General features: G+C 44.0%; 30 protein-coding genes and 2 pseudogenes. 31 read left to right on the plus strand and 1 reads right to left on the minus strand.

Annotated features, from left to right (window positions below):
• A pseudogene (locus tag ACTNA4_RS11370) lies at window positions 1-211 on the minus strand (hypothetical protein); the annotation flags it as partial.
• Between the two features lie 279 nt (window positions 212-490).
• Between ACTNA4_RS11370 and ACTNA4_RS11375 the strand changes: the two are divergent.
• The 31 genes and pseudogenes from ACTNA4_RS11375 to ACTNA4_RS11525 form a co-directional block, all read left to right on the plus strand.
• The gene (locus tag ACTNA4_RS11375; protein WP_002584975.1) at window positions 491-889 is read left to right on the plus strand and encodes a plasmid mobilization protein; all 399 of its coding nucleotides are present in this window, start codon (window positions 491-493) and stop codon (window positions 887-889) included.
• Entirely contained in the window at window positions 861-2,486 is a 1,626-nt protein-coding gene (locus ACTNA4_RS11380; RefSeq protein ID WP_002584974.1) for a relaxase/mobilization nuclease domain-containing protein, read from the plus strand. The genes ACTNA4_RS11375 and ACTNA4_RS11380 overlap by 29 nt, the downstream gene beginning before the upstream one ends.
• Window positions 2,476-2,862 (plus strand): cysteine-rich VLP domain-containing protein, encoded by a 387-nt coding sequence (locus tag ACTNA4_RS11385; protein WP_004452819.1) that lies wholly within the window; start codon window positions 2,476-2,478, stop codon window positions 2,860-2,862. Before ACTNA4_RS11380 ends, ACTNA4_RS11385 begins: the two co-directional genes overlap by 11 nt.
• Window positions 2,863-2,974: 112 nt before the next feature.
• The gene (locus tag ACTNA4_RS11390; RefSeq protein ID WP_074754406.1) at window positions 2,975-3,727 is read left to right on the plus strand and encodes a phage replisome organizer N-terminal domain-containing protein; all 753 of its coding nucleotides are present in this window, start codon (window positions 2,975-2,977) and stop codon (window positions 3,725-3,727) included.
• Window positions 3,724-4,566 carry an ATP-binding protein gene (locus ACTNA4_RS11395; protein ID WP_074754404.1) on the plus strand — a complete coding sequence of 281 codons (843 nt, stop codon included), beginning with the start codon at window positions 3,724-3,726 and terminating at the stop codon, window positions 4,564-4,566. The genes ACTNA4_RS11390 and ACTNA4_RS11395 overlap by 4 nt, the downstream gene beginning before the upstream one ends.
• 14 nt (window positions 4,567-4,580) lie before the next feature.
• Window positions 4,581-4,769 carry a transposon-encoded TnpW family protein gene (locus ACTNA4_RS11400; RefSeq protein ID WP_020995296.1) on the plus strand — a complete coding sequence of 63 codons (189 nt, stop codon included), beginning with the start codon at window positions 4,581-4,583 and terminating at the stop codon, window positions 4,767-4,769.
• 111 nt (window positions 4,770-4,880) lie between these two features.
• On the plus strand, window positions 4,881-6,506 hold the full coding sequence (locus ACTNA4_RS11405) for a recombinase family protein (protein WP_441030131.1): 1,626 nt from the start codon (window positions 4,881-4,883) through the stop codon (window positions 6,504-6,506).
• Window positions 6,507-6,526: 20 nt separating this feature from the next.
• Window positions 6,527-6,688, plus strand: coding sequence for a Maff2 family mobile element protein (locus tag ACTNA4_RS11410; RefSeq protein ID WP_227036482.1), 162 nt, complete (start codon window positions 6,527-6,529; stop codon window positions 6,686-6,688).
• 12 nt (window positions 6,689-6,700) lie between these two features.
• On the plus strand, window positions 6,701-7,570 hold the full coding sequence (locus ACTNA4_RS11415; protein ID WP_441030133.1) for a VirB6/TrbL-like conjugal transfer protein, CD1112 family: 870 nt from the start codon (window positions 6,701-6,703) through the stop codon (window positions 7,568-7,570).
• Between the two features lie 23 nt (window positions 7,571-7,593).
• On the plus strand, window positions 7,594-8,058 hold the full coding sequence (locus ACTNA4_RS11420; RefSeq protein WP_012744297.1) for a PrgI family protein: 465 nt from the start codon (window positions 7,594-7,596) through the stop codon (window positions 8,056-8,058).
• On the plus strand, window positions 7,940-10,396 hold the full coding sequence (locus tag ACTNA4_RS11425) for a VirB4-like conjugal transfer ATPase, CD1110 family (RefSeq protein WP_441030136.1): 2,457 nt from the start codon (window positions 7,940-7,942) through the stop codon (window positions 10,394-10,396). The genes ACTNA4_RS11420 and ACTNA4_RS11425 overlap by 119 nt, the downstream gene beginning before the upstream one ends.
• A gap of 145 nt (window positions 10,397-10,541) precedes the next feature.
• Complete coding sequence (locus tag ACTNA4_RS11430) at window positions 10,542-13,343, plus strand: CD1108 family mobile element protein (RefSeq protein ID WP_441030149.1); 2,802 nt, start codon at window positions 10,542-10,544, stop codon at window positions 13,341-13,343.
• Window positions 13,324-13,677: a DUF4315 family protein gene (locus ACTNA4_RS11435; RefSeq protein ID WP_227163109.1), complete on the plus strand. Its 354-nt coding sequence runs from the start codon at window positions 13,324-13,326 to the stop codon at window positions 13,675-13,677. The genes ACTNA4_RS11430 and ACTNA4_RS11435 overlap by 20 nt, the downstream gene beginning before the upstream one ends.
• A complete protein-coding gene (locus ACTNA4_RS11440; RefSeq protein WP_028086446.1) occupies window positions 13,640-15,067 on the plus strand; it encodes a CD1107 family mobile element protein in 1,428 nt (475 codons plus the stop codon). The genes ACTNA4_RS11435 and ACTNA4_RS11440 overlap by 38 nt, the downstream gene beginning before the upstream one ends.
• Window positions 15,068-17,140, plus strand: coding sequence for a DNA topoisomerase 3 (locus tag ACTNA4_RS11445; RefSeq protein ID WP_055195143.1), 2,073 nt, complete (start codon window positions 15,068-15,070; stop codon window positions 17,138-17,140). It abuts the gene before it with no gap.
• A 68-nt stretch (window positions 17,141-17,208) separates the two neighbouring features.
• Window positions 17,209-23,505 carry a SpaA isopeptide-forming pilin-related protein gene (locus ACTNA4_RS11450; protein ID WP_062808214.1) on the plus strand — a complete coding sequence of 2,099 codons (6,297 nt, stop codon included), beginning with the start codon at window positions 17,209-17,211 and terminating at the stop codon, window positions 23,503-23,505.
• A gap of 72 nt (window positions 23,506-23,577) precedes the next feature.
• Window positions 23,578-23,718 (plus strand): hypothetical protein, encoded by a 141-nt coding sequence (locus ACTNA4_RS11455; protein WP_164651566.1) that lies wholly within the window; start codon window positions 23,578-23,580, stop codon window positions 23,716-23,718.
• A 6-nt stretch (window positions 23,719-23,724) separates the two neighbouring features.
• Window positions 23,725-24,825 carry a DUF5688 family protein gene (locus ACTNA4_RS11460; RefSeq protein WP_026648906.1) on the plus strand — a complete coding sequence of 367 codons (1,101 nt, stop codon included), beginning with the start codon at window positions 23,725-23,727 and terminating at the stop codon, window positions 24,823-24,825.
• A 73-nt stretch (window positions 24,826-24,898) separates the two neighbouring features.
• On the plus strand, window positions 24,899-25,207 hold the full coding sequence (locus ACTNA4_RS11465) for a hypothetical protein (protein WP_026648905.1): 309 nt from the start codon (window positions 24,899-24,901) through the stop codon (window positions 25,205-25,207).
• A 3-nt stretch (window positions 25,208-25,210) separates the two neighbouring features.
• Window positions 25,211-32,542 (plus strand): DEAD/DEAH box helicase family protein, encoded by a 7,332-nt coding sequence (locus ACTNA4_RS11470; protein ID WP_441030140.1) that lies wholly within the window; start codon window positions 25,211-25,213, stop codon window positions 32,540-32,542.
• Between the two features lie 81 nt (window positions 32,543-32,623).
• Window positions 32,624-35,374: a YodL domain-containing protein gene (locus ACTNA4_RS11475; protein WP_028086450.1), complete on the plus strand. Its 2,751-nt coding sequence runs from the start codon at window positions 32,624-32,626 to the stop codon at window positions 35,372-35,374.
• Window positions 35,375-35,674: 300 nt separating this feature from the next.
• Entirely contained in the window at window positions 35,675-35,890 is a 216-nt protein-coding gene (locus tag ACTNA4_RS11480; protein ID WP_028086451.1) for a helix-turn-helix domain-containing protein, read from the plus strand.
• Between the two features lie 24 nt (window positions 35,891-35,914).
• On the plus strand, window positions 35,915-36,607 hold the full coding sequence (locus tag ACTNA4_RS11485) for a type I restriction-modification system subunit M (RefSeq protein WP_044924460.1): 693 nt from the start codon (window positions 35,915-35,917) through the stop codon (window positions 36,605-36,607).
• Window positions 36,598-37,518 carry a DEAD/DEAH box helicase family protein gene (locus tag ACTNA4_RS11490; protein WP_028086452.1) on the plus strand — a complete coding sequence of 307 codons (921 nt, stop codon included), beginning with the start codon at window positions 36,598-36,600 and terminating at the stop codon, window positions 37,516-37,518. The genes ACTNA4_RS11485 and ACTNA4_RS11490 overlap by 10 nt, the downstream gene beginning before the upstream one ends.
• Window positions 37,519-37,587: 69 nt before the next feature.
• Window positions 37,588-37,794, plus strand: a complete 207-nt coding sequence (locus tag ACTNA4_RS11495) for a hypothetical protein (protein ID WP_155242916.1) — start codon at window positions 37,588-37,590, stop codon at window positions 37,792-37,794.
• Window positions 37,795-37,806: 12 nt separating this feature from the next.
• Window positions 37,807-39,009, plus strand: coding sequence for a DUF6361 family protein (locus tag ACTNA4_RS11500; RefSeq protein ID WP_441030144.1), 1,203 nt, complete (start codon window positions 37,807-37,809; stop codon window positions 39,007-39,009).
• Entirely contained in the window at window positions 39,002-40,849 is a 1,848-nt protein-coding gene (locus ACTNA4_RS11505) for a phospholipase D family protein (protein ID WP_073106981.1), read from the plus strand. The genes ACTNA4_RS11500 and ACTNA4_RS11505 overlap by 8 nt, the downstream gene beginning before the upstream one ends.
• Before the next feature lie 12 nt (window positions 40,850-40,861).
• On the plus strand, window positions 40,862-43,783 hold the full coding sequence (locus tag ACTNA4_RS11510) for a hypothetical protein (protein ID WP_441030146.1): 2,922 nt from the start codon (window positions 40,862-40,864) through the stop codon (window positions 43,781-43,783).
• A complete protein-coding gene (locus ACTNA4_RS11515; RefSeq protein ID WP_001129922.1) occupies window positions 43,764-44,138 on the plus strand; it encodes a TnpV protein in 375 nt (124 codons plus the stop codon). The genes ACTNA4_RS11510 and ACTNA4_RS11515 overlap by 20 nt, the downstream gene beginning before the upstream one ends.
• Window positions 44,139-44,504: 366 nt before the next feature.
• Window positions 44,505-46,424, plus strand: a complete 1,920-nt coding sequence (tet(O), locus tag ACTNA4_RS11520) for a tetracycline resistance ribosomal protection protein Tet(O) (RefSeq protein ID WP_008399617.1) — start codon at window positions 44,505-44,507, stop codon at window positions 46,422-46,424.
• Window positions 46,425-46,564: 140 nt separating this feature from the next.
• Window positions 46,565-46,763 (plus strand): annotated as a pseudogene (locus tag ACTNA4_RS11525) (MFS transporter); the annotation flags it as partial.

Here is a 46,763-nt window from a genome sequence, read left to right on the forward strand (position 1 = left end):
CCACCACACCGGTGGGTATCTCGAACAGAAAGCAGGAGGTCTCCAGAACCGTCCCTACCAGGACAAGCTGGAAAGCATCCAGCTGCACCACCTCCAGGTGGTACACGATGGAAAGCACTGTGGACATAGAAACCGCCAGGGAAAAGACAAATCGGAACAGCAGGTAGACAGAATATGCCTTTGAATTGTTTCTGTTTTTGCAGTTTGCCATATGAATACCTCCGATACTGAAATTAGAACAACATGGCTGTTCTTCTTCGCGATATTATAGCAAATGGGCTTTGTGTTGTCAATGTAAAGAGAAGCGAGAGCGAGAGCGAGAGCGAGAGCGAGAGCGAGAGCAAGTTTCTACCACGGTGCCAAAATCCGCAATTCTGCGGTTTTGCCCCTCGCGGGAAACTTGTTGGGGAGTGCCTTCCCCAAACCCTGCTATGCGGCTTGCGCCGCTTATCCCCGCCGCGCTCATGCGGCAAGAAAGGAGGTCACGACCATGCGAAAAAAATACAACACACCCCACCGCAGCCGCGTTGTGAAAACCCGGCTGACCGAAGATGAATACGCCGACTTCACAGCGCGGCTTGCGCCCTATGGTATCAGCCAGTCGGAATTTCTCCGGCAGGCGATCCGGCGTACCACCATACGCCCCGTACTCCATGTGTCGTCGGTCAATGACGAACTGCTCTCCGCTGTCGGGAAGCTCGCAGCCGAGTACGGCAGGATCGGCGGCAACCTCAACCAGATTGCCCGGTATCTGAACGAGTACGGCGCGCCCTATCATGCGTTGTCCGGCGAGGTACGCGCCGCCATAGCCGACCTTGCCGCCCTCAAGTATGAAGTCTTAAAGAAAGTAGGTGACGCGGTTGGCAACACTCAAACATATCAACTCTAAAAACGCCGACTACGGAGCCGCCGAACAATACCTGCTCTTTGAGCATGACGAATTTACCATGAAGCCCGTCCTTGATGAAACCGGCAGGCTTATCCCCCGCGAGGACTACCGGCTGTCTACGCTGAACTGCGGCGGGGAGGATTTTGCCGTTGCGTGTATGCGGGCCAATCTCCGCTATGAGAAAAACCAGCGGCGGGAAGATGTGAAAAGCCACCACTACATCATCAGCTTTGACCCGCGGGACGGGCCGGACAACGGCCTGACCGTAGACCGGGCGCAGGCGTTGGGGGAGCAATTCTGTAAAGAACATTTCCCCGGCCACCAAGCCCTTGTCTGCACCCACCCGGACGGGCATAACCACAGCGGCAACATTCATGTGCATATCGTCATAAACAGCCTGCGGATTGAGGAAGTGCCGTTCCTGCCCTACATGGACAGGCCAGCCGACACGAAAGCCGGCTGCAAGCACCGATGTACCGACGCTGCCCTGCGCTACTTCAAATCCGAAGTCATGGAGATGTGCCACCGGGAGGGGCTTTACCAAATCGACCTCTTGAACGGCAGCAAGAACCGCATCACCGACCGGGAGTATTGGGCGCAGAAAAAGGGACAAGCCGCGCTGGACAAGCAGAACGCCCCCATGATTGCCGATGGTATCACGCCCCGGCAGACCAAGTTTGAAACGAACAAGGAAAAGCTGCGGCAGACCATACGGAAAGCCCTTGCCACCGCCGCCAGCTTTGACGAGTTTTCCTCTCTGCTGCTGCGGGAGGGTGTGACCGTCAAGGAGAGCCGGGGGCGGCTGTCCTATCTCACGCCGGACAGGACAAAGCCCATCACCGCCCGGAAGCTGGGCGACGATTTTGACCGCACCGCCGTCCTTGCCGTTTTGGAGCAGAATGCCGCCAGAGCCATAGAAAAGGCCGCAGCCATACCTGAATACCCCTGGCAGGAGAAACGCGGCATACAGCCCGCAAAAGCCCCTCAAACCGCCCCCAAACAGGACGGAGTGCAGCGGCTTGTGGACATTGAGCAGAAAATGGCCGAGGGCAAAGGCCGGGGCTATGAACGCTGGGCGAAGATACACAATCTGAAGCAGGCCGCCAAAACGCTGTCCGTCTACCAGCAGTACGGCTTTACTTCCCCGGAGCAGTTAGAAGCCGCCGTTGATACCGCCTATGCGGAAATGCGCCAGACCAGCGGCGAACTGAAAGCACTGGAAACCAAGCTGCAAGGGAAAAAGGAGTTGCAGCGGCAGGTGTTGGCCTACGCCCAGACCAAGCCCGCCCGCGACGGGTTGAAAGCGCAGAAATCCGAGAAAGCCCGCGCCGCATACCGGCAGGCCCATGAGAGCGATTTTATCATAGCCGACGCAGCCGCCCGGTATTTCAAGGCGCATGGCATTACCAAGCTGCCCGCCCGGAAAGCGTTGCAGGCCGAGATCGAGCAGCTTATCTCCGAGAAAGACGGCCTGTATAACACCTATCACGAACAGAAGCAGCGGTTCAAGGAGTTGCAGACCGTCAAGCGGAATATCAACCAGATTTTGCGCCGGGACGAGCCGCACCGCAGAAAGGAGCAGAGCCATGAGCGATAACCTGCCCCGCATGGACTACCGCCAGCACCGGCGGGCGCGGCGGCTGGTACATGAGTGCTGTAACTACGACGAGGGGAACTGCCTGCTGTTAGACGACGGGGAGCCTTGCGTGTGCGTCCAGAGCATTTCCCTTTCCCTCATGTGCCGCTGGTTCCGTGTGGCTGTCCTGCCCCTTGACGGGGAGCTGTCCGCAGCCCTCTTATACCGGGGGAGCCGGAAACGGTGTGCCGTCTGCGGAGCGGCCTTTGTCCCCAAATCCAACCGGGGGAAATACTGCCCCGACTGCGCCGGGCGCATGAAGAAAATCCGCGCCGCCGAGAGAAAGCGGAAACAAAGGCAGAGATGTCACGCTTTAGAGCCTTTCAAACCCGCATAAATCAAGGCTTTTTTCGTGGGTGTCAAAGGGTACGCGATACATTTATCCTTTTCCCCCGGAAACGGCGTTCTAAATGCGTACAAACACCCCAAATCCACCCAAAGGAGGAACCATGTCAGACAACCGAAAATACTACTACCTCAAGCTGAAAGAGAATTACTTTGACGAGGACGCCATTGTGCTGCTGGAAAGTATGCAGGACGGTATCCTCTATTCCAACATCCTCTTGAAACTGTACCTGAAATCGCTGAAAAACGGCGGGAAGTTGCAGCTTGATGAAAATATCCCCTACACCGCGCAGATGATTGCCACCATTACCCGTCAGCAAGTCGGCACCGTAGAACGGGCCTTGCAGATTTTTATGAAGCTGGGGCTTGTGGAGCCGTTACAGAACGGCGCACTGTATATGAGCAACATTGAACTACTGATCGGCCAATCCTCTACCGAGGGGGAGCGAAAACGGCGGGCAAGGCTGGCTTTGCAGGAGCAGAAAGCCTTGCCAAAGGCCGGGGCGGACAAATGTCCACCATATCAAGCGGACATTTGTCCGCCAGAGATAGAGATAGAGAAAGAGATAGAAAAAGAGAGAGAGCGAGAGTTAGATACGGGACAACCCGCCCGCGCCGCCTATGGCCGGTATGAAAATGTTTTTCTTTCGCAATCGGAACTGGACGGGCTGAAAGCAGACCTGCCCGGCAAATGGGACTATTACATTGACCGGCTATCCTGCCATATCGCGTCCAGCGGCAAGCGATACAAGAGCCATGCCGCCACCATCTACAAATGGGCGCAGGAGGACGCAACTAAGAAAGCCCCGAAAAAGGGCATACCAGACTACTCATGCAAGGAGGGCGAGAGTTTATGAAGAACGAAATCAACGCTGTTTTGGAGAATATGACGGCCACCACCCCGGAGCCGGAGGACTACACCGGCGAGGACGGTTTGCTGTACTGCGGCAAGTGCCGCAAGCCGAAAGAAGCCTATTTTGCGCCGGATAAGGCCGCTATCTTCGGGCGCGACCGCCACCCGGCAGAGTGCGACTGCCAGAAAACCGCCCGCGAGGAACGGGAAGCCGCCGAAAAGCGGCGCAGGCACCTTGACACCGTGGAAGAACTGAAACGCCGGGGCTTTACCGACCCCGCCATGCGGGACTGGACTTTCGAGAATGACAACGGCAGGAACCCGCAGGCCGGGCTTGCCCGCCGGTATGTGGAGCATTGGGAGGATATGCGGACAGACAATATCGGCTGCCTGTTCTGGGGCGGCGTAGGAACCGGGAAAAGCTACCTTGCGGGCTGTATCGCAAACGCCCTCATGGAGAAAGAAATCCCCGTCCACATGACGAACTTTGCCCTGATCCTCAATGACCTTGCCGCCAGCTTTGAGGGGCGCAACGAGTACATTTCCCGCCTTTGCCGCTATCCGCTGCTGATCCTTGACGACTTTGGCATGGAACGCGGCACCGACTACGGGCTGGAACAGGTTTTCAATGTGATTGACAGCCGTTACCGCAGCGGCAAGCCGCTGATCGTCACGACCAACCTCACGCTGGACGACCTGCGAAACCCGGAGGACACCGCCCATTCCCGGATTTATGACCGGCTGCTTTCCATGTGCGTCCCGGTACGCTTTACCGGCGACAACTTCCGGCAGGAAACCGCCAAGCGGAAAATGGAGAGCATGAAGAAACTGATTACCGACTGAAAGGAGTATTGCCTATGGCAGATAACAAGCAGCACGACACCCGCACCGCCCGCCGCCCCGACTGCGTGACGGAAATCCGCATGGGCAATTCCGTCCTTGTCGTGTCCGGCTATTTCAAGAAAGATACCACGACCACCGCCGCCGACAAAATGGCGCGGGTACTGGAAGCGGAAGCCGCTGCTACGCAAAAACCGGCAATTTGACCGACTGTAAAGAAGCAAATTTAACGCTTTTGCCGCTGTACAGCCCCCGCTGTTCCGTGGTACAATGAAACCACGGAATAGTGGGGCTGGCTGTCGGAAACGGAGGATTTTATGTTAAGACAAGCCACCCAAAACCTCATTACCGCCCTTTATCCGAGATTGTCCCATGAGGACGAGCTGCAAGGCGAGAGTAATTCCATATCGAACCAAAAAAGGATACTCGAAACCTACGCAAAACAGAACGGCTTTACCAATCTGCGCTGGTACACCGACGACGGTTATTCCGGCGCGAACTTCCAGCGGCCCGGATTTCAAGCCATGCTTGCGGACATTGAAGCCGGGAAAGTTGGTACGGTCATTGTCAAGGACATGAGCCGGTTAGGGCGAAACTACTTGCAGGTAGGGTTTTACACGGAAATGCTGTTCCCTCAAAAGGGCGTGCGTTTTATCGCTGTCAACGACAATGTGGACAGCGCAAACGGCGGCATGGACAATGATTTTACCCCTCTGCGAAATCTGTTCAACGAATGGCTGGTGAGAGATACGAGCAAGAAAATCAAGGCAGTTAAAAGAGCAAAAGGCATGAGCGGCAAGCCCGTTACCAGCAAGCCGGTGTATGGCTACCTCATGGACGAGGACGAGAACTATATCGTTGACGAGGAAACCGCGCCGGTTGTCCAGCAGATTTACCAGCTTTGCCTTGCGGGGAACGGCCCGACCAAGATTGCCCGTATGCTGACGGAACAGCAAATCCCCACGCCGGGGACGCTGGAATACCGCAGGACAGGCAGCACACGCCGCTACCACCCCGGCTATGAGTGTAAATGGGCGACGAACACCGTCGTTCATATCCTCGAAAACCGGGAGTACACCGGCTGTCTGGTAAACTTCAAGACGGAAAAGCCCTCTTACAAGACCAAGCACAGCGTAGAAAATCCCATTGAGAAGCAGGCCATTTTTGAGAACCACCATGAGCCGATTATTGACACGGAAACATGGGAGCGTGTGCAGGAGTTACGCAAGCAGCGCAAACGCCCGAACCGCTATGACGAAGTGGGGCTGTTCTCTGGTATGCTGTTCTGCGCCGACTGCGGCCATGTGATGTACCAGCAGCGGTATCAGAACAAGAACCGGAACCGCAAGCAGGACTGTTACATCTGCGGCAGCTACAAGAAGCGCACCCGCGACTGTACGGCGCACTTTATCCGCACCGACCTGCTGACCGCCGGTGTCCTCTCCAATCTCCGGCAAGTGACGGAGTATGCTGCCAGGCACGAGAGCCGTTTTGTAAAGCTGCTGATCCAGCAGAACGAAATCGGCGGCAAGAGAAAGACCGCCGCAGCCACCAAGCAGCTTGAACAGGCGCAGGAGCGGATTGCCGAAGTGAGCCGCATTATCAAGCGGCTGTATGAGGACAATGTGAACGGCAAAATCAGCGACGAGCGTTTCATGGAACTGTCGGCAGACTATGAGCAGGAGCAGCGGGAACTAAAAGACCGCACCGCCGCATTGCAGGCGGAACTGGACAAGTCGCAGGCGGCCACCGTTAACGCCGAGAAATTCATGGGGATTGTCCGCAAGCACCTTGCCTTTGAGGAATTGACACCCACCCTCTTGCGGGAAATGATTGAGAAAATCGTCGTGCATGAGTGCAGCTATGACGAGAACGGCACCCGCAGGCAGGACATTGAGATTTATTACAGCTTTGTCGGCAAAATTGACTTGCCCGAAGCCTAACGCCCGACCTATCCGACACAATGGCCAAGTGCCGGATAGGAACGGCAAAATTTTTTACACTTCTATTACTTCTTTATCGCACATCAGCAAAGAGCCAGGGCATCAAACAGCTGATGGCTGGTGCCGGAATCATGCTGCTGGGAACTACCCTGATTCCACAGCTGGCAACATTGTTCTCTTAAGAGGAGTGGTAGATGAATACCATCATTGAGAGAATTACGGAAGCGATAATGGATATCCTGATCGGGCTTATCAAGTCATGTTTGGATAACATGTTCACGTCTGTCAATGAGCAGGTGGGAACCATAGCCGGGCAGGTGGGACAGACACCGCAGGGATGGAATGCCGGAATCTTCAATCTGATCCAGAACATTTCCCAGACGGTGATCGTCCCCATTGCGGGGCTGATCATCACATTTGTCCTTTGCTATGAGCTGATTACGATGGTAACACAAAAAAACAACTTTCATGAATTTGAGACTTATAACATTTTCCTATGGATCTTTAAAGCGTATGTAGCCATTTATCTGGTGACAAATACGTTCAATATCACGATGGCGGTATTTGATGTTGGTCAGCATGTGGTCAACAATGCCGCCGGAGTGATTTCCGGGAACACAGCAGTGGATGCATCGGAAGCAATCACAAGGATTGTGGATGCACTGGAAGATATGGAACTGGGGGATTTGTTCTTGTTATCCATGGAAACGCTGTTGATCAGTATTACCATGCGTATTCTGTCAATCATTATAACCGTTATTTTGTACGGAAGAATGATAGAGATTTACCTTTACACTTCCATAGCACCAATTCCGTTTGCCACCATGACCAATAAGGAATGGGGCAATATCGGAAACAACTATTTAAAAGGCTTGTTCGCACTGGCATTTCAGGGATTCTTCATGATGGTCTGTGTGGGAATTTATGCAGTTTTAGTAAATGCAATGACCATATCCAGTGACCTTCATGCAGCAATGTTTTCAGTAGCGGCTTATACCGTGATTCTTGCATTTTCATTATTCAAGACCGGAAGCCTTAGCAAATCAATATTCAATGCCCATTAACGGGCAGGAAAGGAGCGCATACCATGGCGTATGTACCAGTACCAAAAGACCTTACCAAGGTCAAAACAAAAGTAGCATTAAATCTGACAAAGCGGCAGCTGATTTTCTTTTCACTTGCCGCAGTTGTGGGGATTCCGTTTTATCTGTTCATGAGAAAACCAATCGGTTCCAGTATTGCTGCCATTCTGATGGTAACGATCATGCTTCCGTTTTTCTTCATGGCAATGTATGAAAAAGACGGGCTTCCCTTTGAAAAAGTGGTGGCAAATATCATTCGACAGAAGTTTATCTGTCCGGCAGTAAGACCATATAAGACAGAAAATTTTTATCAGGAGATTTCCACCCTTGTAAAAAAGGAGGGTGTGCCGGATGGCAAAAAAGACAAAGCAGGAGGCTCAGCAGGAGCGTCTGTCCCTGGCGGAAAAAAGAAACCGTCAGGAAAGAAGAAACAAAAAAAGCAGAAAAGAAAGAGAACAGGAAAAGCGTAGGAAGAAGCAGGAACGGGACCGCAGGAAACAGAAAAACATTCCTACAACAGCACAGCAGAGTATTCCGTATATTCGGATGCTGCAGGATGGTATTTGCCAGGTGACAAAGACCTTTTTCTCCAAGACGATTCAGTTTTATGACATCAACTATCAGCTTGCTTTAAATGAGGATAAGACTACGATATTTGAGAATTATTGTGATTTCTTAAATTACTTTGATTCTTCCATCAGTGTGCAGCTGTCTTTTATCAATCAGCAGGTGGATGTGGCAGAATTTGAGAAAAGCATTGACATTCCGGATCAGAACGATGACTTCAATGCCATTCGTGAAGAATACCGTACCATGTTGAAGAATCAGCTTTCCAAGGGAAATAATGGTCTGGTGAAGACAAAGTATATCACTTTTGGAATCGAAGCAGAAAGCCTGAAGGTGGCAAGGCCAAGGCTTGAAAGAGTCGAAACAGATATCTTAAATAACTTTAAGGTCCTGGGAGCACAGGCACATTCCCTGAATGGTCTGGAAAGGCTGGAGATTATGTATCATGTGTTCAACCAGGATCGGATTGAACCATTTAAGTTCCAGTATAAGATGCTTCCGGAAACCGGATTAAAGACCAAAGATTTTATTGCACCGACTTCCTTTAACTTTTCCAAGAATCAGACATTTTTGATGGGAAGAACGCTGGGAAGTGTGAGTTACCTGCAGATTCTTGCACCGGAGCTTACAGACCGGATGCTTGCAGATTTCCTGGATGTGGATGACAGCATCAATGTCAACATTCATATCCAGTCCATTGACCAGAGTTCTGCAATCAAGATGATCAAGAGTAAGATTTCAGATCTGGATAAGATGAAGATTGAAGAGCAGAAACGGGCGGTACGTTCCGGTTATGATATGGACGTGCTTCCATCGGACCTTATAACCTATGGAGAAGAGGCGAAAAACCTGCTGGAAGATCTGCAGTCCAGAAATGAGAGAATGTTCCTTGTGACGGTTCTGGTAATGAATACCGCAAAGAAGCGTCAGAAGCTGGATAACAATATTTTCCAGGTGCAGGGAATCGCACAGAAATATAACTGTTCCTTAAAACAGCTGGATTATCAGCAGGAAGCAGCACTCATGTCCTGTATTCCGCTGGGAGTCAATCGGATTGAAATTCAGAGAGGGCTTACCACATCTTCAACAGCGATCTTCGTGCCGTTTACGACACAGGAACTGTTTCAGGAAGGGGAGGCTCTTTATTATGGACTGAATGCATTATCCAACAACATGATTATGGTTGATCGAAAACGTTTGAAGAACCCGAATGGACTGATTCTTGGTACACCAGGTTCCGGTAAGTCCTTCTCAGCAAAGAGAGAAATTACAAACTGCTTCCTGATCACAGAAGATGATATCATCGTCTGCGATCCAGAAGCCGAATATTCGGCACTTGTGCAGGCACTGCACGGGCAGGTGGTACGGGTTTCTCCGGTATCTGACCAGTATATCAATCCAATGGATCTGAACCTGAACTATTCCGAGGAAGATAATCCACTGTCATTGAAAGCAGATTTTATTCTGTCGTTGTGTGAGCTGATTGTTGGAGGAAAGAATGGATTGGAACCGGTAGAAAAGACCATCATCGACAGGTGTGTGCGGCTGGTGTATCAGGAATATCTTGCCGATCCAGTACCTGAGAAGATGCCGATACTGGAGGATTTATATAATCTGTTGCGGAAACAGGAAGAGCCGGAAGCACAGCGTCTGGCAACTTCATTGGAGATTTACGTTACAGGTTCCCTGAATGTATTTAATCATCGCACAAATGTGGACATCAACAACCGTATCGTATGTTTTGATATCAAGGAGCTTGGAAAACAGCTGAAGAAGATCGGGATGCTGATTGTGCAGGACCAGGTATGGAACCGAGTGACGCTCAACCGTTCCGCTCATAAATCCACCCGTTACTATGTGGATGAATTCCATCTTCTCTTAAAAGAAGAACAGACAGCAGCCTACAGCGTGGAAATCTGGAAGCGATTCCGTAAATGGGGCGGTATTCCGACAGGAATTACCCAGAACATTAAGGATCTTTTAGCTTCCAGGGAAATCGAGAATATTTTTGAAAACTCTGATTTTATCTATATGCTCAACCAGGCATCCGGTGACAGGCAGATTCTGGCAAAACAGCTGAATATCTCACCAACCCAGCTGTCCTATGTAACCAACAGTAATGAGGGGGAAGGACTTTTGTTCTATGGAAATGTCATTATCCCATTTGTAGACAGATTCCCGAAGAATTCCCTCTATAAAATCATGACAACCCGCTTAGAGGAGACTTCCGAAGCAGATTAAATCAAAGGAGAAAACAATGTTACGAGCAATTTCATATGTATTAACTTTTAGTAGCGGTGCTGTTTTCGGCATCGCTTTTCTCTGCTTATTACAGGCAGGGAAAGGGTATCCGAAGAAGGAGGAGTAAGTAGTGGCAGAACAGAGAATGAAAGTCAGGGACAAGAAAGTCCAAAAGATGACCAAGGATGGTCTGGTGGAAGAAAACCTGACAGATAAATCTTCTGTTCGTGTCAGTAACCGTGCCAGTGATGTGCAGATGGGAAGAAAACAGGGGGAAAAAGAAGAAAACCTTGTGGATAAGTCTCCCCGCCAGTCTGAACGGAGTGGGAAAAATATTCGTCCCTCTGTGCAAAAATCCAGAGATGCACCGGAACTGATACGGACAGAGAAGCAAAGTGAGGATTTTGGACAGAGTAGTAAACAGCAAAATCGGAAAAGAATCCGTGCTGAAGTCGGAAAAGAATCCAGACTTGCAGAAAAATCCGAAGCCGGACAGTCAGGGAGACTGAAAGAAAAACGTGCTGATCTATCAGAAAACAGAGGAGACAGCCGGAGAAATCAGACAGGTGGCAGCAAAAAGCCAAAACAAAAACAACGTTTGAAGTTTGCTTATGAGGAAACTGGTGCTTCTGTGAAAAATGACAAAGATATGGAGAAATTGAACCAGATGGATACGGATGGAGTCAATTTCCGCCATCAGAAACAGAAAGAAAAAGCCAAAAAGTTTTCTTATGAAGAAGCAAGAAAGAAAAAGGAAGCAAAGCAGCATTCCAAGAAAGCACAGGTCTATCAGGCAAATGAAGGGGAAGCTCCTGGAAAGAAGAAATCCCGCTTGAAGTTTGGAGAAGGGGAATCTGTGAAAACTGAAAAAACTTCTGTTGTCAAGAAAGCAGGAAGTGCAACTTCCGCAGCATTGCACCGTGAGATCAGCAAAAATGAAGATGATAATGCGGCGGTAGAAGGTGCCCATAAGTTAGAAGAAAGCGGCGAAGGTGTTTACCGGCTGGAACAGAGAAGTGCCAGACGCAGGAAACAGAGGGCATCCAGAAAAAGAAGCAGACTTGAAAGACAGGCAGAGAAACAGACACAGGCTGCAGCCCGTCAGGAGCAGAAGAAACTGAAAAAACAGATTCAGAAGCAACAGATCAAACGGGATTATGCCAAAGCGAAGAGAAGTGAACAGACAGTAGGAACAGCTACAAAAGGTACGATTGATTATATCAAGAAGATTGGCGGCAAAGTCACCAACTTCTTTAAAGAAAACCGGAAGGTGTATATCAGTGTAGCAGTTCTGATCGGATTGATGTTTCTGATCATAACGAATGTCACGTCTTGCTCTGCAGTGTTTTTACAAAATGTGATCACTTATACCGGAACCAGTTATCTGTCATCGGATCAGGCAATCCGGGAAGCGGAACTGTATTACACACAGCTGGAAGCTAATCTGCAGGAGCGGATCAACAACATGGAATCGGAAGAACCGGGGCATGATGAGTACCGCTATGATATTGGTCCGATAGAGCATGATCCGTTTATCCTGATCAGTTACCTGTCTGCAAAATATGAGGAGTTTACGTTTGAGCAGGTGAAGCCAGAACTGGATGCGTTGTTTGCAGAGCAATACCATCTGACTACTGAAGCAGTGAATGAGACTGTGACAGAGACTGCGACAGTAAGGGTTGGAGAATCTTTGGGACAGGTTGTTACCAGTGGCTATTGCAACTGCCCAATCTGTTGTGGTATTTGGAGCGGAGGACCGACTGCCAGTGGAGCATATCCAACTGCCAATCATACCTTAGCGGTAGATGCTTCCAATCCGTTTGTACCAATGGGAACAAAGGTAGTTATGAATGGTGTCGAATATACCGTAGAAGATACCGGAGCTTTCGCAAGATACGGTGTACAGTTTGATGTCTATTATGACAGTCATGCGGCAGCATCTGCACATGGACATCAAACATGGGAATGTTATCTGGCAGATGATAATGGAAGCAATGAAGTGGAAGTGACCAGGACAAGAGATGTAGATGTGCTGAATGTCACCTTAAATAGTGGAAACCTGATGTCAATCTGTCAGGACAGGTTGGGATTTTTCCAGAAAGAACTGTTCAGTGCCTACAACGATACAAAAGGCAACTTGCAGATGTTTGCAACACCGGTTGATTTTAACTGGTATTCCAGTGTGACCAGCTATTATGGATACAGGATTCATCCAATATCAGGAGCAAATCAGCTTCATAATGGTATGGATATCGGAGCACCGGAAGGGACAAAAGTAATGGCAGGGCTGACCGGAACGGTTACAACTTCTGCTTATAACGACAGCTATGGCAATTATGTTGTGATCAAGGACAGTAAAGGCTATGAACTGCGGTATGCACATTTAAGCAGCCGGAGTGTATCTGCAGGAGCATCCGTCACGAAAGGTGATGAGATAGGGCTTGTAGGAAATACCGGAAATTCTACAGGAAGCCATCTTCACATTGAACTTCTGAAAAATGGAGAGCGGTTAAACCCGATCTTTTATCTGGAAACAGGAGAAGGGGCAGGATTTGGCGGCAATGAATATACCAGTGAAGCAGCACAGCGTTTGTTAAATGAAGCAGCGAGATATCTTGGGACACCGTATGTGTGGGGTGGATATTCGCCAAGTGGATTTGACTGTTCTGGATTCGTAAGTTACTGCCTGACACATTCAGGTGTAAGGAATACAGGAAGATTAACGGCACAGGGATTGTATGACATTTGTACGCCGGTATCTCAGTCAGAAGCACAGCCAGGAGATCTGATCTTCTTTACAGGTACTTACGATGCAGGAGTTCCGGTAACGCATATCGGAATCTATGTGGGCAATGGTCAGATGATCCATTGTGGGCATCCGGTGCAGTATACGTCCATCAACTCTCCATACTGGCAGAGTCATTTCTATGGATTCGGACGATGGTAAGGAAAAGGGCGGTGTAACAGCCGTCCGGAAAGGAGAAGCGATGAAAAGTCTTGAAAAAGCAACGGCAGATTATGAGAAAGCCAAGGAAAAAATGGAAGCATCCAAAGCCAGATATGAAGCAGATTTAAAGCGTTTCAAGGCTGCGGAGATAGCAAAAACAGAAGCGGAAAATCTGGAAATTGTAAAAATTATCCGTGCAATGGATATGAGCATTCCAGAGCTGGAAGCTTTCAAAAAGAGAATGAAAAATGAACTGCCCGGCAGGGTAGAAATACAGAAGGAGGAAACAAGGTCTGATGATGAATTTAGAGAAGATGAAACAGAAGAAATCTAAAAATAGCGTGAAAAAAGGATTGCTTGCGGCAACAACGATTCTTTGCTTGACATCGCCTATGTTGCAGACACAGAGTGTGTTAGCGGCAGAGAATACAGCACCCGCAATTACGATTGAAAAGCCAGATGGCTGGAGACAGGGGGAAACGGCAGTCGCAATTACTGTGGATGCCAGTCATATGCCAGAAGGATTTTCTATCACAAAAATTGAAGCGAAAGCTGGGAAAGACGGAAGCTGGCAGGATGTGACAGGGAATGGAAGTATTTCCATTACTGGTAATCAGACGGTCTATGTGCGTGTGACAGATGGTGAGGGGAAGGTCTATGAGCAGAATCGCTCTATTAAGTGTTATGACACAGAAAAGCCTACGCTTTCTGCATCTCTGACAGATGGTGTACTGACGATTCAGGGAAATGATACCGTTTCCGGCATTACTTCTGTGACAGTTAATGGCACCACTTATACAGATCTGAAGGATGGAATGCTGAGAGTGCAACTGACACAGAAAGATTTTACAACAAAACAGATTGAAATCACGGTAACGGATGGTGCCGGAAATACTTCTGAAAAGTATGTGTTGCAGAATCCTTATTATGAATGGGCAAAGAAGCAGGCAGAGAAACAGAAAACTTCAGGTGACAGCAATGGTGCGATGGCAACCACGACCAGTGCAGATGCAACTGGGACTGAGAAAACAACGACTTCACCACTTCCGCAGGATGCACAGGCTTCTGAGCCAACAGATGCAAAAGGAACTGTGGATGATCGGACAGTGACAGGTATTGAGGAACAGCTTAATAAAGAAGGCGAGACAGCAGATTCTGTTACCAAAACAGCTACGGAAGGCACAAAAGAGTTTTATACCATTTCAACTAAGAGTGGTAAGATTTTTTATCTGATCATCGACAATTCAAAATCTCAGGATAATGTGTATTTCCTTACCGAAGTCAGTGAGAAAGACCTGATGAACTTCACACTTTCTGATTCTGTGACACTTCCGGAAGTAGATATTGTTTATGCAGAACCAGAGAAACAGGCTGAAGAAGAAAAGCCGGAAACGACAGAGACAGATGAGAAAGATAAGGTAGAGGATGAAATTCAGATGCCAGAAGACAAAAGTTTGGCAGGGACTTATCTACTGATCGGATTGGTTGCTGTTGGAGCTGCGGCAGGTGGTTATTACTTGAAAGTCTACAAACCGAAACATGAATATGATGATGAAGATGAGATGGAAGAGGATGAAAATGAATCCGAAGATTCAGAGTCAGAAAAACGGGAGGTAGACGATGCAGATGAGCAGGAAGAACAGGAAAATGCAGGGACAGAAGTTTTGAAAGATGAAGATTTCAATGATGAGGTACTAGAAGATGAAGAAGAGGAGCAGGAGTAAATGAAATTAGTGATTGCAGAAAAGCCATCGGTTGCGATGGCACTGGCTTCCGTGCTTGGAGCCAGAACAAGAAAAGATGGCTACGTGGAGGGAAACGGTTATATCGTTTCCTGGTGCGTAGGACATCTGGTTGGATTATGTGATGCATCGGAATACGATGAAAAATATAAAAAATGGAGATATGATGATCTGCCGATTGTGCCAGAATGTTGGAAACATAAGGTATTGGAAGGTACGAAAAAGCAGTTTGGAATCTTAAAGAAACTTATGAGAGATTCCAAAGTAGATGAAGTGATCTGTGCCACTGATGCAGGACGTGAAGGTGAGCTGATCTTCCGTCTGGTGTATGAGCAGGCAGGATGTAAAAAGCCGATGAAGCGACTCTGGATCTCTTCCATGGAAGAACAGGCAATTAAAGATGGATTTGCGTCATTAAAAGACGGTTCGTGTTATGACAGTCTCTATCAGTCAGCTCTTTGCAGGGCAAAGGCTGACTGGCTGGTGGGAATCAATGCGAGCCGTCTTTTTTCTGTTCTGTATAACCAGAATCTGAAAGTTGGAAGAGTACAGACACCAACACTTGCCATGATCGTGGATCGAAATCAGAAGATCAAGGAATTTACCAAAGAGAAATATTATATGGCTCATATCAAATTTGACGATATGGATGCGGTCACAGAGAATTTTCAGAAAAAAGAAGATGCAGATAAAGTGGCTGCAGAGTGTCAGGAGCGCATGTGCGAAGTGGAGAAGGATGATGTGAAAGAGAAAACGGTCCGCCCTCCGAAGCTTTATGATCTGACCACCCTGCAGAGGGAAGCTAACAGAATGTTTGGCTATACCGCACAGCAGACATTGGATGCTGTGCAGGAGATGTATGAGCAGAAGCTTGTCACTTATCCGAGAACAGACAGCCAGTATCTGACAGATGAGATGGGAGAAAGTACAGAAACTCTGATTCAGATGTTATTTGGGAAAATGCCTTATGCTGAAGGTCTGGAATATCAACCGGACGTGAGTAAGGTATTAAATTCAAAGAAAGTATCCGATCACCATGCGATTATCCCAACCATGGAAGTAGCCAAAGCAGATATTGGTGAACTGAAAGAACGAAGCCGCAAGATTTTGTATTTGATCAGTGCCAGGGTTCTGACAGCAACTGCAGATCCTTATATTTATGAGAGTCATAAATGTCAGATTACCTGCAATTATCATACGTTTTATCTCAATGCAAAGAAAACAAAACAGGAAGGGTTCAAGACAATTGAGAAAAAACTGAAACAGTTCTTTGGAATCATTGCAGAAAAAGAAGAGCCGGAGTTGGATATCTGGGCAGGCAAGCATTATGGTCCCTGTGATTCTTTTGTATCGGAGCATTTTACACAGCCACCGAAACAGTACACAGAAGATACCCTGCTTTCTGCGATGGAACGTGCAGGGAATGAAGAGCTGACCGAAGATACAGAAAAGAAAGGACTTGGTACTCCTGCAACAAGGGCAGCAATCATTGAAAAACTGATTCAGTCTGGCTTTGTGAAAAGGGAAAAGAAAAATCTGGTGCCGACAGATGATGGAAATGTGCTGATTACGGTTCTACCGGATGAGATTAAATCTCCGAAGATGACCGCAGAGTGGGAAATGGCATTGAATCATATTGCCCAGAATACAGAGACAGCAGATGAATTCCTAAATGGGATTACAGAGCTGATGCAGGAACTGGTTGCCAGGTATCAGGGGATTTCAGAAGAGAAGAAAAATCAGTTTCAGGGAAAGGCAAAAGGAGAAGTCATTGGCAAATGTCCCCGCTGTGGAGCAGATGTCAGGGAAGGAAAAGTAAATTTTTACTGTTCTGACCGGAAATGTGCTTTTACCTTATGGAAAAATGATAAATTTCTTGCAAGCCAGGGAAAAAAGATGGATAAGGTGGCAGCAAAGAAGTTCCTGTCTAAAGGAAAAATCCATTATAAGGATCTGGTATCAAGAAAAACAGGGAGACAGTATGAAGCAACTGTGGAGATGGTCGATCCCGGAGAGGGAAATGTACAGTTCAATCTTATTTTTCCACAACGATAAGTAGTGTATTGCAGGCAGTCTAAGGACTGTCTGTTTTAATACAAATATATGAAAGAGAGGACCTTAGCATGAAGAAAAAAGGTAATTTTAGAAAAGTAGTATCTGGCTTGCTGGCAGGCATGACAATGCTTAGTACAGTGCTGTCTCCGATGACGGCATATGCAGCGGAGATCCAGCCAGAGGAAAAACCTCCACTTTATGAGGAAGTGAAAGACCTTCTGGATGAAGATGAGGTGGTGACTGCCAAAGATTATGAAATTGAAACAGGCAGTGTATTTGATGTGAAATCAGATTACACGGGACTGGAAATCAAGGATGATAACAAGGTCAAAGTCACATTTGAGGAAGCAAAGAATGACAAGGATGAGGATTTTACGACAGATCATGCGGACACTTACAAAGCGGTCTATTATGTGGAACCGGTAAATCAAGAGCATCCGAAGTACCAGATCAGCCGAAAACTGATTGTGCGTGAGAAAGCAACAGAAGCTCAGACTGAAACTGCAGGGAGTGAAGCAGTGACCGAATCAGAAACCGCTGGCAGTGAACAGCAGACAGAGGAAGCGGAGGATTCAGAAGCAGACTCGGAGATTACCGATATTGACGCTGATGAATTTGATGATTTAGTAGAGCAGGCACAGAATCAGGATACCTATGATGAAGAATCAGGGTTAGAGCTTCATGATGTTTTGGAACAGGCAGGAGACGAAGGTGTGGATCTTGATGCTATGGAAGAGGGAGAGATTGCAACATTTGAAGCAGTTTCAGCTTATTCAGCAAGAAGTACACAGCAGGTAACAATTGAAAAAGGACCACTGTATAGATATGCAGATTATAATCTTGGAACCTATCTGACAGAGCCGTACTATATCAGCTACGGAAACGTCAGAGCAATTGCGTATTGTGTACAGCCAGCTAAGCCAGGACCTGGATCTGGAAATTATACAATTACAAAGATTGGAGACAATCAGGCGTTAGCAAAAGTGTGTTATTACGGCACAGATGCCGCAGGGAGCGAAAGCTTTTTTGCGAATAAACACACGGATTTTTCAGAAGGAAAAAGATTCATCATCATTCACATGGCTGCATCATATGCCAACGGAAGCAGTGATGCATTTTACGGAACCAATGCTACAGGAGAGGCTTTGGCAAAAGAACTCTATAATTATTGTGTGAATAAGCCGGAAATACCAGATGTAGCGATGTCATTTTCAAAGCCGGATGTAAAAGCTTATGTAGATAGAAATGTTCAGAGAACGGAGAACATTAAGTTCAACGCATCTTCCCAGCAGAAAATCACAATGGACTTACCAAAAGGAGTAAAGCTCCATAATGTATCTACTGGAACCGTAAGTGCGGCAGGTGCAAGCGTAACAATTGGAGGAGGAACCACGTTTTATCTCTCAGCTCCTCTGACACAGACAAGAGATGTAAGTGATACTTTTTCTGCAAAAATGAAGGGAAGTATTACAAAAGATTATTCAGCATATAAATTGACTACGAATGCAAGTGTTCAGGATCTGGCATTTGTATTTGGAGAAGGTGTTGCTGATGAAAAATATGTAAGCTTAAAGGTCTCATGGATTGAACAGGCTACGATCGAAATCGTAAAGAAAGACGATACAGCGAATGTCAATCTTGCAGGTGCAGTATTTGGCGTTTACAGCGATGAGGCTTGTACAAAGCTGATCACTCAGATGCCTGCAACAGATAAGAATGGAAAATCCTCTGTTACGATTATCAAGACACAGGATACCGTTTATCTGAAAGAAATCACAGCACCACAGGGATATGTAGTAAATGCAACGGCAACAAATGTAAAACTGGTAGCAAGTAAGACCTCAGCTGTAACCGTGGAAAATAAGGAGCAGCTTGCAGAGCTTACTGTTTATAAAGAAGGTCAGGTGCTTACCGGAGCAGAAGTCAGTGAGAGTGGAACCGTATTCCATTATGAGAACCGCAGACAAAAAAATGCTGTTTACAACGTGTATGCCGGAGCAGATATTGTGACTGCGTATGGTACAAAAGTGTACAGCAAAGGTGATCTGGTGAAAGAAAATCTGACAACAGGTGAGAATGGCTCTGTTACCCTGAAGAATCTCCATCTAGGAACTTATGTGGTAAAAGAAGCAAAAGCACCGGACAACTTCTATAATGGCGGCGAAGAAAAGACAGTGACGCTGACTTATGCCGGACAGAATAAAGAAGTTGTATTTGCGGATGTCACCTTCAACAATGAGCGTCAGAAAGCAGAAGTCACTGTAGTAAAACAGGATAAAGATACAAAGAAACCGCTGGAAGGTGGTATTTTCGCCCTGTATGCGGCAGACGATATCAAAAATGCAGATGGTGTAGTTGTTGTAAAGAAAGGCACCCTGATTGAGAAAGCCACTACCGGTGAGGATGGAAAGGCAAAATTCACAGCAGATCTGCCTATCAATCATTCCTATTCCGTAAAAGAAGACCAGGCACCAGAAGGCTATGTAAGAAATACAGAAGACGTGTATACGTTCAAGTTCTCTTACACCAATGATAAAGAAGCAACCGTATCTTTCGCCCATACCTTCAGCAATGACCGTGTGACAGCAAAAATCAATTTATTCAAAGTTGATAAAGAAACAGGAAAAGCCGTTCCGCAGGGCGATGCAACACTGAAAGGTGCAGTCTACGGATTATATGCCCGTGAAGATATCGTGCATCCGGATGGAGCAACCGGTGTGATTTATAAAGCAGGGGAACAGGTGGCTTCTCTTACAACGGATGAAAAAGGACAGGCTTCTGTAGATGGCTTATATCTTGGCAAATATTACGTCAAGGAGATCACACCACCGACCGGATACCTGGCAGATACAGAAGAACATGATCTTGAATGTAGTTATGAAGGTGATATGACTGCAGAAGTAAAAAGAGAATGCATTTCCAGTGAACAGGTGATCAAGCAGCCGTTCCAGATTATCAAAGCAGCCAACAATGGAAAGACCGATGCAGATCTGTTATCCGGAGCCGGATTTACAGTTTATCTGAAATCTTCCCTTACAAAGAAAGCAGATGGAAGCTATGATTTTGATTCTGCTAAACCAGTAGTGAGTGGAGAAAACGGAGCTACTGAGATTTTTACAGATGAAAAAGGTTATGCCTGCAGTATTCCATTACCATTTGGAAGCTATATTGTCCGTGAAACAACAACACCACACAATTACAAGCCAGTCGATGATTTTGAAGTGAATATCACAGAGAACCATCCGAATGAGCCACAGATCTGGCGTGTGCTTCTGGACAAAGAGTTCAAGGCAAAATTGAAAATTGTGAAAAAAGACGATGAAACAAAGAAATCAGTCCTGATTGCAGGAACAGAATTTAAGGTATATGACCTGGATAACAAAAAATATGTGGAGCAGGTAACTACTTATCCTGTGACAACCACACACAAGTCCTATTTTACAGACAGTCAGGGTTATCTGATCATGCCAAAGAACCTGAAAATCGGACATTACCGGATTGAGGAAGTCAACGCACCGGAAGGGTACACAATCAACAAGAATTATATGGAGATTGCTGTTGATGCAAACACTGCTTATCAGATGGATTCAGAAAGCGGCGATGCCATTATCACAGTTGATTACGAGAATCATCCGGTAAAAGGAAAGCTGACGATCTATAAAAAAGGTGAGATGCTGAGTGGATTCAAAAAGGATTTTGTTTATGAAGAAAAATATCTGAAAGGTGCAGAGTTTAACGTCTATGCAGCGGAAAATATCTACACACCGGATTATCAGAAAGATGAAAATGGAAACAGACAGCTGATTTATGCAAAAGATGCTCTGGTAACAACGGTAACGACCGGGGAAGACGGAAAAGCAGTTGCAGATAACCTGCCGCTTGGTTCTTACTATGTGGTAGAAAAAACAGCACCGGAAGGATTTGTTCTGAACCATGACAGATCGGATGTAGCATTTGTCTATGCAGATCAGGATACACCTGTGATCGAACAGGAAGTGACTGTTGGTGATGACAGACAGAAAGTTGCAATCCAGGTAGAAAAACAGGATGCAGAAAACGGAGCAACGGTAGAAGGTGCAGTCTTTGGCATTTATAACAAAGATGATATCAAAGCAGAAGGCAAAGTCATTGTCAACGCTGATACCCTGTTACAGGAAATGACTTCTGATAAAGATGGAATTGCTTCCTGTACGCTGGATCTGCCACTCGGACAGTATTATGTAAAAGAGTTAAAGGCACCGGCAGGATTCGTTTCTTCCGATGAAGTTCTGAATCTGGATGCTTCTTATCAGGGACAGGACGTGAAGACAGTAAAACTGAAAACAGTGAAGAAGAATCAGCCGACAACGGTTGAAATTACAAAATCAGATGTGACAACAGGTGTGGAACTGGATGGAGCAAAACTCACCGTTCTTGATAGAGAGGGGAATGTCGTAGATCAGTGGACTTCTGTAAAAGACCAGCCACATGTGATTAAACGACTGACCGTTGGGGAGGAATATACCCTTCGTGAAGAAATCGCACCGTATGGATATCTGAAAGCAACGGATGTGAAGTTCACACTGGAAGATACCGCAGAGATTCAGAAGGTAGAGATGAAAGATGAAGTGCCGACAGGACTTTTAATCATCAACAAAAATGGAGAATTTTTGGATAAAGTGACACTTCTGGACAATGTAAAAGGCACTGTGGAGCATCTCTTCGAATATGTAACCGGAAGCCTTACAGATGTGACTTTCGATGTATTTGCTGCGGAAGATATCAAAGCGGCAGATGGTGTCAGCAAAGATTATTACAAAGCAGATGAAAAAGTAGGAACTATTACTACAGATTCCAATGGTATTGCACAGATGGATAATCTCCCGGCAGGCAAATACTATGTGAAAGAAGTTAAAACTGCCCATGGCTATGTATTGGATGGAGAACCGAGATATGTTGATCTTTCCTACCGTGATCAGGACACACCGGTAATCACTTATGATGAAAAATGGCAGAATACCCGTCAGAAAGTAAAGGTTACTGTTCTGAAGAAAGAAAAAGATACAGACCGTGTTCTTGCAGGCGGCGTCTTCGGCCTTTATACCAGTGAAGATATCAAAAATGTAAACGGAGATGTGTTGCTTGAGAAAGATTCCCTCATCGAGCAGAAAGCAACCGATGAGAAAGGACAGATCACTTTTGCGGCAGATCTTCCAGTAGATGGAAAATATTATGTAAAAGAGAACAGTGCACCGGACGGATTTGTGACAACGGAAGAAGTGCAGGAGTTTACCTTTGAATATGCCGGAGAAGATCAGGCAGAAGTAAGCTATGATTTTACGTTTGAAAATCAGCCGACCACAGTGGAACTGACAAAAACAGACCTGACCACAGGCAAAGAACTTCCAGGTGCACACCTGAAAGTGACGGATGCAGATGGAAATGTTGTGGATGAATGGACTTCTACAGAAGAATCTCATGTGATCAAAGAACTTGTTGTAGGTAATGAGTATACCATGACGGAAACAAAACCGGCAGACGGATATGTTACTGCAGAGAGCATTACCTTTACGGTTGAGAATACAGCTGAGATTCAGAAGCATGAGATGAAAGATGATGTGACCAAGGTTCAGATCAGCAAGACAGATATCACAGGAGATACAGAGATTCCTGGTGCAAAACTAACGATTCTTGATAAGGACGATCAGGTAGTAGAGAGCTGGACTTCCACAGAGGAGGCACACTATATTGAAAAACTGCCAATTGGTAGATACACCTTACGAGAGGAACAGGCACCAAAAGGATATCTTCTGACATCGGATGTGACATTTGAGGTGAAGGATACTGGAGAAATCCAGAAAGTGGTTATGAAAGATGATACTGCCAAGGGAAAAGTCATTCTCAATAAGACAGATAAATCATCTGGGGAACCGCTGAAAGGAGTAGAATTTGAATTCCGTGACAGCAAAGGAAAGGTCCTGGAAACCTTAAAAACAGATGCTGCCGGTCATGCCGAGAGTAAGCTGTATGAGATTGCCGCATTCAAGAACGGCAAATATGATACAGCAATCAAGTATTATCTGGTGGAGACAAAAACACTGGATGGATACACACTGGATCAGACCAAGCATGAAGTGACATTTGCCTACGCAGACGACAGTACGCCGGTTGTAGAAGTTACTTTCAATCTGACAAATGAGAAACCGGAAGTTCCGGAAACACCAAGCACACCAGATGTGCCGCAGTCCCATGAAGAGACGAAGGTATCAGATGCACCGAAGACAGGAGATAACACAAATATCTGGCTGCCGATTCTGCTTCTGCTTATCTCTGCCGGAGGCATGGCAGGACTTTATATCAGCAGAAAGAAAATCAGAAAACAGTAATCCTCAGTAAAGGGGGCCCTGAATCAGGGCTCCCTTTAAAATACAAAAATTCACAGAAAGGGACAGAAAAATATGATGAAAACAATGGAAAAGAGACAGGAAGCAAGAAAGAACCAGGAGAGAACTTTAAAAAGAATGATGGCTTATCAGAAAAAAGCCGAGCAGATGGTCAGCAGGAAAAGAATGAACCATCACATGATCAGAAAGGGGTAAAAGCGTATGATGAACAGAAAAGAATTTTATGAATATGTCAAAGATAATGTAAAAGACTATTTGCCGGATTCATATCAGAATGGAGAAATCCGTATTGAAGAAGTTGCAAAAAATAATGGATTAAGGTTGACTGGCATTTCAATTCCACAGGGTGATCAAAGAGCTGTGCCGATGGTATATCTGGATTCTCTTTATATGGAATATGTCAATGGAAAAAATCTGGATTCCTGTGTGGGTGATGTGGCAGATATGCGTATTGAAGTGCAGGACAAAGCGGCATTTATCAATATGGGTCTTCCGGATATTTTGGATTATGAAAAAATGAAGGACAAATTACAGGTGAGAATCTGTGACCGGGAATGGAATGAAGAACGCCTGGCTGATAAAGTTGTTACCGAACATGGAGATTTTGCAGCATATTACGCAGTGAATGTGGAAGAAAACGAGGGAGGAATTGGTAGTATTCCGGTTACTGTCAATCTTATGAATGAATGGGGTGTGACAGCAGAACAAATCCAGGCAGATGCAGTGGCGGCAGACAGAAATCGTGGTGTTGTTTTGATGGACATGAATGAAATGATAAAATCCATGATTTTTGGTGAAGAAGCAGAAAATCTTTTGAATGAAAAACTGAATGTTGAAGCAATGGAAAATCCAATGTTCTGTCTTTCAAATGCACAAAAAATGAATGGTGCATCACTGTTACTGCAGGAAGATATTCGTAAGCAGATCGGTGAATGCCTGGGAAGTGATTATTTTGTTCTTCCCTCTTCAATTCATGAGGTGCTGATTCTTCCTGATAACGGAATGTTTGAAGTACCGGAATTAAATGCCATGGTACAGGAAGTCAATGAGACGCAGGTAGAGAGGCAGGAACAGCTTTCGGATAAGGTTCAGTTCTGTGATGGAAAGACAGCAGTTATGGAAAATGCCGAACGCAGGGAAGCACGTCTGGAGAAAGAAAAAGCAGCAGAAAAAGCAACTGGGAGAACAGAAGCAAAAGGTGGAATCCATGGAAAACTGGAGAAAGCCAAGGCGGAGATCAAAGCAAAAGGGACAGATACAATCCCAAAGAATAGGGCGAAAGACCTTGCCTCAGTATTATAACGAGAAATAACGATGATTTTGAGGGGACTGTGTGAGCAGTCCCTAATTTTATGAAGATGGAGGAGAAAAGAATATGGACTGGTGTTTATATGGTGATGATAAAAGAAAGGAAATGGATAGAGATTTAAAACCGGAATATCTTTTGGATGACTTACGGAGATATCAGGATGTATTTGGTGAAGAATTTGGTGTAAAAGAGCTTCTTATGCTGGAGGATATCCGGGTAAAGGCTATGATTGCCGGAGCACTTGCAGATATGCCGGAATTTCTTATTGATCAGATTGGAAAAGCAAGTAACAGTAGTAATTTTCCTTCTATGACAAGGGCAATGGAACGGATTGCCGATGTTGTAGAAGAAAAGTGGGAAGAAGAAAGGGAGTAACAGATGGCAAATAAATTATATGTAATGGAACTTCTGACGGAGGAAGTGGCAAAGGATGTTGCTGCCAATCCGCAGGAATGGATGCGGTTTCTAAATACTGCATCCAGGCTGTACCGGTACACTTTTCCGGAACAGCTCTTGATCTATGCACAGCGTCCGGGAGCAACAGCCGTGGCATCCATGGAAATCTGGAACCAGAAGATGTACCGATGGATTAAAAAGGGTTCTAAAGGAATTGCCCTGATAGATAACACATCCGGACCAAAAACGAAACTCCGATATGTTTTTGATGTGCAGGATACTTATAAGGTAAAAAATCTGGGCAGAGATCCGCAGTTATGGAATCTTAATCCAGAAGGAGAACAACTGGTGGCAGATTATCTGCAGGAGCGGCTGGCACTGGAAGCAACAGAGGGAGGATTAGCAGAGGTTCTTCACCAGGCGGCAGAAGAAAGTGTGCAGGCCTGGTTGCCGGATGCTTTCGACGAACTGCAAATGGATGTAGCCGGCACTTTTCTGGAAGATCTGGATGAACAGAATCAGAAAGTGGAGTTCCGGGAACTGATGACAAACAGTGTCTGGTATGTGTTACTGAACCGATGCGGACTGGATGTGCAGGAATATCTTGATGCAGAGGATTTTCGTCATATTACAGATTTTAACCAGTTAAAGGTTATTGGACACCTTGGAAGTTCTGTGAATGAGATCAGCAGACCGGTATTGATGCAGATTGGACGATATGTGTTGAATGACTTGGAAAAAGATCTGAAAACGGTTGCAAAAGAAAAAGAAGTAGCTTATAATGAATTTAACACGTTAATTCGTGAAAGCAAAACAAGGAACACAGAAGATAGAGGAGAAAATAAGGAGGAAACAGAGCATGAGAGAGATCACTTACAGCCAGAATGGAGAGTACCAGATTCCGGATATCAGTCTGGAGGAGACGAGAGGAACGATCGGGAAGTACGGATTGATGAGGAAAGAGTATCTGAGAAACCACAAAGTAGCCAGATTCAACATTCTGACCTTACAGAACCGTCTGGACAGTCATCTGATGGAAATCGACAGCCAGGCAAGGCAGAGAGTAGACAACCTGATGTCAGAACTTCTGGAGAAAAACCCGGCACCGGACAAAATGGCAGACGGGATGGCATGGACCAGACACATGAACCAGATCAAAGCACAGGCAGAGGAACTGGTAATTCAGGAGATTATTTACAATTAAGTCTGTTCCCGACAGAAGAGGAACAGTTAGGAGAAATAAGGAAAGCGGTAGCTGCATTAGAACAGCCAGCCGCTTTTCTTATTTCTGATGAAGTAGTAGATGATATTCTCCGCACGGGAAGTGGACAGAAAAATACACTGTTTCATATTACGGCAAGACTGATTGAAGGTCTGGATAATGAAGAAATGCAGAACTTCCTGAAGGAGGAATATGAAACAGGTGGAAAAGGATTTACCATAGATGGACAGAAAATCAGTATCTGGTATGACAATGATGGTATCCGTATCCGACGGGGAGATTCCGCCAGAAGAAACTTTGATCGCATGGTTACGTGGGAAGAAGCGGCGGACAGAATCCGGGATATGTATGAGGATAGAAGTTACGTGGATAATCTGATTTCCAATAACGCCATTGAACAGGAGCAGGAAGAAATGACCAATCTTCTTGCACTCCATTTTCGGGATACCAGCAGAAACCGGGAGGAGCAGCAATCATATTCGGATTGGCAGGATGTCGTGCGGGAAGCTTGGACAGATTCAGCGGAAGCAGATGCAATTGCCCATCGCTTTGAATGGCTGCAGAAAGATATGGATGAGAATCCAGAAGATTATCGCAGGTGGGAGATTCAGCATAATCCGGAATATTTCCAGCGTTTTCAGGATCTCCAGAGGGAGCGTTCCTGGGTAGACCAGAAATTTACGGTCGAACGTCCGGCCCTTTCCTTTATCACACAGGATGAGATAGATGCAGTCCTTAGAAGAGGCGGGATCACTGCCGGAGGACGGAATCGGATCTATGAGTATTTCATGGAACATCACGATATAAAGGATGCAGCTGAGTTTCTGAAAAATGAGTATGGTACAGGTGGAGCAGCACCTGGGATACCGGGAGCGTATGAATCCGATGCTTCCCATGATGCGAAAGGATTAAAACTTGCGAAAGGGAAGATTGGCAGTCCAGATGTAGAAGTTCTATTAAAGTGGAATAAGGTTGCAGAACGTGTCCGTCAGCTGATTCGCACCGATGATTTCTTATCACCGGAAGAACTGGAAAAGTATGAAGAACGGCAGGAAGCACAGAGACAGGCGGATCTGGAAGGAGCTCAGCAGGCTTTGGAAGTGGAGCAGGAAGGCTCTGATCAGCAGGAAATACGAGAGGAAAATCAGGAACCGTCGGAAGTTGAGACACAACCGGAAGCAGTAGAAGATGCAGAAAAAAAGGAAGATATAACACCAGAACAGTCTGATATTCCAGCAACAAACTTCCATATCACAGATGATGAACTGGGACAGGGAACACCAAAGGAAAAGTTCCGTGCTAATATCATGGCAATCCAGCTTTTAAAGAAATGCGAGGAAGAAAACCGCAATGCCACACCAGACGAACAGGAGATTTTATCCCGATATGTAGGCTGGGGAGGTCTTGCTGATGCTTTCGATGAAACAAAATCCGCATGGGAGACGGAATATCTGGAATTAAAGACAGTCCTTACACCGGAAGAATATGCAGCAGCCAGAGCTTCTACCTTAAATGCCCATTACACACAGCCAATCGTGATTGAAAGTATGTATCAGGCGTTGGAAAATCTGGGATTTACAAAAGGAAATATCCTGGAGCCATCCATGGGTGTTGGTAACTTCTTTGGAATGCTTCCTGAGAAGCTGAACCAGTCAAAACTCTATGGTGTGGAACTGGACAGTATCAGCGGTAGAATTGCAAAACTGCTTTACCCAGATGCCAATATCCAGATTAAAGGTTTTGAGAAGACAGATTATCCGAATGATTTCTTCGATGTGGCAATCGGAAATGTGCCATTTGGAGCTTATAAAGTGAATGACAGGCAATATGACCGCTATAATTTTATGATTCACGATTATTTTCTGGCAAAGACAATCGACCAGTTGCGTCCGGGTGGTGTGGCAGCTTTGATCACAACAAAAGGAACCATGGATAAAGCATCACCGGAAGTCCGAAAGTATCTGGCAGAACGTGCCGATCTCCTTGGAGCCATCCGCCTGCCGAACACAGCATTCAAAGCAAATGCAGGAACGGAAGTCAGTGCAGATATTTTATTCTTCCAGAAGCGTGACAGCATGACAAAAGAGATGCCGGAGTGGGTGAATCTTGGAAGTGATGCCAATGGAATTACGGTCAATCAGTATTTTGCAGACCATCCGGAAATGATTCTGGGTGAGATGAAAGAGGTATCCGGTCCGTATGGTATGGAAACAACCTGTATGCCGATAGAAGGTGCTGATCTTGAAGTCCAGCTTGCAGAAGCTGTCAGGAATATTCATGGAAATATGGCACCTGCAGTTGATGTGGATGCAGAACTGGATGATGTACCAGAGAGTATCCCGGCAGATCCGAATGTTCGTAATTACAGTTATGCGGTTGTAGATGATCAGGTATATTACCGTGTTAACTCTCTGATGAATCAGGTAAAGATGCCTGCCGCTACTGCAGAACGTGTAAAAGGTATGGTGGAGATCCGAGACACGGTGCGTGAACTGATTGCCATGCAGATGGAAGAATCCGTAACAGATGAAGAAATTCACAAACAGCAGGAGAAATTGAATCAAGTATATGATGCTTACACAGCAAAGTATGGAGTCATCGGAAGTAATGCAAACAAGCGGGCGTTTTCTGATGACGCTTCTTATTGTCTGTTGTGTTCTCTGGAAGACCTGAACGAAGATGGAACATTGAAGCGAAAAGCAGACATGTTTACGAAACGAACCATCAAAAAGGCAGTGGCGGTAACCAGTGTGGAAACTGCGACAGAAGCCTTAGCATTATCATTGAATGAAAGAGCAAAGGTGGATCTGTCCTATATGGCACAGCTGACAGGAAAGACAGAAGAAAAAATCACGGAGGAACTGGTTGGAGTTATATTTAAGAACCCACTGACAGACCAGTGGGAGAGTGGAGATGAGTATTTATCTGGAAATGTCAGGGAGAAGTTAAACACAGCAAGAACCTTTGCAGAGAATCACCCGGAATTCACACCGAATGTCCGTGCATTGGAAGCAGTTCAGCCAAGAGAACTGGAAGCATCTGAAATCGAAGTAAGGATTGGGGCAACCTGGATTGAACCATCGGATTATCAGGACTTTATGAGGGAACTGCTTCATACTCCGTGGTATCTTGCACAGAAGGAGATACAGGTAAAATATTCTGAGGTGAATGGTGAGTGGCGGATTACCGGGAAAAATGCAGACAGTCCAAGAAATGCGTTTGCCTATGCAACGTATGGAACCGAGAGGGCAAATGCTTACCGGATTCTGGAAGATACACTGAATCTGAAAGATGTTCGTATCTATGATAAGAGTGTCAATGAAAATGGGGATGAGATTCGTGTCCTCAATAAAAAAGAAACTATGCTGGCATCACAGAAACAGGATGCCATGAAAGCAGCATTTAAGGATTGGATTTTCAAAGATCAACAGAGACGTGAAAGACTGGTAAGAGTTTATAATGAACGGTTTAACAGTATCCGTCCCCGTGAATACGATGGCAGTCATCTGACTTTCCCAGGAATGAACCCGGAAATTGAACTTCGCCCACATCAGAAAAATGCTGTCGCACATCAGCTTTACGGGGATAATGTGCTTCTGGCTCATGTAGTAGGAGCTGGGAAGACCTACGAGATGGTAGCGGCTGCAATGGAGAGCAAACGTCTGGGATTATCACAAAAGAATCTATTTGTCGTGCCGAACCATCTGACAGAGCAGTGGGGAGCCGAGTCCCTGCAGTTATATCCGGGAGCCAATATCCTGGTGGCAACCAAGAAAGATTTTGAACCGGCGAACCGGAAAAAGTTCTGTGCCAGAATCGCTATGGGAAACTATGATGCGATTATCATCGGTCATTCCCAGTTTGAGCGTATCCCAATCTCTGATGAGAGGCAGGAAGCCATGCTGCGGAAGCAGATTGACGATCTGGAAATCGCAATCCAGAGTGCAAGATATGAGCAGGATGGCGGCCGCTATACGGTAAAGCAGATTGAAAAGACCAGAAAAACGCTGATGACAAGACTGGAGAAGCTGAATCAGAAAGAGAAAAAGGATAATGTAGTTACCTTTGAAGAACTGGGAGTGGATCATCTGTATGTAGACGAGGCACACAGTTATAAAAATGCGTTCCTTTATACAAAAATGAGAAATGTAGCCGGAATTGCCCAGAACGAAGCACAGAAATCAGCAGATATGTTTAATAAATGTCAGTATCTGGATGAGATTACCGGTGGAAAAGGCATTACCTTTGCAACGGGCACACCGATCAGCAACAGCATGACGGAACTTTATGTCATGCAGAGATATCTGCAGAACAGCAAATTACAGAATATGGGCTTGGGATTATTTGATTCCTGGGCATCCACGTTTGGAGAGGTTGTGACCAGCATTGAACTTGCACCGGAAGGAACCGGATACCGAGCAAAATCCAGATTCGCCAGATTCTATAATATCCCGGAACTGATGAATATGTTCAAGGAGATTGCAGATATCAAGACTTCGGATCAGTTGAATCTTCCAGTACCGGAAGCGGAATACGAAACTGTAGTATTGAAACCAACAGAACAGCAGAAAGAAATCGTAGCAAGCCTAGGAGAGCGTGCGGAAGTGGTAAGAAACGGTGGCGTAGATGCTAGTGTAGACAATATGCTGAAAATTACCAATGACGGAAGAAAACTGGCACTGGATCAGCGATTGGTCAATGAACTATTGCCAGACGATCCGGGCAGTAAAGTGTCGGTCTGTGCAGAAAAAAGCTATGAAATCTGGAAAGATACAGTTGTACAGAAATCGGCGCAGATCATTTTTTGTGACTTGAGCACACCGAAAGGCGATGGCAGTTTCAATGTTTACGATGACTTGAAACAGAAGCTGATGGCGAAAGGTGTACCGGAAAAAGAAATTGCATTCATTCATGATGCAAATACCGAAGCAAAGAAGACGGAGCTGTTTGGAAAAGTAAAATCTGGGCAGGTTCGTTTTTTGATTGGTTCAACAGCAAAGATGGGTGCCGGTACCAACGTGCAGGATCGTCTGATTGCTCTGCATCATCTGGATATTGGCTGGAAACCGTCTGATCTGGAGCAGAGGGAAGGACGTATCATCCGGCAGGGAAATCACAATAAAAAGGTTCATATCTTTCGGTATGTGACAGAATCCACCTTCGACAGCTACATGTGGCAGTTGATCGAAAATAAACAGAAGTTCATCTCCCAGATTATGACGAGCAAAGCACCGGTCAGAAGCTGCGAAGATGTGGACGAAGCGGCACTGTCCTATGCAGAGGTTAAGGCACTGGCAACTGGAAATCCGGCAGTAAAAGAAAAGATGGCACTGGACGTGGATGTGGCAAAACTGAAACTTTTAAAAGCCAATCACATGAATAACCAGTACCGTCTGGAAGATGATATTGCAAGAAATTTTCCACAGCAGATTGCAAAATTGACCGAGACTATTGATAGCTACAAAGCGGATATTGCCCATTATCAGGAGCATAAAATCACAGATCCAGAACAGTTTTCCATGGAGATCAGCGGCAAAGTATTTACAGAAAAGAAAGAAGCAGGAGCGGCACTACTGGCAGTCTGCAAGGACATGAAAGCAGTCGATGCAGCAATGGATATCGGAAACTATCAGGGATTCAACATGAGAATCCAGTTCGACAGCTGGAGTAAGGAGTTTATCCTGTCTGTGAAGCATGAATCGGTATCGAAAGTTCATCTGGGAGCAGATGCCCTGGGAAATATCACCCGTATCAATAATCTTCTGGAAAGCTATCCGGAGAAACTGGCAGAAGCGGAGCAACGATTGGAAACGGTACAGGAGCAGCTTACAAATGCCAAAGAGGAAGTTGGAAAGCCATTCACAAAAGAAGAGGAACTGAACCAGAAACTGGAGCGACTGTCAGAACTAAATGCCCTTCTTAATATGGATGAACGGGAAGACACAGAAGCAGAGCAGTCAGAATCGAAAGAGAAAGAAGAACGACCGGCACGTGGTTCTATCCATGAGAAATTGCAGATTTATAAAGAAAAAAGCCAGCGGGAAAGCGAGAATGGCAGGGAAGATAGAAAAAGGGACTTCGGTCTGGAATAAGAAAACAGGAAAGATGGCATAATTTGGTAGAAAGAATGTTCTGCCGGTTATGCCACTTTTGGGAATACAGGAGGAACTTATATGGCGAGAAACATGATAACAGGAATAGAAACGCAGAAAATGCAGGAATATACACAGGAACAAATAGACCGTGCAGAACACATGGGAATAGCAATTCCAGCGGACGTAAAAGAACAGATTTTTGAATATGCAAATCTGGTTGGCGAAGAAGAGAAAGTAAGGACGCTGGTAAGAAATCTGGCAGATGCAGTCAATCGGTCAGATGAAGATAGAGTAGAGGAACTTCTGGATGATGCCCAAATGGATATTCAGGACTTACCAGATCCAACCATAGGCAAGCTGGAACTTCGGGATTATGGATATACAGCAGAGGATATGGTGCCGCTTAGAAAAGCAGCAGCCCTGGATTATCACAGAATGGGTTCTAAAATCTATTGCCTGGGTAGTGATGGCAGCAAGGGAGAGTATGCAAGTAAAGAAATGATACAGGCACATGAAGGGCTGTTTGGCATGGAATCACAGATGTGGGAACGGATAAGGGATCAGGATCTGGATTATGCAGATGAAGATTTTGGAGCATTTCAGGAGCCGATGAATGTGATTGGACAGGAAGAAGCTCTGAAATTATATGATGCCGGAGCAGATATCTATCTGATTACCAATTTTTCATCACCAATCTATGTTACAGAGCGAATGGAGATTGAACGAGGTCCGGAGCATTATCAGATGTCTACAGAAGAACTGGAACGATTCCGCAATTTGGAATGGGAGATGCAGAAATATCCGCAGATTCAGTCTTTGAAAGAGGCAAATCTGCTATTAGGGACAAGACGAACATTCGGTATTTATCAAATAAGAGATGGTTTGCCAGGTGAAAACTATGCGTTTATGAATATGAGCTTCATTGAAAGTCACGGGATGCAGATTAAAAAAGAAGACTATGAACTGGTCTATGTGGGAGAATTATTTGGAAATATGTCGCTAGATGATATATTTGAACGATTCAACATCGACAGACCAGAAGACTTTCGAGGACATTCCCTGTCTGTCAGTGATATCGTAGTTCTGAATGAGGGGGGAAAGGTAACCGCTCATTTTGTAGACAGTATCAGTTTTGAACAGCTAGATTCTTTCCTGAATCTGGAAGAACAGGTTCTTAGTGAACTGGCATATGAGGTAGGAGAACGTTACTTTGCTATTCAGAGAACAGAAGGAGGATATGATTATTCCTTTTACGATGAAGATTTCCGCCTGATGGATGGTGGCGTCTATGAAAATGGTGAAATTTCTATTGAAGAAGCGGCAGAGGAACTTTTGGAAGACGAAGGATGGACTGGAGAACGCATCCGTGGGGATTATGATCAGTTGATGGAAAAGGTAGAAGAAATGGATGAGGTTGTAATGGCAGAGATTCAGAAAAGCCAGGGCGAATATAAGCCATTGGCAAAGGTAGAAGAACTGGAAGAGGCAAATTATAACATGATTGATAATGTCCTCAATAATATGCCACCGAAGAAAGAACCGTATCTGGAATACTTTGCCGCAGAATGTGATGAGTTCCATGATATGGGAGCTTATGAAAAAAGTACCGATGTTAATCAGATTGCTGCGGTTTATGAAAAATATAGGGAGAATCCTGAGAATGCCTATCGAGTATGCAGTATGGGGATTATCTATCGTGATCCGGAAGACAGTTACTATGATGATGCTGAATTTGCAATCGTAAAAGGAAATACAGTACTTGGAAATCTGATGGACGATGTTCGATTTTATGGAGAACTTGCACTGATACGGGAAGGGATTGAGAAAATTCATGATGCATTGCCGGACTATAAGTATGTACCAATGCGGGATGTTCGGGAAGCAATGTATCCAGAGAAGATGACCACAGAACAGTTGGCAGAGGCATTGGATGAGATTGCAGAAGCTTTTGATCCGTATGAGTATCGAGATAATGTGGAGACGGGAGAAAATACGGTACAAGAGGTGATGTTGGATTTGCAGAGTGGCAATACACATTCTTATATTTCTTATCTGAAGGATATTGTAGACGAAGAATGTGACCAGTCTGTGCGTGCAGGTGTATTGATTGAAAGACTGAAAGTCTATGAGCCGGAGTTTCCAAAGAATCTGGAACCAATGGTGTATGTAAACTATTGTGAAGAAAGTGCTCTCATGAATCCAAGATGTCAGAAGTTATCCGAGCTGGATGCAAAAACAGCAGAAATGGATAAAGAATGGTATGCAAAACGTGATTCGAAGACAGAGGAACCTACAAAAATCACAAAGATATATGTGACTGTATATTATGCGGAAAAAGGTGAACAGATGCTGCATCATTTCAAGAAGTCAATAGATATTGGAAATGGACATGGCGGTATTGTGAGTCAGTTGAAGTATGATAATGAAATGAAGCTTACAGATGAGTATTGGATCAATTACCAGAAAGGTAAAGGAAGTGAAGAGTTCCAAAAATATATGGAAGATCTGACAGACATGCAGAATCATGTGCTTCCGTATCTGCAGAGCTTTTGCAATCTGGAAGAAAAAGGTGTGAAAGAGAGACGAGAACAGCAGATAACGGAAAGAAATGAAGGAAGAGCAGATGAGCGGGGAACAAGTACCGAAGCGAATGCAGTGGTCAAGGATGCAGGAAAAGCAGATAGGAAACAGGTACAACAGAAGCAGGCGGTAGTTGGAAAAGATAAGAAATTATCCATTCATGAACGGCTTGAGATTAATAAGAGGATTATTCAAGAAAAGCAGGGAAAAGATAAGCCGGAGAGAGGGGCTGATCGGGGTGTGAGATAAGTATAATATTATAATTCTAATGAAGGATGTAGGGAGTCAATCCCTGCATCCTTTTTTAATGCGTAAATATGGATTGAACGTTATAATGAAAGCAGATTGGAGATGTTTTTCTTCTAACCACATCAATTAGGAAAAGAGTATCTGTAGCAGATAAATTCAAAAGGTTTGTGAATAAATTAAAAAAGATATTCAATATTTGAAAAAAGATATGTGATATTTGTAAATGCGAATTGTACAAGGAGTTTTTTGTGTGATAAAATAATTTTGATATTGATTGCACATTAAACGGAGGAAAAGAGGATGGCAATTAGTTATAATGGATTATGGAAACAGTTAATTGACCACGGAATGAAAAAAGGAGATTTGTGTGCCAAGACTGGTCTTAGCTCCAGTACAATAGCAAAGATGACAAACTGCGAGTCGGTGAAACTATCTGTTTTGGAAAAAATCTGCAAAGAGTTGGATTGTAACTTTGGAGATTTGATTGACTATGTACCAGATAACAAAGAAAAGTAAATTACCTTATGGAGGAAAATGTAAATGGCTACGAGAAGTGCAAAAATAGATCAGAAAGCAGACCTAATATGGGCAATAGCAGATAAGCTTACCGGTGTATATAAACCACATGAATATGGAGATGTTATATTACCACTTACAGTAATCAGACGTTTTGACTGTATTCTCTCAGATACGAAGGATGCGGTATTACAGAAATACGATGAAGTAAAGAATCTTCCAATGAAAGATATTTTACTTCGTAAGGCTTCAAAAAAGGATTTTTACAATACAAGTAAATATACATTTGAAAGACTTATGGATGATCCTGACCACATTGAGGAGAATTTTAGAGAGTATCTGAATAAATTTTCAGCAAATGTGCGGGATATTCTGGAAAAATTTAAGTTTGATGGACACATCACAACGATGGCAAATAAGGGGATTCTGTATATTGTTTTAAAGGAATATACAACAGACAGAGGAAATCTTCATCCGAATGAAATCTCTAACCTTGAAATGGGATATATTTTTGAAGAAATTATAAGAAGATTCTCTGAGTCTCATAATGAAGATGCAGGACAGCATTACACTCCAAGAGAAGTTATCCAACTTATGGTTAATATTCTCTTCTATGATGATAATGACATCCTTTCTGGCAATAATGTGGCAAAGACGATTTATGATCCTGCCTGTGGAACCGGAGGTATGCTTTCTGTAGCAGAGGAATGGAATTGAAATGTCAGTTTACAGGACAGGATACAACAAATGCGATTAATCAGTATAAGTTTGATCGTGCCGGTAAGGATGCGATTTTTGCCTTTAAGGAAAGGGTATTGGTACATTTCGCTGTAGACCTTACCAATGTTTATATGACTACAAGACTTGAGGGCGCACACACTTATTTCCTGCCATTTAATCAGGGAAGTAATGGCGCCGGAAAAGTAGGTGGCAAAGGTAATCCGGTAAATCCAAATGGATATGATACAGCTTATCTTTGGGAAAGAGTACTCTGCAAAGACAGTCTGATGGAAATTTTACAGAAATATATGCACTTGCAGCAGGAGTACGATAAAAATGGAAATCTTGTGAAAGAGACTATGATTTTCCCAAGGTATCATCAGCTTGATGTTGTTACAAAGCTGTTGGAAGATGTAAAAAAGAATGGTTCAGGTAAGAGTTATCTGATCCAGCATAGTGCAGGCTCAGGAAAGTCCAATTCGATTGCATGGCTGGCACACAGACTTACCGGACTCCATGATTATGAAGACAATAAGATTTTCCAGTCAGTAATCATCGTTACTGACAGACGAGTGTTGGACAGTCAGTTACAGTCTACAGTATATCAGTTTGACCATGTGGAAGGTGTGGTTAAGAAAGTAGATAAAAATTCGGGACAGCTTAGAGATGCAATCAATGATGGTGTAGGCATTATTATTACTACATTACAGAAATTCCCGGTAATCTATAAAGAAGTGGATTCTGCAAAAAAAAGATTTGCGATTATTATTGATGAGGCACATTCTTCGCAGACCGGAGATGCAGCGAAAAAGTTAAAAAGAGCATTAGCTGATACTGAAGAAATTCTGAAAGAGTATGCCGAGATGGAAGATCAGCTGGTGATCTTGGAAAGCTTCAGGGACAGTTAAGACCAGAGCTACGCAAAGAACAATGACAGGGCAACATTTATGCTGTTATTTGAAAAGGATTTTCCGAATATGGCAGCAGACAGATATGAGCAGAATGACCAGTTTTTCAGAAAACTGTTTGATGATCCTGATATGATGAGGCAGGTAATGGAGACTGTAGGTTCTGTATTGTATGAGAGATTGAAGAAGAAATATATCTTTGATCCAAAGTCGGGAGTAATTGAAGAGGCGACACCGGAGACTTATGTGGAAGATACATATTTGACGAAGAAATAAGGAAGTGAAAACATGCAGTTAGGATGGATAGATTTTTCAAAAGAAGACAGGCAGAAGGCCTTGGATGTGATTAACCTTCTGAGTGAACAGGGAGCAGTCGATGAACTTGGAATAGGTATAGTTCGTGATGCTTTTGCCAATTATTTTTTCCCTGGGACATCTACCATCCAGACCAGGGCAAAATATTTCCTTATTGTTCCATATGTCTTGAGAGAGGCTGTTGATGGCAGATACGGCAAAGACGTGAATAGGATTCTTAGAGCAATTGATTCTGCTGAAAAAGATTGTGGTATTAGATTGTTGAATGCGGATCCAAAGGCAGAGGGAGTTATCGGAACTCGTGTATTGCCGAAAGGCTGGGTGGCTAGAAAGCCATCCGACATTTACTGGAATGGTATTCGCACCTATGGAATATTTTGTGATCATGGTTTATCTATTTCTGAATATGTTTCATTGGCAACGAAACTTCGAGAAGAGAAGAAGGTTAGCCGATTTGGAAATAGAAATGATGATGCAGAGGAAAATGATAAGGATGATTCTGATGCAGGAGATATCGGCAATATTAGATTCTGGAATCTTCCGATTTATCATGATGACTGGCGAGACAACCTTACAATAGAGTTGACGCAGGAGGAAGCATTCTATCTGGATAAGCAGATTCAGAAGTCAACGAAAGGGTCTCTTTTGGAATATGTATTGAAAAATCGTATTGATTTGAATGAATATGATGATTTTGCTTCTTTAACGGCTGAACTATCGGAAAAAGTAGGTGAAAAGCTGGCATATATGATGAAGCTTGCCTGCGATTTTAATAATCTGGTGTATATGGCGAGAGTAAGATACAATGTCATGCTTTCAGAAGACGAGAATACATACGCAAATGATGAATGGAGCAGGTTGCTTCCGGATATAAGGCATAATGCGACAGTAGATCTGGATGCAGTGTTTGGAGAATTCCAGTTGATCAATCCAAGGGCAAAGAGCTTTCTATGTGGGATACAAGCAGCATTTATTACATTAGATATTGATATGGCTGATGAACTGATTCGCAAGAGGGAACGGAGCCTGAAAGGAGCAGCCAGAGCGAAGTTAAGCAGAACAAAGGAATTTGATCATTCAAAATGGGTAGGCGGTGGAATGCTCGATTACAGATTCTCGAATGCCAGAAGAATTGTGAATGACATCTATGCCGGGGAGGTGAGTGCTGATGTTTAGACCGGATTCAAACCGAGATAGAACGGATTACAGCGGTATTTTGATGCCTCCGGACGGATATAGATTGGACAGAGCAGTAGGCACTACATATTCACTTGACCTGGAAGCACTCACAGCTGTGGCGATATGTCTTGGATTATCTGAAGAAACAGATAGTAAGCTTATGCAAAATCCAATTGGTATGCTGAATGCATTGCAGAAGGTATCAGATAAAATCGTGCTGTTTTGTGAAGCAGGACAGATTAAAGTGCCAACAAAACCGACTGCACTATCTATTTTATTAGAGAAAATGGTAGTAGAGGTCGCACTGCCAAAAGATAGACAGCTTGGTCGATATCCGTCATTTCATCCGAAAACATGGGTATTAGCATATGTAAACGCTGATGGAGATAAAAAATATCGTTTTGTGGTAATGAGCAGAAATCTGACTTTTGACAGGAGCTGGGATATCAGCTTTGCAATGGATAGCAGTAAAAATGTCAGACAGAAGAAAAAGACTCAGCCTATCTGTGATTTTCTGGATTATCTTGTAATGAATGTGCATAATACCAGCAATAATGCCGGAAAGAAAAGAAACCTGATTCGTGGATTATGTGCAGACATTAAGGATGTATCCTTTTCACTTGATAGTAAAATATTTGGAGAGGATTTTGAAGTGCTTCCACTTGGTATTGGAAAAAATGCTTACCGGATGCAGGAGGATATCCTATTCTGCAAGGAAAGAGGAAATGCCAATTCGACATTTAATGAGCTTGTAGTGATGTCTCCGTTTTTATCAGAAAGTGTGATTGCAGATTTTAACCTGACAGACAGGGCATTGTCGGACTGTAAGAGAACACTTGTTACGAGACGTTCTGAGCTTGGAAAACTCAAAGCATCAGATGTAGATAATTTTACCATCTATGCATTAAAGGATGAGATTATAGATGGTGAGGAAGAAATTTCAGATGAACTCGCAGATAAAAAGAAACAGGATATTCATGCAAAAATCTATCTGAGAAGGAAATATTCAGATGTTGACCTGTATCTTGGTTCCATGAATGCTTCCTATTCTGCAATTAATAAAAATGTTGAAATGATGCTGTGGCTTGGTACAAAGAATATGTATCTGAATGGGGATAAATTCTTAGAGGATATATTCTGTGGACCGGTAGGAGATGCAAAGAATCCATTTGAGCAGGTTACAGTAGCGGATGCTGTTTTGGAAACAGAAAGTGACAATAGAAATCTGCTGGAGCAGAAAATTAAGGACTTGTGCCGAGTGAAAAGGCAGGCTGTAATTTCAGAAGATAATGAGAATGCTGGAAAGTACAAGATAGAGGTTGAGTTCAGTGGTATTGAATCTGATAGTGAGGTTACAGTATCACCATTTAATTCAAAGCAGGAGCAGACATTGTCAGAACATATAGAGTTTTCAGAGCTTGAGATCTTGCAGTTATCAGAGTTCTATGAGATTACTGCAAGATCAGGTGATGATACAATTCGCAGAATTATTATGATCCCTACAAGTGGTTTCCCGGATGACAGAGAAAGTGCTGCAGTAAACAGTGTGGTAAAAGATAGGGCATCATTTGTTGAGTACATAGCGTTTGTACTTGGTGATGATTATGTAGCATCTATGCTTGAAGGAAAGCAGATGGGAGAATCCGGCTTTTTTGCCAATTCGAGTGATGCAATGCCGGCACTCTATGAAAAGATGTTAAAGACATCTGTAGAAGGGCCGGAAAGAATAAAAGACATTGGATATGTGCTTAAGATGGTTACAGATAAGGATATTATACCGGATGAATTCCGTGAACTGTATGAGACTTTTTGTAATACTTTGAAAATCAGAAGATAACGAGGTGATGTCATGTCACAATTTAATATAGATGAAATTGAAAAGCGTACCCTTTCCGGTCTGAAGGATTTTCAAAGAGCGACTGTGGAGAGAGTGGATTATCTGTTCCGGCATAATCAGAATCGTGTGCTTGTAGCAGATGAAGTGGGTATGGGAAAAACTCTTATTGCCAGAGGAGCAATTGTAAAGACAGCAAGACTTAGAATCGAAGAGAAAGATGATCTGTTTAAGGTAATTTATATCTGCTCTAATCAGAACATAGCAAATCAGAATATCAGAAAACTTGATGTAACAGGAAAGAATGCCATCGGCTCAGTATCAGATACCAGACTGTCTATGCAGCATTTAAAGATTACTGAGCAGGAAAATGATCCGCAGATAAAGGAAGGTTTTATACAGCTTATCCCACTTACACCGGAAACATCTTTCCGCATGACCACCGGAGGTGGAAGTGTGCAGGAAAGAGCACTTATGTATGCCATTTTAAGGAGAATGCCGGACTTTAAAGGACATGTAACTTCTCTTGAAAAATTTATGATAATGGATGCTGTAAAAGCATGGGATGGATGGGCAAAATGGAACTTTGAAAATCGTGTGGCAGAATGCGAAAAGATGACGAAGGGTGTCTATCCACAAAATGTGATAGAAAAAATCCTTAATTATCAGGAGTATGAAAGTATAAGGGACATGCTGCTTAATCATTTGCATGAAAGAAGATACAATAAACAGCTTACATATTCCAATTACTATGTGATGAATAAGCTTCGTGTGATGTTTGCGAGAATCAGTGTATCTATGCTTGAGCCGGATCTGGTAATCATGGATGAGTTTCAGAGATTTAAGTTTCTTTTGTCATCCGATGACAGTGAGCTTGGTATTCTTGCACACAGTTTCCTTAGTGGACATGATACAAGGGTACTTCTGTTGTCGGCTACACCATATAAATTGTATTCTACCCTTGAAGAGATAGATGAAAATCAGATTGATGAGCATTATGCAGAGTTTTTTCAGGTTATGAACTTTCTTTTTGATGATGAAGTCAAAGACATTAAATTCAAGGAAGTGTGGAAGAATTATTCCCATGCTCTAAGTGAGTTGAAGGCAGGGGACAGTGCAATTATCCGTATGAAGGAGCTGGCAGAAAATGCTATGTATCAGGGAGTCAGCAGGACAGAGCGTATATCTGTCATGGATTCCGGTGATTATACGGATGACAGCAGCGTGAAGCATCATTTGCAGATAGATGAAAATGACATAAACTCCTATATACAGATGTCACGATTGCTGTCAAAAACGGATTCAAATCATTCTTTACCGGTAGATTATGCAAAGAGCTGTCCGTATCTTATGTCCTTTATGAAGAAATATAAGATTAAAGAGCAGATTGAAAAATATTATATAAAACATCCTGATGAATTTGGAAGTGAAAGAGAACAAAGTCTCTTGTGGCTGAATTGCAATAAAATCAATAAATATGATGAACTGCCGAAAACCAATGCAAGGCTTGAGGCACTGAAAGAAAAAGCATTTACCGGCGGTGCAGAAAAATATCTGTGGATTCCTCCATCACTGCCATATTATGAGATGCAGGGAGCATATAAAAACAGCAAAGGCTTTTCAAAAATACTTGTATTTTCTGCATGGGAGATGGTTCCACGAATGATAGGTGCGCTTGTTTCCTATGAGGCGGAAAGACTTACAGTTGGAAAACTGGTACATCAGATAAAGAATCAGGATAAGAAGAATACGGGGTATTTTGCGGAAGGTTCGAGACGATACCCGGTGGCAAGGCTCAGGTTTAATGTTTCAAATGGAGAAGTAAGAGGCATGAGCCTGTTTGCACTGCTTTATCCTTCAAAGACACTTTCTGATATGTATTTACCGATTGAGTCATTGAATAATCATGAATCATTAGAAGTAATAGAGAAATCTGTACGGCTGAAACTGAAAGAGAAGCTTGCGATAATCGAAGAAAAGTATGGTGATTCTGGTAACAATAAGGAAGATGCCAGGTGGTATTATCTTGCACCGATGCTCATGGATGGAGTCATCTATGCAAAGCATTGGATAGAGGATATTGTGTGGGAAATGAATACAGACGAAGAGGATACAACATTTGAGGTCAGAAGCAGTTCAAAGGATAAGAGAAATAAGGGCTTTATTGCTCATATTGATAAGCTAAGAAATTATTTGGATGCCCCGGAGGAGATTCATCTTGGAAGAAAGCCGGAGGATCTTCTGGAAACATTGGTAAATATGGTACTGGGTTCGCCAGCAATATGCATTTATCGTTCTAATGGAAGAAGCACAGCCAGAGCAACATCGCTTGCAAAGGTATTTGTCAATAATTTCAATTTGCCGGAGTCAACAGCTATCATTGATCTTGCTTATGGCAGATGCAGGGATGATAATTCCCACTGGCAGAATGTACTTAAATACTGTAAAGATGGCTGTTTTCAGGCAATGATTGATGAATATATCCATATGCTGAAAGAAACAGCAGGTTTTCAGTCGGATGGAAATCAGTATCAGATCGTGCATGACATGATGATGGATTCATTGAAAATACATACAGCCACCTATATCGCTGATACTTATCCTGATTTCAAAAAGCGTATTAATGGAGCTGACAGGAAGAGTGATGGATGTCGAATAAGGTCGAGTTATGCAGTTGGATTTACAAAGGATGCAGGTGATAATTCCAAGGTAGTCATGCGTAAAGAAAATATCAGAAATGCCTTTAACTCACCAATGCGTCCATTTGTGCTTGCCACAACATCAATCGGACAGGAAGGACTGGATTTTCATAATTACTGCCGAGTGATTATGCACTGGAATCTTCCAAGTAATCCCATAGATGTAGGACGGATTTTGCGGACATTCAAAATAAAAAAGAATGTGGAGGTAACAGACAATGGCAAAATCATTATTTGAGGAACTGGGCGGCAAATACGAAAGGCAAGGGGATTATTTGATACCGTGCTTAACTGTACCCGCCGAAGAAGAACAGGCAATAGGCATCTGGGGGCAACGGCATTTAGATTATCTAAAACAGTACCGTAAAGTTACATACACCAATCTTCTTACAAGCGGCAGGCTAAACGCCTACCTTGCCGACATCAACAGACAGGCACAGGAACGCTTTGAAAGGCTCATAGAGGGTATGAAACAGGCACAGGGCATAACGGAACAGCTAAAGGCAGAAAACGCCTTAGAATGGACAGGATGCCTCAATAACATAAGGGCTTGTGCGAGGGAGATTGTGGAAAAGGAAATTATTTTTGCATAAACAGATGATTAGTGGCAGGGGGAAATCCTGCCGCTTTTTCTGCTTTAGTTTGTCAGCTTGACAAATAAAGGGTTAAGGAATATAATTAGATTCAGTATTATACAAGGAGTTAATAAATATGCGGCAAGGTATTCTTAAATAAACTGTCAATTTGATAGTGGGAACAAAAAGTAGCAGTCCCGTTTCACTTTTAATATGGGGCTTAGTTTTTTGTACCCAGTTTAAGAATACTTTTATCATGTAATTTTATATGCCCGAAAACATATAAGTGTTTTGGGGCTATTGGAGTTATTTACCCAGTGATAGGAGTATTTATCACTGGGTATTTTTATGCCCTTTTTTGGGTGTTGATAGGAGGAAAATCACATGAAAATAATTAACTTAGGCATTCTGGCTCACGTTGACGCAGGAAAGACAACATTAACGGAGAGTTTATTGTATACCAGTGGTGCAATTGCAGAACCAGGGAGCGTAGATAAAGGCACAACAAGGACAGATACAATGAATTTGGAGCGTCAAAGGGGAATCACTATCCAGACAGCAGTGACATCTTTTCAGTGGGAGGATGTAAAAGTCAACATTATAGATACGCCAGGCCATATGGATTTTTTGGCGGAAGTATACCGTTCTTTATCCGTATTAGACGGAGCAGTATTATTAGTTTCTGCAAAGGATGGCATACAGGCACAGACCCGTATACTGTTTCATGCACTACAGACAATGAAGATTCCGACAATTTTTTTCATCAATAAAATTGACCAAGAGGGGATTGATTTGCCAATGGTATATCAAGAAATGAAAGCAAAGCTTTCTTCGGAAATTATAGTGAAGCAAAAGGTTGGGCAGCATCCTCATATAAATGTAACGGACAATGACGATATGGAACAGTGGGATGCGGTAATTATGGGAAACGATGAACTATTAGAGAAATATATGTCAGGGAAACCGTTTAAAATGTCAGAACTGGAACAGGAAGAAAACAGGAGATTCCAAAACGGAACGTTATTTCCCGTTTATCACGGAAGCGCTAAAAACAATCTGGGGATTCGGCAGCTTATAGAAGTGATTGCCAGTAAGTTTTATTCATCAACGCCTGAAGGTCAATCTGAACTATGCGGGCAGGTTTTTAAGATTGAATATTCAGAGAAAAGGCGGCGTTTTGTTTATGTGCGTATATATAGCGGAACATTGCATTTGAGGGATGTTATTAAAATATCTGAAAAAGAGAAAATAAAAATCACAGAGATGTGTGTTCCGACAAACGGTGAATTATGTTCATCCGATACAGCCTGCTCTGGTGATATTGTAATTTTACCAAATGATGTTTTGCAGCTAAACAGTATTTTGGGGAACGAAATGCTGTTGCCGCAGAGAACATTTATTGAAAATCCTCTCCCTATGCTCCAAACAACGATTGCAGCAAAGAAATCTGAACAGCGGGAAATATTGCTTGGGGCACTTACAGAAATTTCAGATGGCGACCCTCTTTTAAAATATTATGTGGATACTACAACGCATGAGATTATACTTTCTTTTTTGGGGAAAGTGCAGATGGAAGTCATTTGTGCCATCCTTGAGGAAAAATATCATGTGGAGGCAGAAATAAAAGAGCCTACTGTTATATATATGGAAAGACCGCTTAGAAAAGCAGAATATACCATCCACATAGAAGTCCCGCCAAATCCTTTCTGGGCTTCTGTCGGGTTGTCCATAGAGCCGCTCCCTATTGGAAGTGGAGTGCAGTATGAAAGCAGAGTTTCACTTGGATATTTAAACCAATCGTTCCAAAATGCGGTTATGGAGGGGGTTCTTTATGGCTGCGAGCAGGGGCTGTATGGATGGAAAGTGACAGACTGTAAAATCTGTTTTGAATATGGATTGTATTATAGTCCTGTAAGTACCCCCGCAGACTTTCGGCTGCTTTCCCCTATCGTATTGGAGCAGGCTTTAAAAAAAGCAGGGACAGAACTATTAGAGCCATATCTCCACTTTGAAATTTATGCACCGCAGGAATATCTCTCACGGGCGTATCATGATGCTCCAAGGTATTGTGCAGATATTGTAAGTACTCAGATAAAGAATGACGAGGTCATTCTGAAAGGAGAAATCCCTGCTAGATGTATTCAAGAATACAGGAACGATTTAACTTATTTCACAAATGGGCAGGGAGTCTGCTTGACAGAGTTAAAAGGATACCAGCCAGCTACTGGTAAACTTATTTGCCAACCCCGCCGCCCGAATAGCCGTATAGATAAGGTTCGGCATATGTTCCACAAGTTAGCCTAACAGCTTGCATAAGTCGTATAAAATGAGATTTGAAAGGATTTGGGCACTTTAGGAGGCCTTTTCTAAAATCACTGTTAGAAAGGGCTGAGAAGCTTGTTTCACAAAACAACCCACTGATTCGTAAAGGAGGATGTAACTTCATGTTTGCTAAAAATTCAAAGGCATATTCTGTCTACCTGCTGTTCCGATTTGTCTCTTCCCTGGCGGTTTCTATGTCCACAGTGCTTTCCATCGTGTACCACCTGGAGGTGGTGCAGCTGGATGCTTTCCAGCTTGTCCTGGTAGGGACGGTTCAGGAGACCGCCTGCTTTCTGTTCGAGATACCCACCGGTGTGGTGT

The sequence above is a fragment of the Bariatricus sp. HCP28S3_A7 genome, from assembly GCF_052066375.1.
Taxonomy (GTDB): domain Bacteria; phylum Bacillota; class Clostridia; order Lachnospirales; family Lachnospiraceae; genus Allocoprococcus.

Excerpts from the sequence above, each read along its gene's own strand:
- ACTNA4_RS11410 (WP_227036482.1), top strand. The coding sequence starts at position 6,527 with ATGGCCAAGTGCCGGATAGGAACGGCAAAATTTTTTACACTTCTATTA.
- ACTNA4_RS11400 (WP_020995296.1), top strand. The coding sequence starts at position 4,581 with ATGGCAGATAACAAGCAGCACGACACCCGCACCGCCCGCCGCCCCGAC.
- ACTNA4_RS11430 (WP_441030149.1), top strand. The coding sequence starts at position 10,542 with ATGAAAGTCAGGGACAAGAAAGTCCAAAAGATGACCAAGGATGGTCTG.
- ACTNA4_RS11460 (WP_026648906.1), top strand. The coding sequence starts at position 23,725 with ATGATGAACAGAAAAGAATTTTATGAATATGTCAAAGATAATGTAAAA.
- ACTNA4_RS11405 (WP_441030131.1), top strand. The coding sequence starts at position 4,881 with ATGTTAAGACAAGCCACCCAAAACCTCATTACCGCCCTTTATCCGAGA.
- ACTNA4_RS11415 (WP_441030133.1), top strand. The coding sequence starts at position 6,701 with ATGAATACCATCATTGAGAGAATTACGGAAGCGATAATGGATATCCTG.
- ACTNA4_RS11465 (WP_026648905.1), top strand. The coding sequence starts at position 24,899 with ATGGACTGGTGTTTATATGGTGATGATAAAAGAAAGGAAATGGATAGA.
- ACTNA4_RS11420 (WP_012744297.1), top strand. The coding sequence starts at position 7,594 with ATGGCGTATGTACCAGTACCAAAAGACCTTACCAAGGTCAAAACAAAA.
- ACTNA4_RS11455 (WP_164651566.1), top strand. The coding sequence starts at position 23,578 with ATGATGAAAACAATGGAAAAGAGACAGGAAGCAAGAAAGAACCAGGAG.
- ACTNA4_RS11500 (WP_441030144.1), top strand. The coding sequence starts at position 37,807 with ATGCAGTTAGGATGGATAGATTTTTCAAAAGAAGACAGGCAGAAGGCC.
- ACTNA4_RS11495 (WP_155242916.1), top strand. The coding sequence starts at position 37,588 with ATGGCAGCAGACAGATATGAGCAGAATGACCAGTTTTTCAGAAAACTG.
- ACTNA4_RS11470 (WP_441030140.1), top strand. The coding sequence starts at position 25,211 with ATGGCAAATAAATTATATGTAATGGAACTTCTGACGGAGGAAGTGGCA.
- ACTNA4_RS11425 (WP_441030136.1), top strand. The coding sequence starts at position 7,940 with ATGGCAAAAAAGACAAAGCAGGAGGCTCAGCAGGAGCGTCTGTCCCTG.
- ACTNA4_RS11485 (WP_044924460.1), top strand. The coding sequence starts at position 35,915 with ATGGCTACGAGAAGTGCAAAAATAGATCAGAAAGCAGACCTAATATGG.
- ACTNA4_RS11390 (WP_074754406.1), top strand. The coding sequence starts at position 2,975 with ATGTCAGACAACCGAAAATACTACTACCTCAAGCTGAAAGAGAATTAC.
- ACTNA4_RS11375 (WP_002584975.1), top strand. The coding sequence starts at position 491 with ATGCGAAAAAAATACAACACACCCCACCGCAGCCGCGTTGTGAAAACC.
- ACTNA4_RS11515 (WP_001129922.1), top strand. The coding sequence starts at position 43,764 with ATGGCAAAATCATTATTTGAGGAACTGGGCGGCAAATACGAAAGGCAA.
- ACTNA4_RS11490 (WP_028086452.1), top strand. The coding sequence starts at position 36,598 with ATGGAATTGAAATGTCAGTTTACAGGACAGGATACAACAAATGCGATT.
- ACTNA4_RS11505 (WP_073106981.1), top strand. The coding sequence starts at position 39,002 with ATGTTTAGACCGGATTCAAACCGAGATAGAACGGATTACAGCGGTATT.
- ACTNA4_RS11450 (WP_062808214.1), top strand. The coding sequence starts at position 17,209 with ATGAAGAAAAAAGGTAATTTTAGAAAAGTAGTATCTGGCTTGCTGGCA.
- ACTNA4_RS11385 (WP_004452819.1), top strand. The coding sequence starts at position 2,476 with ATGAGCGATAACCTGCCCCGCATGGACTACCGCCAGCACCGGCGGGCG.
- ACTNA4_RS11480 (WP_028086451.1), top strand. The coding sequence starts at position 35,675 with ATGGCAATTAGTTATAATGGATTATGGAAACAGTTAATTGACCACGGA.
- ACTNA4_RS11445 (WP_055195143.1), top strand. The coding sequence starts at position 15,068 with ATGAAATTAGTGATTGCAGAAAAGCCATCGGTTGCGATGGCACTGGCT.
- ACTNA4_RS11435 (WP_227163109.1), top strand. The coding sequence starts at position 13,324 with ATGGATTCGGACGATGGTAAGGAAAAGGGCGGTGTAACAGCCGTCCGG.
- ACTNA4_RS11510 (WP_441030146.1), top strand. The coding sequence starts at position 40,862 with ATGTCACAATTTAATATAGATGAAATTGAAAAGCGTACCCTTTCCGGT.
- ACTNA4_RS11395 (WP_074754404.1), top strand. The coding sequence starts at position 3,724 with ATGAAGAACGAAATCAACGCTGTTTTGGAGAATATGACGGCCACCACC.
- ACTNA4_RS11440 (WP_028086446.1), top strand. The coding sequence starts at position 13,640 with ATGATGAATTTAGAGAAGATGAAACAGAAGAAATCTAAAAATAGCGTG.
- ACTNA4_RS11475 (WP_028086450.1), top strand. The coding sequence starts at position 32,624 with ATGGCGAGAAACATGATAACAGGAATAGAAACGCAGAAAATGCAGGAA.